This is a genomic window from Bordetella muralis, from assembly GCF_965139205.1.
Taxonomy (GTDB): domain Bacteria; phylum Pseudomonadota; class Gammaproteobacteria; order Burkholderiales; family Burkholderiaceae_B; genus Bordetella_A; species Bordetella_A muralis.
The window spans coordinates 57,104-113,531 of record NZ_CBCSIU010000011.1; the positions used below are offsets into that span (position 1 = coordinate 57,104).

The following is a 56,428-nucleotide window of genomic DNA, read 5'->3' on the forward strand; positions in this document are numbered from 1 at the left end:
CCAATTCCATTGGGACCGCTACGGCCAGAAAAACGAAAGCAGCTCGTGCTGGGTGCGGGTGTCTAGCCCGTGGGCCGGCGGCGGATTTGGCGGGTTGCAATTGCCGCGGATCAATGACGAAGTGGTTGTCGATTTTATCGGCGGCTGCCCGGATCGGCCGATCGTGTTGGGGCGTGTCTATAACGCCAACAATATGCCGCCGGTGGAGTTGCCGGGCGGGGCAAATCAGAGTGGTTTCCGCAGCCAGTCGGTCTATGGCGATCCGACGATGTGCAACAAGATGATCTTTGATGACACGCTGGGCTCGGAGCTGGTGCATCAGCGGGCGCAGAAGGACCATTGCCATGAGGTGGTGAATAACCATAACCATACGGTTGGTTGCAACTATATCTTGGATGTTTGCGGGCTATACAGCCTGCATGCCGGTCAAATGAGAGTTGAAGTTTGCGGTACGACGAGCTTTACGTTGCACGACACAACTACGACGCACATCGAAGGCACCTACACAAAAACAGTCGACCAGCTTTATACGAAAATTAGTAACGCTGGCATTACCGAGGTCACGACTGGAGTATTGGACCGCACTCAGGACGGAGAGCAAAAGCTCACCGAGACTGGCAACGTGACGCACACGTTGGAGGGCGATTACGGCTCCACACATACGGGCAGCTTCAAAAAAATCATCATCGGCGACGTTGGTTAATCAATTGTAGGGGAAGGGAATGGCAAGCCTAGACGAACTGACCGAAGAGTTAAAGGGCTACCAAGGCAATACGGGTGATTATCCAAGCCAGGCTGACATCAATCAGCTGATGCAAGCGCACGGCGTGACGGACGTTTCGCAGCAACAGCAGGACGTGTTAAGCAACATGACGGATAAGCTGTCCAAACAGTCTGAGGGAAACTTTGGAAGCCTCGGTGGACTGATGGATGGCGCGGAAAACGTGACGGACTTCCTCGTCTCAGGGGAAAAACCTCGCGAAGACAGCAAGAACATGGAGGCGCCCGTTGATCCTGAGTTGGCCGCTCAGGCTGAAGTGGCAGCCATTAGTGCGCTGAGTAATCCCAGCCTGATCGCTCCGGGGTTTCACGTGCAGGGTAATCTCAACGCCACGGTCTATGACAAAGTTGACCTGACGTTCCAGAGTTCACACCTGAAAAATAACCTGGACATAACAACCTACACGCATAACGCTAACGTCACAATCAACGCTAAGCACGTGCGGCTAACTGCTCCCAGTTTGATCATCAAAACCAGTAATGAGGAGCGTAATAAGGTCACCGTCTCCAAAGTCGCGAAACGGATTTTCAATGTCGGATTTGGACTGTATTCGACGCAGTCCACTCCCATCAGTACCACTGCCTTGACGGCAGTGAATTTTGAGCCAAGCGGGATTTCCAATAGTGCTGTTGTGTTTCGGTTGGCGTTGGTTGGAATGCACCATAACCGGGCCACGTTACGTGTTGGGGTCAAGGGGGTGAACGTGGCCTTTAAGGAATCGGTGAGTGTGGACTTCGCCTCATCAAAGCGCACCCATCGTGTTGGGATAAGGATCATACTGTAATGCCTCCGGATTTCACTGCTACCGATCTGGCTGAGTTGCTTTCTAGCCTGAGAAAAAATATCGATAGAGAGCTGACGGAGCAAGGAGGTACCGCAGCACTTAGTCCTGCCGATCAGCAAACCATCGCGATCGCCCAAACGCAGCAAGCGTTTGAGCGTGCAGGGATAACCGATTCCAAATTGCGAGGGGATACCGAGGCTCGTATTCAGGAGTACATGAGTTTGGGCGTCAGCCCTAGGACTGCCGCGTCCGCTGCGGCCTCTTCGGTGCTGAGTCCCGCGGCTCCCTCCGCCGGCGAGTTTGCCGTCGAGGGTAAGGTAATCAAGGAAGTAAAGGACAAATCGGTCTATCACTTTAATAGCACAGAGCATCTGCATGTTCTGAATAGCGCTATTCATAATCACTTTGGCAAGATCACCTATGAGGTCGGCACACATGATGTGGAGATCAATTGCGAGACGATCACCACAGCCTCCACGTTAGATTGGGGGCGTTCGCATTGGGGTACCGCCATAGGTGAGTATCCGGGTAGCTATGAGTCCACGACAGGCATGTCCGCAACGGCATACTTGGCGGTCACAAAGTGGGGAGGGACAAATTTGGCATTCTCTGTTGCAACTGGAATGCTTGCGGCGTTTCGCACGCAATCTACGGTGATAGAAGCCGAAGGTATCGGTTTTAGTAAAACCAGAGCCAAAAGCTTGGTCGAGGCAACCTTAATTAATGTGGCTGTTGCCCAAACCGTTAAAGTGAATGCCCCGTTCTGGAGTATCAAGTGACGTTCGATCTCGCCACAAATCCAGAGGCGGCGAGCGCGATGAGTGCGATCGAGGCATTGGAGTTGACTCCGGATCCGACCCAAATAGGGTCGCAAATCGCGCCGATCATGGATCGTTATGGCGTAAACCCATCCGCTCAGGTAGACGTTATTCAGAGGATTAGAGGTCGACTGAAGCCCGGCATGACGGGGGATGACCTGAACCCCTTTGTTCGAGAGGCGGTGGGACGTGCTGTCGCGGACCCGCGCGTAGCGGGGGAGCAGGCGAGAGAGGCGGTGACTGAGGCAGGACAGACTCTGAAAGGGGATGACCTCAGACAGCATGCGGTTCAAGTCGCTGGTCAAAAGGCAGCCATGACGGGGGCCAGTAGCCAGGATGCAGAGGTGCGGACCCAAAAATATCTCGATCAGGGTATGTCTCCGTCGGCCGCCGCCCAGGCCGGCGCCATGGTCGCCGTGGCACGTCATATGGGTTTTCCCGAGGGCTTCGAGATATTCGGCCGTCTCACAGCGCGGGTCAGTGGCCTCGTGATCGAGACCAATCGGGGACGCGAAGAAAAAACCGTCACGAACGAAACGGTTTGGGATATCGATCAAAGTCTGGTGCAGACCGCAATCGAGTCGTACGCCATCAACTGCCATAACTACAAGGCGACCGCCGACCACGACGTCAGTTCGGGTAATTTATCTATGGGTTTTCACTGGGGTGGCTATCAAATGTTCTCGCCCCAACCTATATCACTGACAGGTTTAAGCGTCGGTGCGGCGGCGACGCTAAACACTGCTTATGTGACCAGCATGCAGGGCACGCCTTATCGACTTGCGATTCCCATGGCGGGTGACTTTTATGCGACGTTGGTTGCCGTGTCCGCGACGGGAAAAGCCAAGGGCGCTGAAACCAGAGAGGTCAGCAAGCAATTGCTCGATATCTGTATCGGTAAATATGTAGTTTACGATTCGTTAAGCAGCACCGTATCCGATGAGGCAGTTAGTGCAATGGAGGCTGTACAAACCGCAAAGAAAGCGGGCAAATGGCTGGCCGCCGCGTTATTGGTTTCGGGCGGTGCTGTGGCGGCGTCTGCGGTAGATGTTTCGAATCATTCTGAGTGAGGTGTAGGGTTGACTAAGGTGCCTGTTGGACGCTTATCGCCGCCGCAGTGGCATTCAGGCTCATCACGATGAAGATCATTAAGCCCTTACGTTTGATGATCATGCCGAGGCCGTATCGATGGCGCAACGGAAAATATCTCGCCGTTACCGTCGCTGTACTGATCAAGGACGAGGCGGGCTCCGTATCGTTACTCCCTGAACATACGTTGCTGCATGAAGTCTTGCCCGCTCTGGACTCGGATGAGGTGCTGGACTTCGCTATGCCAAAACCCAATCCGGAATTTCTGGTCAGCGGCTACGCCTATACAAACCATCAAGAGGATAAAACCAAATGCATGGTGAGTGTGCGAGTGGGCGATAAGAAAAAAGAAGGACTGGTATTTGGCGACCGTCACTGGATAGACGGCCGCATATCGTCGCCGCAGCCTTTCGAATCCATGCCGTTGAATTGGAGCCATTCGTTTGGCGGACCGGAGTATCCGTACAACCCCCTGGGCACGGGGATGATCGAACGTGAGATAGACGGCGTTCGTGCTGTATGGCTGCCAAATCTGGAGTCCCCCGCAGAGCGTATTCGCTCTCGTGGTCAGCACGTCGGTCCATTCAACTTCGGCCAGATCCGCATTGATTGGTTGCATCGTTTCAGTAAGATGGGGTCCTACGATGAAGAATGGGCCACTCAGGTCGGAACCGGTTTTTTCGACGATATGGACCCCACATTATTCAACTCCGCCGCTGATGATCAGATCTGGCAGGAGCGATCGTCTTTGTCCATGGATGAGCCGTTCGAATTATGGAACATGCATCCCGAATATCATTGCTGGTCGGGAGCTTTGCCCGGCTTGAAGGCACGCAGTTTCATCCGTCGCAGAGGTAGTGATACTGACTGCCTCGATGAGATTCCGATGCGAGCGACAACGGTCTGGTTTATTCCACATCAATGTCGCTACGTTGCGTTATTCCATGGACACATTCCCATTGAAGAGGATGACGCTTTCGACGTGAGCGCCGTCATGTCGGCGTTGGAGCGCATTAATGAGCCTCGGCCGCTGAAGCATTACATCGATGTCTTCAATGCCCGGAGCAATATTCAGGAGGCGGCCTTTCACGCGTTGCGAGACGAAGAACTCATGCCAGGTGACATGCTTGCGCCTTGGTTCGAAAATGACTCGCTAGACCAACATCCCATGCTGTCCAGGCTGGGTGATCGTCTTGGCCGCCATAGCGACGCGTACGCTGATAAACAGTTGGTTGGTCCGATCAAACCGCTGGCCTTGAGCGATCTCCCCGAGCTTGCCGCGCGCAACCAAAGTCTGCATGAGAAATTGATCGGCGAACAACAGAAAGCTGTAGGCAAGCGCCTCAACGAGATCGAGCGTCGAGCCGAGCTTGACTCGGATGCATGGCAGAAAGAGTTGATCCGAACGCTAAAGAACAGTTTGCAAAATCCTCGGGAAGGAGAGGTATCCATTCCCATCAGCGGCCCTCCGGACGTGGCTCCTCTGATCAAGCCGTTTAAGAAACTCGATACACGGCGAGGAGTGCGTAGAGCTTTGGTTGGCGCTTCGGGCGATACGTCGCCAGCCAAGGAAATGTATCAGCTTACTAAAGCGTCTTTGCACAACACGTACTTGTACACGGCTCATTATCAGCAGAGCGTGGATAGCGCGGGTCCACAACAGGCAGCCAAGCTGCGCGAAAGAGTGCTCTGGAAACACCGGCTCAATAAAGACTTGAGAAACATGAATCTGACCGGGGCGAACCTCTCCGGCATGGATCTGGCTGGGGCTGATTTCTCTGGGAGCTGGCTTGAGAAAGTTGATTTTTCGAATACGAATCTGGCTGACGCTACCTTTACCGAAACCGTGCTGGCTCGTGGTGTTTTTGTTCGAACCAATCTGAACGGCGCAAGCTTTAACGGCACCAACATCAGTGAAGCGACATTCGAGCAAGCCTCGTTTACCGCTGCGCGTTTAGACGATTTAGTATGCGAGAAAGGAACAGTCTTCAGGAGCTGCACGTTTGAGAGCAGTGTTTTAATCGGCTTTTCTATCGACAAGGCCGAATTGAGCCATTGCTCTTTTCCCAAGGCAAAACTCGATAACGTCACTTTTGGCCAAAGCCACATAGCATCGTGTCGCTTTGACAACGCGCAGCTGGACAAAATCAACTTTGTCGAGTCGTGCGTTGAGGGCGTCGTCATCGCTGACTCCACTGTCATTGGCTCAATGTTCACGAACCTTGAGCTGAGTGACTTTCAGATCATCGACTCGGTTTTCATACAGAATATCTTGACCGACGATGTCAAAATTTCAGGCGCTGTTTTCACAAACAGCATCTTTAAACGCAGCCTTTTCAGCAATCTGGATTTTGGACGGTCCAGTTTTGAAGGGTCCGTGTTTGAGCAGTGCAATTTTTCGCTTTCCAGTCTCCAGCAGTGCAATCTCCGCAAAGTGCTGACACCGCAGTCCAACTTCACCCGGGCTAATTTTGACAGGTCAGATTTGTCCGGTGCCAATTTGATGCACGGCAATTTTTCCAAAGCGAGTTTCGTGGGTTCGAATCTATCCGCTTGTAATCTATTTCAGGCCGACATGTCGGAAGTCATGCTGGACCAGTCTACGTTGATAGTAGGCGCAAATATCAAACGCACCAAGGTGGCCCCTTTTAGAGCTGAGGCGTCACGGCTGCCTGGAGCTGAACGATGAGCAAAGCCGAGATTCTTCGCCAAGCTGATGGATTAACGCCATTGGAGAGAATAGATTTATCCGGTGCAGCATTGACTGGGGAAGCCCTGACGGGGCTTACTTTTATCAGAGTCAATTTTGCCAAAGTAGTGCTGTCTTCGTGCAACTTCAAGGGGTGCTACTTCGTTGAGTGCTCTTTTAGAGAGGCGAACGCGGTTGACACGGATTTTTCCGGTTCGCAGTTTTCCTCATGTGACATGACTGCTGCCGGCTTCGCCGGCTGTAGCTTGAATGACGGCTGCATCAGCGGGTCCAACCTCACCCGTGCGGCTTTTCAAGACTGCCAATGGTCCAATGTCGATGTAATGGATTCCGATCTAACACAGGTGACTTTCCATCGGCAAAATTTGAGTGGCACCGACTTCATGGGTGGAACGCTGACCGGAGCAGATTTCTCCGAGGCGTCGCTTGTCAAGGCGAGCTTTCACCAGCTCGATTTGAGAGATGTGATATTCGATGCGGCGGTGCTGAATGACGCAATGTTTTCGGGGTGCGATTTATCCGGGAAAATCTTTGCGTCCCAGGATTTGTCTGGTTGCCAGTTTAACGAGGCTATCATGACTCAATCCGATTTCTCAGATTGCCGATTGGTGATGTGTAATTTCACTTCGGCAAAAATTACGCGATCGGTGTTTGCCAACGCGGATATCCGCAACGCGGTGTTCGTCAGTAGTACGATTGAAGATTCCACCTTTACGGGCGCAATGACGACGCAATCGTTATGGAACGAATCGCTCATTACCTCGTGCCGATTTGGTCTGGCAAAAATGGATATGAGCAGCTTTGGTAGAGCAGTGTTGATCAATTGCGATTTTTACGGAGCCGATTTTCAGTTCTCCGACTTTTCGTATGCGCGCTTGAGTCAGTGTAACTTTGACGATGTGACCTTGAATAAAACAAAATTTCATCGGGCAATCACCGATTCCGACACCATCAAGACGCGCCCTGGTGCTGTCGAAATGGATAAGGAGTTGTTCGACGCCGAGTTATGGTCCGCTTAATTTCTTGGGAGATTATCATGCCTTTTTGGGGATGCGCAGGAACAGGACGAGCGTTGGCGATTGGGCCGTATATGGCTCCTTTCCCTACGATCTCGAAGAACGAGATGTTCAGCTTTATGAAGATCCCTACGACCAACATCTTTTTAGACGGAAAGCTAGCTCAGAACGTCTATTCGATCGCACCGATCACCATTGAGATGCCTAACAATTTGATGGGACTGTTGACTGGCACGATATACATGATGGGTGCGGTTGTCGCGTTGTTCGCAACCACCGTCGTTGCCTGCGGCGGGTTTGTCATTCGATGGTTGGGAATAACATTGCAAAACCTATGGAACTGCATAGGCATCTACCTGAAAATGGACCAGAAGAAAGTCTTGATTTTGTCAGCTTGACGGGGCTGAGGGCGTAGTGTTCACCTACTACAAGATTGTTTCCCTATGCTGCTTGCTGCTGGTAATCAGCGCGGTCGTATTTGTCGGCATGTATGTCTCGTCGATGCTAGGTATGGATATCCTCTTCAACAGCTATCAGCTTAATGAGGCATTTGTCCCCTTGATAGTATCCCTGGCGATCGGTTTTTTTTTACGATGGAAAATCAAGGCCAGACTGATCATTGATGTCCTTCGTCATGGGCGACACGCAATCGCGACCATATTGGAAGCAAAAAAAATAGAGTCTGTGTACTCTTCGCCCTCACCGGGCGACGGTTTTGATGATATATATCGCCTGCGTCTACGAGTCGACACTGGTGGCCAGGAGTGGGGCATGTTTGTCACCTCTGTCGTTCAGCCCTTTCATCCGAGAGCAAAATCGTTATTGGTTCCTGGTAATACGGTGCCAGTCAACTATACGCCGAAGATCGGGCTGACAATTGTTATGAGTCCCGAGTCGGTACCTTGGCTTGCCAACAAATCATTTCCCATTTTTCGGCCATTAATCGCGTTGGCCAATTAGCTGATCGATATCGAGTCCGGATTTCAACGCACTGAAATCCGAGTTGGACGGCGCTTGGATATGTGACTCCGCTTACTGCCTCATCAACCACGCTGCTACCCGATTCAATGGGTTGTGATGATAGGTCTCCTTGAACGATAGCTTCGGCAAAAAGGGAAGTCTTCCTCTTGGACGGCTTTCCTTTTTTGTGCCTGCAGGTATTCGCTTTATCCAGAGCTGTGAGGACGTGCCAACTTGGCTGGCACAGCCATGGCTGCATGTTCATGTGATTGGTCGGTTTTCTTGTATACACAAGACATCCATATAAATACAACATAAAAAACGAATGATTGGCTATAAATATAGCCAGGGTCTGCCCAAAATTTGCTCAAATTTGCCCAGCTTTCATTCGTGTTTGTTCCTTGTAAGTAGTAACCCCAGCTTTTTATGTATACAAGACTTCCATATTATGCATACGTATGTGGCATATACGTGCTTAAGAAAGGAAATCAGACAACATGGATTTGCAGCTGGCGGGAAAGAAAATTCTGATCACCGGGGCCTCGCAAGGGATAGGGGAAGGGCTGGCATTCGCGTTTGCCGAAGAAGGATGCGACTTGCACCTGACGGCGCGTTCGGCCGACAAGCTGGACCAATTGCGCCGGGACATCGAGGAGCGTAACCAGGTCAACGTCACCGTGACCGCTGTAGATATGACGGCACCGGGCGCCTGCGAGCAAATCGTGGCCGAGGCGGGCGATGTCGATGTCCTGATCAATAACGCGGGCGTGATTCCCAGCGGGACGTTGTTCGACATCGACGGCAAGAAATGGCGCGACGGCTGGGCGCTGAAAGGCTTTGGCTACGCCGACATGATCCGCCTTGTTTATCCCCGGATGAAGCAACGCGGTGGCGGCGTCATTCTCAACAATATCGGCAATGGCGGCGAGGTCTGCGACCCGAACTACATCGAGGGCGCGGCCGGTAATGCATCGCTGATGGCGCTCACGCGTGCCCTGGGCGGCACCAGCCTGGATGACAACATCCGCGTCATCGGCGTCAACCCCGGTCCTGTCGATACGAGCCGTATCTACAACATGCTCAAAAAATTCGCGGAAAACCGGCTCGGCGACGCAGATCGCTACGAAGAGCTGCTGGAACGCTATCCGCTCGGGCGGCCCGCCAAGGTGCACGAAATCACGGATCTATTCCTGTTCCTGGCCTCTTTCCGTTCCGGCTACACGTCGGGAACTGTGTTCACGGTCGACGGCGGCATCGCTTCGCGTCGCGCCGTGGTGTGACGACAGCTCATCCTCTATAGAACGCCATGAAAAATTTCCAAGTCCGCAATCAATATTTTGACAAGCTGTGCAATACCCCTGGATTGATGTGGTTGGGGCAGAACACCAACCACTATGCGCCTCATGATTCCGTCCGCGAGGCCGTGATTCAGGCGCTCGACAGTGGTGAATACCATGCCTATGCGCCGCCGGCCGGTTTCGAGGAACTGCGCCAGCTCATCCGCGAAGACATGGGCGTCCCGGACGCTTCAGTGCTGGTGACTGACGGCGCCGTCGAAGCACTCTATAACGTCTGCAGCAATATCTGCGAACCCGGGACGGATTTCGTCACGACGGATCCTAGTTGGGCGTGGCCGATCCATTTCGCCAAGAAGGCCGGCGCGAATGTGATCGAGCTGCCTATCTACAACGCAGAGCAGCACTACAAACTGACGGTCGAGCAGTTGCGCGCGGCTGTCACGGAAAAGACTCGGGTCATCTATCTGGTTGATCCGAATAATCCTCTGGGCACCTGCCACACCGAGGACGAAATCAAGGCTTTTACCGAGATTGCGCGATCGGTGGGCGCGTACTTGATTCACGATGCGACGTACAGCAGTTTTGCCGAGCATTTCACACCCGCATTCCGTTTCTATCCAGAAAAATCCATCCAGATTTACAGCTTTTCCAAATGGTTGGGTTTGGCGGGAATGCGCCTGGGCGCGGTGCTGGCGCATGAAGATCTGGTAGAGCGTTTCGCATCGGCGCCTCCCAACAATCTCGGCAGCAATGTGCTTTCGCAGCGCGCAGCCATCGCAGGATTGAAGACCAAAGCGCAATGGTTTCCCGAGATCTGGCGGCGTCAGCGCCGCAATCAGGAGGTCGTCGCCCGTGCGGTGTCGGCGATTCCTGGATTCACGTTGCCTGTGTATCCGTCGCACGCAAACCTGCTGGTGATCGAAACGATAGACGCAGGCATCAAGCCCGAAGCGCTCGTTGCTGCGTACCAGACGCGCGGCGTCATGATCCGCCAGGGGGCTTATCACACCAAGCGCTTCGGCCACCGTTTCGTCAAGGTGAGCTTGACGGTGCCAGAGGCCTGGGCAGATCGCTTTTGCGAGTTGCTGCCTGAGATGGTGGCCTTGGCTCGCACCATCGACGTCCCTGAAAACCTGTTCTGAGCGGAGCGCACATGCCGACCATCACGACTACTGACAATATCCAGCTCTATTACGAAGAGGCAGGCGAGGGCGAGCCGATTATTTTCGTCCATGAGTTCGGTGGCGATATGCGCAGCTGGGAACCGCAGATGCGCTATTTTTCGCGGCGTCATCGGTGCATTGCATTCAATGCCCGTGGCTATCCGCCGTCCGACGTGCCCGAGGATCTGGAACTGTATTCGCAACGCCGCGCAGCGTTGGATATTGTCGATGTGCTCGATGCGTTGCAGATCCCCAAAGCCCACGTGGTGGGACTGTCGATGGGCGGCTTTGCCACGGTTCATCTGGGCCTCATCGCTCCCGAGCGTGCATTGTCACTGGTGGTGGCCGGTGCAGGTTATGGCGCGGAAAAAGAGCACGAGGAATACTTCCGCAATGTGTCGCTTGAGGTCGCCGCTCAGTTCGAAAAACAAGGATCGAAGGAGTTCTCCAAAACCTACGCGATGGCGGCGTCGCGCATTGCCTATCTGCTCAAGGATCCACGCGGGTGGGCAGAGTTTTCCGAGCAGCTGTCGCAACATTCCGCGACCGGTTCGGCAATGACGATGCGAGGGGTCCAGGCGCGCAGGCCTTCTTTATATGATCTGGAGGATGAGCTGAAAGCCATGTCGGTGCCCACATTGATCGTGGTAGGAGACGAAGACGATCATTGCTTGCAACCTGGCATCTTTCTCAAAAAGACGATTCCTGCATCGGGTCTGGCAGTGCTGCCCAAAGCCGGCCACACGCTGAATATCGAAGAGCCCGCGTTGTTCAATCAGCTGGTCGCCGAGTTTCTGGCCACGGTATCGCAGAACCGCTGGCTGCCTCGTGATCCCCGTGCGATGCCGTCGGAAATCATGAAAACATCATGAGCAAGCGGGCATCTTCCTATGTATCGCAACAGCGTTTGTGGGATCGCCACGAATCGCTGGCACGCATTGGCGCTACCGCGGCAGGTGGCGTCAACCGGCAAGCCTTGTCGCAAGAGGACATCGCCGCATGCCGCCAGCTGATCGAATGGGGAAAATCCTTCGGCCTGCAGCCTTCGCGTGACGAAGCGGGAAATATTTTTCTGCGCTTGGCTGGCAGGGATGCGTTGGCGACGCCTGTCATCTCCGGCTCACATCTGGATAGCCAACCTACGGGCGGCAAATACGACGGTGCATATGGTGTGTTGTCGGCGTTGGAGGCGTGTCAGTCGATTGTCGAGTCGGGTCTTCACCCGCAGCGGCCGATCGATGTGGTGGCCTGGATGAACGAAGAAGGGTCGCGCTTTGCGCCCGGGATGATGGGGGCAGCGGTGTTTGCGGGGGCGCGCAGCCTGGCTGACATCGAGGCCGTCCGAGATCAACAGGGCGTGTCCGTGGGCCAGGCGCTGAGCCATGCAAAGCAAGCCTTGGCTGATATCCCGCAGCGAGACGTTGGAGGCCCGGTCCACGCGTATGTGGAGGCGCACATCGAGCAGGGCCCCCTGCTGGAACGGCTGCAAAAAACCATCGGTGTAGTCAGCGGGATTCAGGGCAAGCGCACTTTTGTCGTGAGCATCGATGGCGAAGCGTCTCATGCGGGAACGTCATTGCGCAGCGAACGCAAGGATGCGCTGCTGGCGGCGGTGCGCATGATCCAGGCGCTGACCGCGCGTATGCATGACGAGCAGGACATCGTGAAGTTCACGATAGGGCGGCTCAACGTGACACCGAATGCGCCGTCGGTGGTCCCCAGCAGCGTGCGCTTTTCTATCGATCTGCGTCATCCGGACTCGGCGGTGCTCACTGCATTAGGCGATGCCATCGCAGGAATCTGTGAAGCTCATGCGGCGCCCTGCAAGGTCCGCGTCGAAGAACTCTCCAGCGCGATGTCGCTGGAGTTCCCGCAGTCCATGCGGCAACGCATCCGCGATGCGGCCGACACGCTGGACATTTCTCGGATGGAGATCCTGTCGGCGGCGGGGCACGATGCGAGATACCTGCATCCGATCTGTCCATCGGCGATGCTTTTCATCCCTTGTCACGAGGGCATTACCCATAACGAGGCCGAATCGATCACCGCGTCAGACGCGGCCGATGGGGCCAGAGTGTTGACTGAGGTGTTGGTGAGTTTGGCGGGTTCGTAGTCCAACAAATTGATAAAGCGAGGGGAAACCGTGAATAACGCTGTGCTTTCGTCACCTGCTACGTTGCCGATGGATATGGAAAAGCGCTTGTATCGCAAGATCACTTGGCGGCTGATTCCATTTCTGATGTTTTGCTACGTGGCGGCGTACATTGATAGAGTGAATGTTGGGTTCGCAAAATTGCAGATGCTGGACGAGCTGGGCTTCAGCGAAACCGTCTATGGGCTAGGAGCGGGAATATTCTTTATCGGCTATTTCCTGTTCGAGGTACCTAGCAATCTGATCCTGCGTAAAGTCGGTGCGCGAGTCTGGATCGCGCGGATCATGCTCACCTGGGGGCTGATTTCTGCGGCCTTTGTGTGGGTCTCGACGCCGACGCAATACTACGTCCTGCGGTTTCTGCTCGGTGCTGCCGAGGCGGGGTTCTATCCCGGCGTGATTTACTACCTGATGTCTTGGTATCCGCCGAAGCGCCGCTCACAGATCATTGCGCTGTTCATGGTGGCGATCCCTGTGGCAGGCATCCTGGGCGGGCCGATTTCTGGTTGGATCATCTCGGCATTCCATCAAACCCATGGGTACTCGGGATGGCAGTGGATGTTCTTTCTCGAGGCGCTGCCGTCTATTGTGTTGGGAGTCGCGACGCTGTTTGTTCTGGATAGCAGTCCCGAGAAAGCGAAGTGGCTGACAACGTCAGAAAAGGCCCATATTGCCAAGGATCTGGAGGTGCCCAGCAATCTCCATGGACACGTGCTGTCGTCCGTGGCGCATATCTTTAAAGATCCCCGCATGCTGCTGCTGTCGTTGATTTATTTCTGCGTCATCATGGGCCAGTATGGGTTGACGTTCTGGATGCCGACGCTGATCAAGGCCTCGGGCGTTACTGGGGTCTTGAATATCGGCTTGCTTTCGGCGGTGCCTTATATGGTGGCGATCGTCGCCATGTTGAGTTTCGGACGCAGTTCCGACCGCACGGGTGAGCGTCGATGGCACGTCATTATTCCCATGCTCATGGGGGCAGTGGGGTATCTCATCGTTGCGATGTCCGGCAATCACGTGCCCATGGCGTTGATCGGGCTGTCGTTGGCCGCGGCAGGGGTTATCACACCGGGGCCATTATTCTGGGCATTACCTTCCGCGTTCCTGGTGGGCAGCGCTGCTGCCGCAGGGGTGGCGGCAATCAATGCATTCGCAGGATTGGCCGGCTTTGTCAGTCCCTATTTCATCGGATGGCTGCGCGATTTGACCCAGAGTTCCACGATCGCAATGTACATCTCTGCGGCCGTGCTATTGGTCGGCGCGATGTTGGTTTTGATGATTCCGGCAAAGCTCGTGAATCGCTGAATCAGGCGCACACAAAAAAAGGATGGGATTTTTCCTGCGGGTAAATCCCTGTCCGGCCTCCCACACGAAGCCCGGCGCTATCTGCAACAGCGGCTGGCCGGCTTCCACACCCCACCGGCGACAGCGCAAAACACCCGGGCGTAAATAATTTATGTAAAAATAATAACAATTCTTATTTTTATTCAATAAAATGCCGGCGTTGGCTGAGTCAGCCTGTCTTTGTTCTCGTATCGGGAAGCATAAGAACGTCATGCATTCATTTTTCCATCACGCGCATGGACGAGATGTTGGTCAGTCCAGGCGTTTCTGCACGCTTGCCGTGGCAATCCATTCGTCGTTTGTCCTTATGTCGCTTTCGGCGCAGGCCTACGCTCAGCAATCCACGACTGATGCCGCCACTTTACCTACAGTGACCGTGACGGGCGCGATCGATTCGGACCCGGCGAACACCCCGTTTGCGGGCGGGCAAGTCAATGTCGGCAGTGATCTCGGGCTGCTCGGCAGCACCGGCTTCATGGACACGCCGTTCAACCAGATCAGCTATACGTCGGAGTTGATCGAGCAACAACAGGCGCGCTCGCTTGCCGACCTGGTGGAAAATGATCCTTCTGTCCGCTTGGGCTCTGCGCGCACCAATATCCAGGAACAGTTCACGATCCGGGGGCTGAATTTCAACAGCCAGGACGTGGCCTTCAACGGTATGTACGGTTTGTCGCCATATTGGCGCGTGCCGCTGGAAATCGCCGAGAGCGTAGAGGTGTTGAAGGGGCCTTCCGCATTGCTGAGCGGCATGGCGCCGGGCGGCAACGTGGCTGGCGCCATCAATATCGTCCCGAAACGCGCCTATGACGATCCTCTGACACGCGTTACCGTCAATTATGTGTCCGACTCGCAGGTCGGCACGCATCTGGATATGGGACGGCGTTTCGGCGAAAACAAGGAATGGGGTATCCGGCTCAACGCCATGTATAGCGATGGCAGTACGACGATAGACAAGCAGAGCGAGAGAGACCACTTGATCTCGCTGGGCCTGGATTATCGGGGCGAGCGCTTGCGGGCGTCGTTCGATGTATTGAATCAAAAGCAGAAGATCGACAACGTGGTGCGTCAATTTGCGATCTCTCCGGGCCTCACCTCGATTCCCTCTGCACCGGATACGGATCTGAACTATCCCGGATATGGCCGCAGTATCGTCGAGGACACGATGGTGGCGGGACGGGTCGAGTATGACATCAACGACAATCTCTCGGTGCATGGCGCTATCGGCCGCCGCTACGACAAGATGGACGCCATTGCGGGCAATATCACCTTGCTGAACGAGCAGGGGGATTTCGTCTCCTCGCCTGCCTGGCAGATCATGAAGCCTGCGACCACCAGTATGGAATTCGGCGTGAACGGTCAATTCGAAACCGGCCCCGTCAAGCACAGGGTTGCGGCCAGTTTCTCGCGCCTGAACGACAGCGCGGATATAGGCTTTGTGTTTCCCTGGAGCGACGTGTACCTGAGCAATCTGTATTCGCCGACGTCTGCCAGCACTCCCAGCACTGATGGCATCAGTAATCCTACCGGTGCGTACCAGCGGGCTACCCTCACCAGCTACGCGTTGGCCGACACACTATCCATTCTGGATGATAGCGTTCAACTGACCGTCGGCGCACGTCGGCAATCGGTGGAAAACCAGACCTACGATGTTTTCACTCACGAGCCTTCTGGCGAGAAATACAAGGAGTTCGCGGTAACGCCGGTGGTGGGATTGTTGGTCAAACCCGTATCCAATCTGTCGCTCTACGCCAATTACATTGAGGGCTTGTCCTTGGGCGCATCGGCATTGCCACCCACCGTGACCACAGCCACGGCCTTGCCGCCGATGAAGACCAAGCAAATGGAGATCGGCGCCAAGTATGACTGGGGCACATTCGCGACGACGGTCAGCCTGTTTCAGATCAAGCGGCCCAGCGCAACGACCATGAACGGCTCGCTGTCCGAGAACGGCAAGCAGATCAACCGCGGTATCGAGTTCAACGCTTTCGGCGAAGTCGTGCGTGATGTGCGCGTGCTCGGGGGATTGACCTTGATGCGTGGAAAACTGGACAAAATGGCCGATGGTGTTTACGAAGGCAATGACGCGATTGGCGTGCCGCGTGTGCAGGCGTCGCTGGGCGTCGACTGGGACAATGTCCTGACCCCCGGATTTGGCGTGAACGCGCGCATGGTCTACACGGGTTCGCAATATGTCGATCAGGCCAACGATCTCAAGATCCCTTCCGCGACGCGCGTAGACGTGGGCGCGCGGTACAGGACCAAGATCGCTGGCAATGGCTTGACGTTGCGGTTGAACGTCGAGAATCTGTTCGACGAGTCGTACTGGGCGACCTCGAGTTCGACGAGCAACCTGGACACCGGCGGCTACCTGTACCTGGGTACCGGCCGTACGGTCTTGCTGTCGGCCACGATGGATTTCTAAATGCGCCTGAGTTCCTGGATCTTTATCCACAAGTGGACGAGTCTCGTCTGCACTCTGTTCTTGCTGATGCTTTGCCTGACTGGGCTGCCCTTGGTATTCACCGAGGAAATCGAGCATCTTTCAGGCGTGGCCGAGGCTCCGGAAATGCCTGAAGGAACTCCCAAGGCCAGCATGGACAGGATCGTCGAGAGCGCACTGGCGGCACAGCCGGGCAAGGTCGTGCGGTACATGTTCTGGGACGAGGACGAGCATCCCAATATGACCTTGGTATCCATGGCGAGCCGCATCGATGCGCCACCGGAGGAGTACTGGCTGGTCTCGCTGGACTCGCGCACGGCGCAGGTGCTGGATCAGCCGAATGACCGCGGGTTCATGCATGTCATGCTGCAATTGCACAAGGATATGTACGCCGGCTTGCCGGGCCAGTTGTTTCTAGGACTCATGGGGCTGATGTTCGTGGTGGCCATCGTGTCGGGCGTGGTGCTGTACAAGCATTTCATGCGAAAGCTCGACTTTGGCACGGTACGGCGGCTGAAAAGCAGCACCAAATGGCTCGATCTGCATAATCTGCTGGGCATCGTTACGGTCGTCTGGTTGACGGTGGTAGGAGTGACCGGCGTCATCAATACGCTGGATCCCATCGTGCTCGCGCTGTGGCAACGCGATCAGTTGACCGAGATGGTCGGACCCTACATGAATGAGCCGCCTCTGGAATCCAACGGCTCCGCACAGGCGGCGCTCGACACGGCGGGTAGAGCGGTCCCGGATATGAAAATCACATTGCTGGCTTTTCCCGGCACGGTGTTCGCGAGCCCGCACCACTACACCATTTTCATGAAAGGCAATACGCCGTTGACGTCCAAGCTATTGCGGCCGGTGCTGGTCGATGCCCAGACTGCCGTTCTGACTGACACCCGGGAAATGCCCTGGTACGTGAAAACGCTGTTCATATCACAGCCCTTGCATTTCGGCGATTATGGTGGTCTGCCGTTGAAGATCATCTGGGCGCTGCTCGATATTGTGGCCATCATTGTGCTGGGCAGCGGGGTGTACCTGTGGATCAGGAAGTACGCTCGCCGCAAGGAGGCCTCAGTTATTGTCCGGTCGTGAAATCATTCTCTCTATTGTGTCTCCCCCCAGCGTTGAATTAGGGGTAGGGAGGATCTCTTAAAGAAACAAGTTGTGGGGTGCCTATAGCAGGGTCAGTATCGACTCAGGGATGCCAATGATGTTCAACGCTCGCGTCTCTGATTCAGTCAACTCTCTGTGGCTTGTCACCTTCGTTACTGCAAGTGGCGGGATAGGTTCAGCTGAGTCTCTATCGGGGAGCGGGCGGTAATCGGATTGCGCGTCAGAAAACGGCGCATGCTTTATTTCTGAGTCGGGCTTCGGGGTACATATCGTTATTATTTCAGTTAAACGTGCATATAGATCGGGCGGTATGTTGCTGAAGTTGGATTGGGTGAGGCCATTCACCATCAGCATCGGCGGGATGTTGCTATCTTGATTGGGACCGTCCGGTGTTTTTACGTCTGCCCGCTGGCTTGCTTTATCTAGAACTGCACCGCCGAAATTCAGAATACCGCGAATGCGGTTCCCAAAGCCTGACGTACCCTTGGAAAACAACATGGCCTTGGTGTCATCAGGCAGAGCGTTGAAAATTTCACGCATTCTTTCGTATAAAAATTCTTGCTTGTCATCTGCACTTATGTGATTGGTACCGAATTGAGCGGTACGCTGCTCGTTTATGAACGCATGGATGCCGTTCAGCGTTTTTAGAAATGCGACAGGATCTTCGTTTCTGGCGGAATCTTCGATATCCATCCTGAGTTTCTGAACCAAAAAATCGGGCAATTTTTGCAGATCGTTGAAATCAGAAATGTCATTATTTCTGTAAATTTCCACGTTTCCGATGCTTAATTGGCATCCAAAGTGGCCGTTCATGTTTTCGTGTATATCGAACTTGAATTGATCTCTATACTCGGGAAGCGCCAACTCTCGGAGTTGCAGGAATTTTTCCAGGCGTTCATGCTCATTGATGCCGAATCCGATTTGAATGCTCGGCTCGTCATCGTCCATCTCGACTCCGTATTTATTGGCGTCGAAGATTCCGCTGCTCTTTAGCACGGCAATATCATCGAAGAGAGCTTTGATAGCATCTCGCTTTACGTTGCCTTTGAAGTAATCAATGATTCTGTCGATGAACCCCATCTGGGTTGCTTGTTCGATTTTCTCGGATCGAGCTATCAAGGCAATACGAGAGGCATTCAGAATGGAAATATCAGCCATGAGTACAGCTCCGCGACGCTCAGGATCAATCGAAAGGTGGTCAGGTAGGCATGCGTGCCGCCGGGACCCTGTGCGGTGTTAGTAACAGGTAGCTACTCATGGTTCCCTATGTTCTGATGCCTGACGACAACCCCATTCCGCCGTCATTTCAGTGACAGCAGCTTGGAGTATCGTTGCGCTCATATCCTTTTTTTGCCCATCGATTTTCCATGGCCACATCCAAGCGACTTTCCCAAACGCCGTCCGCCACCGCAGAATTTTCGCGGAGTTCGCCACAGGCCATGCTGGCGCGTATCCAGAGCCTGTTGCCGTCGATGGGCGCGGCGTCGCAGCGCATCGGCGAATTCGTCATCCGCCATCCTGCGGAAGTGGTTCACATGTCGGTCAGCGAAGTCGCTGAGCGCACGCAGTGCAGCGAAGGTAGCGTAGTGGGCTTTTGCAAGCTGCTGGGAGCCACCGGCTTTCAACAGCTGAAAATCGCACTGGCGCAGCAAATCGTGCAGCCTGTGCAATACATCCACGAGGATCTGGCCGCACAGGACACCCCCGCCCAGGTTGTCAGCAAGATTTTCCACAGCAATATCCAGACCTTGCAGGAAACCGAATCGGTGCTGGACGTGGAGGCACTGTCTGCCGCCGTGGAATTGATTCGCGGCGCCCGCCGTGTCGAGATCTATGGCATCGGCAGCTCGGCGGTCATCGCCCATGATGCCCACTACCGCATGTTGCGTATCGGCCTGCACGCGACGGCGATCACCGATTCGCATGTGCAGGCCATCAGCGCGTCGCTGACCGGGCCGGATGTGGCAGTGCTGACCATTTCCCATTCGGGCAGCACGCACGAGACGGTATTGGCGACACGGCTTGCCAAAGAGGCTGGGGCACGTACCGTGTGCATCACTAATTTCGGGAAATCGCCGATTCAGGAATATGCGGATGTGGTGCTGCACACGATATCGCGCGAGACCCGGTTTCGTACGGAGGCGATGACCAGCCGCCTGGCTCAGTTGGCCATCATTGACACGTTGATTGCCTGCCTGGCCTTGTCCGACTATGACAAGGCGGTTTCGACCTTGCGCAGTACCTTCGACGTGCTTTCGAACAAGCGTTACTGATAGTCGTTGCCGCTCGCAACATCGTCAGGCAGCACATGCCTGCGCGAGCATGCGGCCTCGAGCAGCCGCGCCACGTCCGGCGCATCGGCATGCGGCGCGTTGCCGACTAGCAGATAGCTGAGTCCCAAACGGGTCGCGCCTAGCGCGTCGGTACGCATGTTATCCCCGATGACGGTGATATCCGCCGGCGGCACATTGAGGCGGCGCAGCCCTTCTTGGAACAGCATTGCGGCAGGCTTGCCGAGGATGTTCGCACGCGTGCCGGGCACACAGGCCAGTAACGCCTGCAGCAATGCTCCAGTCTCGGGTATGACTGACCCATGAGGCCCAGGATGGGTGAGGTCGCCATTACTGACTATCAGGATGGCGCCGCATGTCAGCTCACGGGTCAGGGTCTGCAGGGTGGCGTAGTTAAAGCCGATGTCACGCGCCAGCAGCACGATGTCCGCATCCCGTGACACCACTGTCAGGCCCAGTTCCAATGCGCATGCTTGCAGACGCTCTGATCCGCACAGCATCAGCTTGCTGTGCGGATAGTGATGGGAGATATGGTGGACGGCCTGCTCTCCGGCCAGAACGAGGGCGCTTGGCTCGACCGGCAGGCCTAATGCCTGCAAGCGCGGCGCCAGGGTGGCGGCTGTGTCGGTCGAGTTATTGGAGACGATCACATAGCGCTCCGACCAGCGGGCCAGTAATTCCTGGGCGCCGGGAATGACTTCGTGCCCCCGGATCAGCGTGCCGTCCAGATCCAGGATCAGGCCTCGCGAGCGCTGCGTCCATGGGGGGGCGGTGCGTGGGCAATCCGGGAGAGTTGGCAGGGATGTGCTTGCAATGCAGATCATGGGCACAGATGGCGCACCTAGGCGCGAGTCGGGTTCGAGGATAGAGCACGAGGGCAGTCTTGGCTGCCCGAGGCCTGAAATTCTATATGAATAAAACTCAAAATTTAAATTTTTTAAATTGAGTATTTTTCATTTGTCTGTCATGTGATGCGCCTAATCTGCGTTTCGGAATCAGGACAGCTCTCACGGCACCCCATTGCGTTGCGGCTATCCAGGTCCGCAACGTTCCATAACCAGGAGTATTCATGACCCCGTACTTTGCACCGGGCCGCGCCCTTGTTGCGGCCATCGCTCTGAGCCTGACTCTGGCCGCCTGCGGCAGCGGCAATGACGATTCGGACGATGACACGGCATCGCCGCCTGATGTTGAGCAGCCCCAGCAGCCCGCACCGAAGCTGCGCTGCGCACCTTGACCTGACGTCCCGACCAACTCCACGCAAGAGCACCCCATGACCAAGATCTCCAACCCGCATTCCGCCGGCGTTTCCCCTGATCAGCCGGGACGCAGGCAGTTCTTTCGCACGTCGGCCAAGGCTGCCGGTGCGCTGTCCGCCATGGCATTGCTGCCGGCCTCGATCCAGCGCGCGCTCGCGATACCTGCTGCGGTCGACACAGGTACCATCAAAGACATCAAGCACGTTGTGATCCTGATGCAGGAGAACCGCTCATTCGACCACTACTTCGGCACGATGCGTGGTGTGCGGGGCTTTGGTGATCGCTTTCCGATTCCGTTGACCAACGGCAAGTCGGTATTTTTCCAGCCCAATCCCAGCGGTGGCCAGGAGATCCAGCCGTTTCATCGGGACTCCAGGACCGGCAATGCGCTGATCGGATCGGGTACACCGCACAACTTCCCTGACCAGCAAGCCGCGTGGAATCAAGGAAAGATGGATCGTTGGATTCAATTCAAGAATCAGGCGACGATGGGCTTTTTCATGCGCGAGGACATTCCGTTCCAGTTCGCGCTGGCCGACGCCTTTACGATTTGCGATGGCTATCACTGTTCCATCCTCACCGGCACGGATCCGAATCGGATTGTCTTCTGGTCGGGCGCCAATGCAAATCCCGCATTGCTGAAGCAGGGGATCAACAGTACGGACACGGACTCCGAACCCGTCAATTCACGCTGCTGGCCGAATCCGTCCAACTGGGTAGCAGGCCGGGCGCAGCAGGCGGACGGCTCTGGCCAGATCGACCCTGAGACGGGGGCCTACAACTACAAATACACGAACAGTGCTTTCAAGTGGGACACGTTGCCAGATCTGTTGGAGCGCGCCGGTGTGAGCTGGCACATCTATCAGAACATGAACAACAACTGGACCGGAGCGATGCATGGCTGCCTGGCATTCCAAAGTTTCCGCAGTGCACAGCCCGGCTCGCCAATCTATGAGCATGGTCTGACGGGAGGTCCCGACAAGGAGGACGGCGCGGTCAACTTCCTCGCCCAACTCAAGCAAGACGTATTGAATGGCACGCTGCCTGAGGTGTCCTGGGTGCTGCCTACACAAGATCTGGCCGAGCATCCCGGCAGCAAGGAAGGCGTTGCCGGTGCGGCCGATTTCGTCGCAGAAGTGCTGGACGCGCTGACGTCCAATCCCGATGTGTGGAGCAAGACCGCTGTCTTCGTCACCTTTGACGAGAATGACGGTTTCTTTGACCACCTGCCGATGCCCGCGGTGCCATCCTATGACGCTAACGGCAGCTTGATGGGCAAATCCACGGTGCCGCTGGAGGGGGAGTATTTCGACGCGTCTGTGGGCAATTATCTGTTGGCCGACGACACGACCAGTGGAAAGATTCGCCCATGGGGCCTGAGCTCGCGCGTACCGATGTATGTGCTGTCGCCATGGAGCAAAGGCGGGTGGGTCAACTCGGAAGTGTTCGACCATACCTCTGTGGGCCGGTTTCTGGAACAGCGTTTCGACATAACGGTAGACGCTATCAGTCCTTGGCACCGTGCGGTCTGCGGCGACCTGACTACGTGCTTTGATTTTGTCAGCCCGAACGACCCCGTTATGCCCAAGTTGCCCGACACGAGCAACTATCCTGCGATCAATGCAGCACAGCGGCTGCTGCCTACGACTACGGTGACGCAAGCCCCCGCTGTGCCGCAGCCGCTGTATCAGGAGACCGGCACTCGACTGTCACGAGCGCTGCCTTATGAACTGCACACCAGCGCGAGGGTCGGGCAGGATGGCGCCGTCGAGCTGCTGTTCAGCAATACCGGCAAGGTCGGGGCGGTGTTCCACGTCTATGACAAACGCAACCTGGACCTGATTCCCCGACGCTACACCGTCGAAGCAGGCAAGTCGCTGTCGGACACGTGGAACGGCGGCGATTACGATCTATGGGTCTATAGCACCAACGGTTTCGTGCGGACGTTCTCCGGCAATACGCGGCAAGGTGCTGCCCTGGAAGTACAAGTTTGCTATGAGCCCGCCGGCAGCGCGCTGTACGTGAAGGTGAGCAACCATGGTACGGCCGCGATGCAGGCCTCGCTGCGGGCCAATGCGTATCGCACGGACGGCCCGTGGAGCTTGTCCATTGAGCCAGGTGCGGTAGCCGAACATCACTGGTCCATCGCAGACAGTGGTAATTGGTATGACTTCAGCGTGGCCGCTGAGGGCTTTGAGCGGCGCTTCGCTGGCCGCATGGAGACCGGCAGCCATGGCGTGAGCGATCCCGCCATGGCGCTGCATCTCTGATCGTTGAACGTACGAACTGCCGGGCGCGTTTCAGGGGCGGGCCCGGCGGGTAGTTTGGCGCCTATTATTACCTTCTTTCCTACGAACGTAAGACTATCGCGCCGGCCATGAAATCCGTCCCTGTTGCCCCATCGCCCTCGCGCGATATCGATCTCGTTACGCTGCGTCTCTTCGTTGCCGCTCTGGAAGAGGGCAGTCTGGCGCGAGCCGCTGCGCGGGAGAACATTGTCCCGTCCGCCGTCAGCAAACGCATGTCCGAGTTGGAGGAAATCCTCGGTGTGCCTTTGCTCGAACGCGGTGTCAAAGGTGTCCAGGCCACCGTCGCTGGCGCGGCATTGGCGGTGCAGGCCAGGCTGCTTTTGCAGGGTATGGGCCGGATGCGAGCAGAGATGGCCGGTTTTGCCACAGGTGTGCGCGGCCAGATCCGCCTTGCTGTCAGCGTTGCTGCGTTATCCGGTGAACTGCCTGCGTATATTCAGTCCTTTCGCCGCACGCATCCGCAGATTGATCTCTCCTTATTGGAAGACACGACACAGGAAGCCTTTCGTGCCGTGCTGGAGGGTGCCGCCGACATCGCCGTTGGTTCGGATTTCGGGCACGAAGGCTTGCAGGTTTTTCCCTGGGAGCATTGCGTACTGGCCGCCGTCGTACCCGGCCAGCATCTGCTGGCTGACTATGACATTCTGGACTATGCGCAACTGTTGCCCTTCGAACAGATCGAGTTGAATCGCGAAAACGGCATCAGCGGTGTACTGGAACAAACGGCTCGCGAGGCTGGCGTCACTCGCCGGATCAGTGCCCGGGTCAGCGCGCATGAGACGATTTGCATGCTGGTGGCGCGAGGCCTGGGCGTGGCTGTGGTGCCACTCTATCTGCAGGCCCGGCATACCCACCTGGATATTCGATTTATTCCCCTGTCAGGCCCTTGGGCGAGCACGCCGGTCTGTATCGCCGTCAAGGACGCGAGCGCCTTGTCGCCCGCCGCCTGGGTGCTGTTGAACCATTTAGGCGTTCCTCACCCGGACTCGTAGCATGGGTGCCATTCAGGGCTATCCCGGATGTTCCGAAACGAGAATGCCCCCGTGCTGAAAGATTGCTACCCACGATGCGCCTGTCGCCATGATCATTAAAAAAATGATTCGTTGGCGGCGGCATGTTGATGGTTTCAGTTTGCCGCCTTGTGGTTGTTCAGCAGGCAAGCAGGAGACATCGATGACCGCAGCACCGGGGTCCGCTTTTATGGATCACGCCGAACTGCCGCTACGTGGCATTAAGGTATTGGAACTTTCTCACATGATCATGGGACCGGCCACGGGCTTGTCATTGGCTGATCTGGGCGCCGAGGTCATCAAGGTGGAGCCGATTGATGGCGATCGTACGCGCCGCTTGAAAGGATCCGGCATCGGGTATTTTCCGGTTTTCAATCGCAATAAGAAGAGCCTTTCGATCGACCTGAAACATCCCGAGGGTCAAGCCGTCGTTCGCCAACTGGCGCTACAGACCGACATGCTGGTGGAAAATTTTCGTGATGGCAGCCTGGCGCAATATGGGCTGGACTACGAGTCGCTGTCTGCCGAGAATCCGGGGCTGATTTACGTGTCGCTAAAGGGGTTTTTATCGGGCCCCTACAAGCATCGTACCGCGCTGGACGAGGTGGTGCAGATGATGGGCGGTCTGGCGTATATCAATGGCAGCACAGACTCGCCTCAGCGTGTGGCGCCCTCGGCCAATGACATTTTGGGCGGGACCTTTGGCGTCGTCGGCGCGCTGGCAGCGCTGCACGATCGCCATCGCACGGGACGTGGCAGACATGTGCGCTCGGGCCTGTTTGAGAACAATTTGCTGTTGGTTGCGCAGTTCATCGCGCAGTATCAACTGACAGGTCAGGCGCCGAAACCTTTCGGGTCGGAGCGCAAGCCGCCATGGGGGGTGTACGACATCTTTGACACGGCAGATGGCCGCGTGTTTGTAGCCGTCGTCAGCGATGCGCAATGGCGCAGTTTTTCGCAGAACTTCCTGCCTCCCGAATGGGCGGCCGATCCGCGGTTGGCCACTGCAGTGGATCGCGAGGCTGCGCGTTCCTGGTTGGTGCCAGGTGTTGCCGAGGTCCTGAAAAAATGGAAGACCGACGAGCTGTGCGAAGCATTGGAGGCCGCTCATTTGTCTTACGGACCTATACGGCAACCGCACGATCTGTTGGACGATGCACACTTGAAGGCCGGGGGGGCGCTGCTCAAAACGCAATTGCCAAATGGGGCAGAGGTGTCGACGGCCGCGTTGCCTATTGAGTTCGATGGACTGAAGGTAGGTAAACGTTCCGACCCGCCAGCGCAAGGTGGGGATACACAATCGATTCTGCAAGGGCTGGGGCTGGACGCCACGCGTATCGAGGCACTGCGCGCGGAGGGCGTGATTACTTGAGCGTGTTCTAGGGTTCGCGGGTGATAGAGGCGGATATATACCGCCGGGCAACCTGAGTTGTGCCATCCCTGGGGCTTTTTTCCTTTGGGTGGCTCGGCATCAAGAAAATCCACAACAAGGAGACATAGAAAATGATACGCAAACTGTTCGCTGCGGTAGCGATGGCGGCTGCTTGTATGGCGCATGCACAAGACTATCCCACCAAGCCGATACGCATCATCATCCCGTCCACGCCAGGCGGAGGCACTGACTATATCGGCCGTTTGATGGGGAACAAACTACACGAGCTGAATGGTTGGGATGTGGTGCCGGAAAACAAACCCGGTGCAGGGACGGCGTTGGGGTTGGCCGAGGCCGCACGCGCGCCGGCAGAGGGTTACGACCTCGTCATTGGTCAGTCGGACAACGTGACATTGATCCCCTTGTTGATGAAAGTCGCTTATGACCCGGTCAAAGATCTGGCGCCGGTTGCGTTGGTGGCCACGACGCCGATGGTTTTGTTGGTGTCGGATAAGTCTCAGTACAAGACCTTGCCGGAAGTGATTGCTGCGGCCAAGAAGAATCCTGGTTCGATTGCGTACGGCACGTCGGGCACCGGTGGTGGCGTGCATATCGCCATGGAGATGTTGCAGCATGAGGCTGGCTTCAAGATGCAACATGTGCCGTACAAGGGTTCGGCGCCGGCGTTGGCGGATTTGATGGGCGGGCATTTGCAGTTTGCCGGGTCGTCGATTTCATCGGCTGCGACCTTGATTCAATCGGGAAAAATACGGGCGTTGGCGGTGACGTCGCTAAAGCGCAATCCGGCCTTGCCCGATGTGCCGACAGTGGCCGAGTTGGGGTATCCGAATTTCAGCGTGGTAACGTTCTATGGCGTGCTGGCTCCTGCGAAAACGCCAACTTCCGTGGTGTCGCGATTGAACGAAGATTTCAACAAGCTCCTGGCGCGCAAAGATGTGAAGGATGCACTCGCGTCGCAAGGCCTGGAAACGAATCCCATGTCCAGCGCCGCGTTTGCCGAGTTGATTCAGGCGGACATCAGCAAAGCGCGCAAGACCATCGAGGATGCCGCGATCTCGGTGCAATAGGAGACAATACATGAACCAAGAAGTCAGACTCTGTGAGGTCGGACCGCGCGATGGCTTGCAGATGGCCAACGGCATGATGTCTGCAGACGATAAATTGCGCTGGATCAGGCAATTAGCCGATGCCGGACTGCGCGAGATCGAGGTGGGCAGTTTTGTGTCGCCCAAACTCGTGCCGCAGATGGCCGATACCGGTGTCGTGTTGCCAGAGGCGCTGGCTATTCAGGGACTGATGGTTTGTGCCTTGGCGTGCAATATGCGAGGAGCCATGGCGGCTTACGAGGCGGGGGCGCATGTGCTGGCGTTTCCTATCTCTGTGAGCGATACCCACAGTCATGCCAATGTGGGCAAGGGCACTGACGCGCAGGTAGACGTGATGGCTTCCATTGTCGAGTGGGTACGGAAACAAGCGCGGCCCATGCGTATCGATGCGGCGGTCGCAACGGCCTTTGGCTGTTCGTTGGAGGGCGTAGTGCCTGTAGCGCGCGTCGCAGCAGTGGCCGAGGCTGTCGCGCGTACCGGTGTAGACGAAATTGCGTTGGCAGATACCGTGGGCTATGCGCATCCTGCTCTGGTGCGCGATGCCGTGCGTGCCACGCAGGATGCGATAGGCACGAAGCTGAGCAAATTACATCTGCACGACACGATGGGGCTAGGCCTCGCGAATGTATTGGCCGGTCTGAACGAAGGCATCCGTGGTTTTGATTCCTGCCTGGGCGGATTGGGGGGATGCCCATTTGCGCCCGGGGCATCAGGCAATATCGTGACCGAGGACCTGGTGTTCATGCTGGAGAGCATGGGGTATCACACGGGAGTGGATTTACCTCGCTTGCTGGAGGCCAGAGCCATCCTGGCGCAGTCACTGCCGCAGGAGTCGTTACGCAGCGGAGTCGCCGCTGCGGGGATTCCTAAAACGTTTCAGGCGATACAACAGGATGCGCTGTAGCGGGCGGCGAAATTTGATCTGGGGTTCTGCAGAGCCGTCGATTTGGCAACCCCGGCTCTCGATTCGTTCAGCCGTGGCGTGCACTGTTCAACTGCGGCGGGTGCGAGTGCGTTCCGGTTGTTGGCGTTTGCGCATAAATCCAATCAGCAGTCCGACACCCAGCAGGACGGACGCTGCAGTACCGATGATCAGCCCCATTTGGGAGTCCTGCATCGCGCCGACGCTACGCGCCGTAATGAACCCGGGGGCCAGCATCAAAGGCAGCCAGACCACTGCGGACAAGACATTTGCCAGCTGAAAACGGGCGTGTTTCATGCCCATGATGCCCGCGACAGTCGGAATGGTCGAACGTATCGGCCCCAGGAAACGGCCGATCAGCACCGAGGCAAAACCGTAGCGCGAGAAAAACAGACGCGCGCGTGCCACGGCCGTGCGCTGCGTATTGAACGGCCAGCGACGCAACATGCTCGGGCCCAACCAGCGGCCCAAACCATACGATAGGGCGTCGCCCACGATCGCCCCTGCAATTCCCCAGGCCAATACATTCCACGGCGAGAGCGTACCCGCCCCGATCAGCCCACCTGTCAGCAGCATCAGTGCCGTGGCGGGGATGACCAGGCCCACGAGAATCAACGATTCGCCGAGCGTCAGCAAGAAAGTGATCGGCCCAGCCCACTCCTGGTTGGCTTGGATGAACTGCCCGATTTTGTCGATATAAGCGTCCATGCGGAGAAAATTAACGGTAGACGCGAGGCATGTTACCGCATGGTTTGAGACAAAGCACCGGGTTTTCCCGAAAGAAAACTGCGAGTGTTACAAAACCTATGTAGGCATCCCAATGGTGCCCTGCCGTGTGGGGGAAACGACGCCAGGGGTGGTCAATAATGTAAATATTGGCATCAGTGCACTGGTAACGTACCAGTGCGGCGGGCACTTGCCAGGGCCGAGAGGCCTATGCCAAGTCCCCGATTTCGCACCTCCACGTCTTGGCAGGTCTGGTTATCGGCCGCGTGTTTGCTGGGGTGTTTCGCCGAAAGCGCGACGGTACGCCTGCGAAAACTCGCCCAGGTGGGTAAAGCCGAAGCGTGTTGCGATTTCACTGATGTTGCTCGCATCATCGGCGTGCAACAAGGTCTGTCGGATCGATTGCAGGCGCTGCATACGCAGCCATTGCAATGGCGATTGTCCGCATTCACTCTGGAACAAGGCTTGCAAGCGCCTGGCTGACAGGCCGCAATGACTGGCGACCATGGCCACCGGCAGGCGTTCGCCCTGATGTTCAAGCATGTAGGCTTGCGCGCGTCGGATGGTCTGGGGCACGGAGGGCGGAGGTGCCGGCCAGAGGTGCTCTGCCATGCTGTGTGGTTGGTGCAGTAGCAAGGTGGTGGCCACCAGCATCTCGGTTTGGGCCAGCAAGGCCGCCTGGGTGGTGTTCTGATCCGGGCCCAGGCCCGAGCATCGCACCACCCATTGCAGCATAGGCTTCAGCGCCTGCCACCCAGCCGTATGCAAGGGCATGATCGCATCGAAGCAGATGTCGGGCGCTTGTTCTTGTCCCGTCAGACGTTGCCAGGCGTCGGCGATGGCCGAGCGGTCCAGACGCAGCAGGACTTGTTCGTAGTCGTGGCTGACTCTGAAGTAAAAGCGCCTGTCGGGGCTGATCAGGAAAGCTTTATTGGCCGAAACCTCTATGCGGCGTCCATCGAAATGAAACTCCGCGTGCCCCTGCGTGGGTAGCACGAGCAGGTAATAGCCGTCCAGGCCGTGACAATCGGGATCAATGCTGATGTCCGCCCCGTACCCATGCCTGCTCTTGAGCAACGACAGACGTCCGCAAGGAACCAGGTCCAGCCGGCTGTGGAGAATCCGCCCGCTGTTGACTTTCAGTCGATAGGAATTGAGTACCTGACCTATCTGTTGTCGCGCCTCATCGGGGTCTGCGGTATCGACGATCCGATACTGATCGAATGGCACCTGGGAAAATAGAGACGCGATCATCTGAGCTCACGTGTATTGGGGGGTTACATACTAATGGACAACGCTCGCGACGGGATAAAAAAGCGCGTTTTTCCGATAGTAAATGGCGTGAAACCGATAGACGCCCGCGGAGGCTGGCATAACCATAGCGCGCCGTGTATGCCTTAGCGGCATTTAGGGCAGGCAGCGCCGATTGCGGCGGTTGCCTCGTGTTAATCACCCGTGTTGTTTTTCCTAGTAAGAGGCTCTCATGAAAGGCAAGACAAAGCGCGCCACGCTGCGTATTTCGATGTCGCAACCCAGTGCCCACGTTTCACGCAAATGTGCGAACTCGCCGGTGAAATCGCCGAAGGTGAGTCCATTCGTTTTAAGCTGCCTGACCTTTGCTTCGTACGGTCCGATGCTGCAACGCTACCGTGCGACCCGGACCCCGATTTTCTCGTCGATATGGTGGAGGCGGGCAGTGCTCATGCAAAGCAAGCGCCGGCGGGCTAATGGCGCGATGCGATAAAAAGTACGTAGTCGGATACCCGAGGATGTGAACCGATAGACGGCTCGGAGGGCAGGGCAGGCATGGCCCTAACGCGCTGTCTATCCCGCGCGCAACGAGTGCGGAACGCCTTCAAGTCCTACACCAGGCAGATTTGTCCAAGTGCTTGATTTTATTATTGGTGCACCCAGCCGGAATCGAACCGGCACGCCTTGCGGCGAGGGATTTTAAGTCCCTTGCGTCTACCAATTTCGCCATGGGTGCACGCATTTTGGCGGAAGCGGTGAGATTCGAACTCACGAACGGTTGCCCGTTGCCGGTTTTCAAGACCGGTGCAATCGACCACTCTGCCACGCTTCCTGCTTTGCAGCTGCGGATGATACCGCAGCTTGAAAGTCCAAGCTGCGGACATTAATGCCGCGCAAGCAGTTTGGAACTTCCGTAAAGGGCGCAATAATAATCTATTTAATCGAGGAGGCGTGTGATGCGAGCCATAGAAATATCTCAACCCGGTGGCCCAGAGGTGCTAGTCCCGGTTGATCGCCCGGTGCCGGAGCCCGGCGCGGGCGAGGTATTGATCAAGGTTGCTGCGGCTGGCGTCAATCGCCCCGACGTGTTCCAACGCAAAGGCAACTACGCGCCGCCACCGGGGGCGTCGGACCTGCCGGGCCTGGAGGTTGCAGGTGAAATCGTGGGTGGCGACGCGGCTGCTGGCGGATTTGCGATCGGCGACAAAGTCTGCGCGCTGGTCGCAGGCGGCGGCTATGCCGAATATTGCGTGGCTCCGGCGGTGCAGTGCCTGCCTATCCCCAAGGGGCTGTCCGAGATCGAGGCCGCCGGCCTGCCTGAGACCTATTTCACCGTGTGGAGCAACGTGTTTGACCGCGGCGCGCTGCAGGAGGGCGAGTCGCTGCTGGTGCATGGCGGTGCGAGCGGCATCGGCACTACGGCGATCCAGCTGGCGCGCGCGATGGGCAATCCTGTCTACGCCACGGTAGGCAGCGACGATCGTGCCCGTGCGGTCGAGGCGCTGGGGGCTGCGCGCGGTATCAACTACAAAACAGAGGACTTCGTAGAAGTCGTTCGTAATGCGACGAATGGCGCAGGCGTCAACGTGATCCTCGATATGGTGGCAGGTGATTACATCAATCGCGACATGAAGTGTCTGGCCGATGATGGCCGCATCGTGGTGATTGCCTTGCTGGGCGGGGCACGTAGCGAAGTCGACGGCAACCAGATCCTGCGTCGCCGACTGACCTTGACCGGTTCCACGCTGCGTCCGCGCCCCGTGGCATTCAAGGGTGCTATTGCCAAATCCCTGCGCGAGCGCGCCTGGCCTCTGCTGGAGCAGGGCAGTATCAAGCCCATCGTGCACGCCACCTTCCCCCTGGAGCAGGCCTCTGCCGCCCATGCCATGATGGAAGCCGGAGAGAACATCGGCAAAATTATCCTGACGGTGTAACGTTCGCTTTCACAGGGCAGCGTAATTTCCGGTAAACAGGATACAATCTTGGGTTTGACCCGGATTTTGTCCGGGTTGCCCTTATCCCGATTTTGCGCCATGACCACTGTTGAGAACCGCGCCCGTCTCGTGCTGGGCAACTGGAAGATGCACGGCAACCTGGCCGAGAACGCCGCACTGCTCGAGGCCCTGCGTGCAGCCGACCCGGCTTCGCACTGCGAAATTGGCGTGTGCGTGCCGTTCCCGTACTTGGCTCAGGCGGCTTCCGTCCTGACCGGCAGCGCAGTATCCTGGGGTGCGCAAGACATCAGCGCGCACGCCAAGGGCGCCTACACGGGCGAAGTCTCCGGCCCCATGCTGAAAGACTTCGGTTGCCGTCTGGCGCTGGCGGGCCATTCCGAGCGCCGCACTTTGCACGGTGAAACCGACCAAGTCGTTGCCGACAAGGCGCGCGCCGCCTTGGACGCCGGCCTGACGCCGGTGGTGTGCGTCGGCGAGTCGCTGGCCGACCGCGAGGGCGGCAATACGCTGGGTGTGATCGAGCGTCAGCTCGAGCCGATCCTGGCGCTGGGCGTCGATGCCTTGTCGCGTATGGTGCTGGCCTATGAGCCCGTATGGGCCATCGGCACGGGCCTGAGCGCTACTCCCGAACAGGCCCAGGAAGTCCACGGCGCGATTCGCATCGCCCTGCGTGGTCTGGGGGCTGGGCAGGTCCGTGTGCTGTACGGCGGCAGCGTCAAGGCCGCCAATGCAGCCACCTTGTTTGCTATGCCGGACATCGATGGCGCGCTGGTTGGTGGCGCTTCGTTGGTGGCCGAAGAATTCCTGCGCATTGCCGCAGCCTAAGTTTCCGGAGTCTCTTTAATGTCTTTGACACTCACCATCTTGCTGGTCGTGCAGGTGCTGTCCGCCCTGGCGATCATTGTCCTGGTCCTGCTGCAGCAGGGCAAGGGCGCCGACATGGGTTCGGCTTTCGGCAGCGGATCTGCCGGCAGCCTGTTCGGCGCCACCGGGGCGGCCAACTTTCTATCGCGCACGACCAAGTGGGCGGCCGTGGTGTTCTTTGCCACGACCTTGGGCCTGGCCTATGTGAGCCACAAGGGCTCATCGTCGCCGAGTGCTGTCGACTCCGGCGTGATGCAGAACTTCCCGGCTGATCGTTCCGTCCCGCAAGTTCCGGGCTCGAACAACGGCTCGTCCGTACCGCAGTCGTCTGCGCCGGCACAACCGGACGCGTCCGTGCCGTCCGTCCCGGCCACCCCGGGTACTGCGCAGCCTCAGTCTGCACCGGCTGCTGACGTGCCTGCTGCGCCTGCCGACAAGCCCGCGGCCGAGACGCCGGCTCCTGCAGCGCAAACGCCCGCTGAAAACAAGCCCGAGGCTGAAAAGCCTGCTGCACCGGCGCCTGCTGAAGAGCCTGCCAAGCCTGCACAACCCGCAGAGCAAAAGCCCGCTCAATAATGCGCGACCATCGATGCCTCAACCCATTGGCTGAGGCATCGAATTCATGCTAGAATGCCGGACTTTTCTGGGATGGTTACATACCTTTCCGGGATTAGGTAAGCCGACGTGGTGGAATTGGTAGACACGCTATCTTGAGGGGGTAGTGGCGAAAGCTGTGCGAGTTCGAGTCTCGCCGTCGGCACCAAGACATAAAATCAGGCCGTTTCACAACGACTGATAAAGTACCGGAAACCCGCATGAACATTAGTGTTCTGCGGGTTTTTTGCGTTCAGGACGTCTCGCTGGGTTTCGCTAAATCCCGCGCTTTTTGGTATGCGTTTTGGTATGTTAAAACTTACATACCATAGGATTGCCCATTTAGAGACCCTACATGCCAAAAATGCCTGCGCAATTGACTGATCTGGCTGCGCGCAAGGCCAAACTAAAAGACACTGTCTATACGCTGCCCTCAGGGCGAGGGTTGTTTTTGCTCGTCCAGCCGACTGGTATCAAACAATGGATGGTCAGGTTTCAAACGCTCGAGGGCAAGCGCGGCAATCGAATTGTGGGTGTCTATCCGGATATGGGTGTTGCTGATGCCCGTACTGCAGCGGACCAGCTTCATCAGCGGGTCCGTATGGGCGAGTCTCCGGAAGGCATGCGTGATAGGAGGCGAGCTGAAAGGCTCTCCAAGACGGAAGAAGAGGTTGCAGCGGCGCTACTCATTGAAGACGCGCGGAGCCATTCCTTTACTGTGTTATCTGACGCCTGGCTGGAACATCGGAAACTAGGTTGGGCACCCGCGACTTACCGCAAGTCAACGTTCATCGTGCAGAAGCGCTTACAGCCGTTACTAGGGCAATCTGACATGCGCACACTCACTACCAAGAATGTCGTCCCTGTTCTCGTCAGTCTAGCTGCAGAAACACCTTCTATTGCCATCAAGGCGCGCCAGTGCCTCAACGGCATTATCGACTATTGCATTGTGCGTGGTATCCGTGGTGACGATCAGCTTTTGAGGCTGCAGCGCGCTTTGCCTCGGCATCGAGGTAGTCATATCCCCGCTATCACGAAAATCCAGGGAGTTGGGCGGCTTATGCGGACCGTGCTCGGGTATGAGGGCAGGGTGGTCCGTGGTGGGCTATTGCTCGCTGCTTACACTGCCTGCCGTCCTGGTGTCGTCGCTTCCGCTCGTTGGTCTGAAATGGATCTGGAGCGTGCTGAATGGTGTATTCCTGCTGAAAAAATGAAAACTCGCATAGAGCATGTGGTCAGCTTGCCGAAGCAGGCTGTAGAGATGCTGACCGAGATGTCTCAGTATGGCGGCGGCGACTATGTATTCCCCGGTGTTGGAAAGCGAGGCAATCCGCACTTGCATCGGGACGCATTGAGCAAAGCGCTACGAGATATGGGGTTTCAGGGGCAGCATGCGACACATGGCTTTAGGGCTATGCTGCGCACAGTGGCAAGGGAGCGCCTAAAAATTGATATCGACGTGTTGGAGGCCCAACTGGCGCATGCTAAAGCCGACGAAATCCAGGCTGCGTACGACCGCGCCCGCTTTGAGGACGAAAGACGCATTGTGATGCAGGTTTGGGCAGACTTTTTACACGAACAAGCTGACTCAGCCACTGTGCTGCAAATGAAGCGTGCCTAGTGCGCCGGATCGCGTCAATACGCTAGAGCTTTATTGCGTTCGATGAGAGCATGCACGCTTGCAGCAGTGATTCCGCTGGAGCGCTTTCCGATCTTGATTAGCACCAACTGGCCTTCGTTCACAAGCCGATAAATCGTCGATCTAGAAACCCCAAGTTTTGTTTCGGCAGTATGTATACGATAAAGAAGTGCTTGTTCCGACGCTTGTGGTGCATCGTTTCTGCCTAATGAGTCGTCGGCAGGCTGTTGCTGGGCATGTTGCTGCATTTCGTCCTCCGTTAAACCTTGGGAAGCACCCTGGGGAATTGGATCCAAGGGGCTTTCCAAAGCCGGCGCAGCTAGCGCCGTGGTATCTGATCCGCCAAGATGTCGCGATGGGGAACAGTTGCTTGGATCGTCTTCAGTAGAGCCCGCCGCTGATCCACTATCGTGGTTCGTCGGGGTGCTGAAAGCTGCGGTCTTTGCCGCTGTCATCGACGGATTACGCGCCATCTATCGAATGTGGCCTGCCTTTGGCAGTACCGGCGTCCGTTGTCACGGATCATCATTTACATCCCCCCGGCTTATGCCAGTCGCTACCGGCCCAAGAGAGAAATGATTTTTCGCCTGCTTTACTCCTACCCAGGCGCTTATCGCCCCACATGATGCTGGCAATACGGGTAGCCGCGCACTCGCACCGCCTGTTGCTGGCAGGGCGCGGTATTTATCGGTGTTGTGTTGTTAAAGAGCAGGCTTGTTGCAATCATTACGTATCTAATAATTCCAGTCAATATATAAGTAATAAAAATTAGGCATATAGAAGAGCCGAAAACGTAGAAAACAAAAAAACACGCTTTGGATTGGCACAAAAAGAAACGCCCCGGTTCACTGTGGAACGCAGGGCGCTTCGGGTATTTTTGTTGTTTTCTTTTGTATCCTGAGTGATGGCTAAGGGCTTCACCCAACAGACTGCTTAGTTGATGCTTAATCGTGGCCTTGGGTGCGTTTGGCTTGTTGGTCGATCTTCATCTTTATGTAGTCACCGATATCTTCCAAAACAGGAGCAGGCAGTTCTACCACTGTATATCGAGGGGTTTCCGGCCATGGCCATTCCATTTCGAACATCTCTCCCTCACCGGTGACAAGCCATTCAGCACGGACGTGAAGGGCTGCAGCAATCCAGACAATATGACGCGACGATTCATTGCGACCGTTTTCAATATGGGCAATGGCGCTTTGGCTTAGCGGGGGATCGAGCAGGTTGGCCAATGCTTCTTGAGATAGCTCGCGTTTCTTACGCGCGACAAGTAAGCGTTCGCCAATGCTGCTTATAGGACTCGGCGTCATGAGATTCTTCAATTGATGGATTCATTATGAGTAAAATGTAAATGTATATGTAATAAAAAAACAGTACTTAACTAATAAAATTGATCACTATCTTATTAGATAAGTACTCGATATAGGCTATTGTGGCATTTAATGATACGGAGTGAGAGGCAAGAATTGTCAAACGTATGGCTACTCACTTGCCAGTGGTTGTATCATTTTTTGATAGTAAGGACGCAAATTTCTAACCGAGACAACTCGGATATAAGCATGCGTGGGCTATACGCAGCGCGAGGATGTGGCGAGTAGGTAAGAACCTATGGACTAGAATTTTCGGCGATGGATACTGATTCTCAACAGCCAGCTATTGGCAAGCGAATTTCGAATTCAGTGGCTTGAACGGTGGAGCTTGCGTGGATCTCGCCGCTATGGGCCTCAACAATAGATTTCGCTATCGCCAATCCAAGACCTGCCCCCTCTGCGCCGCGCTTGCGTGAAGCATCAGTCCGGTAAAACCTTTCAAAGATCCGACTAAGGTGTTCGGCGCGAATAATCGGCCCCGGATTTTTGACTCTTACTACCGCCGCTTTTTTGGCCAACTTAAGTGTAACGATGACCGCCTGCCCTGTCGGCGTATAGCGAATAGCGTTGGACAACACGTTGCTCAATGCTCGGCGAATCATCAGCCTATCTCCTAGGATGCACACGTGCTCGCCGATGAGTTCTAATGCCACGTCGCGCTCTTCGGCCCAAGCGCCAAAATAATCGAAGAGATTGCGTATCTCGGTCGCAAGGTCGATCTTGACGAGCTCCGGCTTAAGCAGGTCGTTGTCTGCCTGTGCTAGAAACAACATATCGCCGACCATCTTGGCCATGCGCTCATACTCTTCGAGGTTGGAGTATAGGATTTCGCGATACTGCTCAACGCCGCGGGACTGGGACAGTGCCACCTCGGTCTGGGTTTTCAGGTTTGTAATGGGGGTGCGCAGCTCATGCGCAATATCGCCCGAAAAGTCTGATAGACGACGAAAGACTGCCTCAAGCCGATCAAGCATTTCATTAAAGGACGTGGCCAGCTCGGCCAGCTCAGCAGGCACATCACTGAGTTGAAGTCGTATATGCAATTGATCGGATCGGATTCTTCTGATTTCGCGACTAATGCGTCGTATCGGTGCATGGCCTTGATGTACTGCCAGCCATGTGGCCAAAATCGCAATAAGGCACGCAGCAATAGTGATGATTCGAAGATAAGTGCGAAAGCTTTCCAGATAATGCAGGTGGAAATTGATTCCGGTCGCGACTGTGATCGTCAACATATCCTCCCCCGGCGAGCCGTCTGGGGAGGCCCTTAGGACAGCACCTCGAAACGTCTGCCCATGGTCTTTCCATATGCCAACTGTGTCGATAGTAATTTTCTTTACAGGCTTAGCGATCCTGGCAAACCGGTCCAGATTGGAGCCGGGTGTGGCATAAATCTCAGCGCCATCGCCAGAAGAAATACGGTATTCAGCGTTATGGTGGCCGGATGCTGCATTAGCAAAGCGCTCGCTAAGTTCTGCGGGAGCAATGTTTGTTGGTCGTGTCGCCAGTGTGTGCGATAACGCTTGTACGACAGCATTGAGTTCGTCAACATCCTGCTGGATAAAGTGATTGTTGATCGATCGCTCAACGATCCACCCAAAAGTGAGCAGGACGACCGTGATGACTGCCCCAATCGAGACAGTAAGTCGTACTGCCAGTGACGGCGGACGTCGCTCCATTTTTTAACCTGCGTGAGTTACGTCGAGCATATAACCCATGCCACGCACCGTGTGGATGAGCTTGGGTTCATAGTCGTCGTCAATCTTGGCACGTAAGCGCCGAATCGCGACATCGATCACATTGGTATCGCTGTCGAAGTTCATATCCCAAACCTGGGAAGCGATTAATGAACGTGGCAGCACTTCACCTTGGCGACGTACCAAGAGCTCGAGCAACGCAAATTCTTTGTTCGTTAGATTAATGCGAATGTTTTGTCGCTGAGCACGGCGTCGGGGAATATCGAGCACGAGATCGGCTACTTGTAATTGGTCTTGAAAGGCCGGGGCGGCGCCGCGTCGCAACAAAGTGCGAACTCGAGCCAGAAGTTCAGAAAACGCGAACGGTTTAACGAGGTAGTCGTCTGCACCCATTTCCAGTCCCTTCACCCTGTCCTCCACGCTATCGCGTGCAGTGAGAAAAAGCACTGGCGTTGACGACTTGGCATCCCGCAATGCCTGCACGATGCGCCAGCCATCGACGTCCGGCAGCATGACATCAAGAACAATTAGATCGTAGGAACCCGTCAGCGCAAGGTGATGGCCGTCCAAACCGGTGCGTGCGAGATCCACGACAAAGCCGGCCTCCACGAGTCCTTGGCGAACATAATCACCGGTTTTGGCTTCGTCTTCGACAACGAGCAACTTCATGGGGATTACTCCTGTAAGTCCCTTGGACCCGCTATAGAACGAGACGGGTGCGCCTATCGTCTGAACTTTAGTGCGACGGCGCTGACCTCAACATGACGGCAGGATTACAAAATTGTAAGGTGCGGCGGAATTTGTGCGGATAGCGTACTGAACACACCAAGAGTGCCACGTTTGGAAGCAAGATCGTGCCCTTGCGGCATTGTAGTTGCTGGCATCGAGAGCGTGGCACCGTAGGACGGGCCACGTGAGTTCCAAACTTGAACCTCCTTGGAGATCGACATGTCCCATGAAAAGTTTCAATCTTGCATTGACGCATGTTTTGCCTGCGCTACGCAGTGCGACCACTGCGCCGTATCCTGCCTCTCGGAACAAGACGTCAAAAGCATGGCTCGGTGCATAAAGTTGGATATGGATTGCGCCCAAATTTGCCGATTGTCAGCAAGTTATATGGCCAGGGGAAGTGAATTTGCTCAAGCGCTTTGTCGCCTTTGCGCAGAGGTTTGCCAATCGTGCGCAGATGAATGCGCCAATCACCAAATGGACCACTGCCAGCGCTGTGCGCAGGCTTGTCGCCAGTGTGCTGACGAATGCAGGCGAATGGCGTAGAGAGACTGACCGACCGTACGCCACATTCCAACAAATCGACCTAGGACTTTATACATGTAGCAACAAATCTCTCGTTTTCTGAAGGCTTTCCTAAAGATGACAGAGATGTAATGCCGGCGCAATCTATCTGACAGCCACGGATCGCTACAGTAGCCTCGTCGCCAGGTTGGGGCGTGGCGTCCTAGCGAACATCAAGCATAAGGAGTGCCAGCAAATGAAGTGCGATATGAAAACGATGAGATACCACTTTAATGCTTGAGCAGGTCATGGAAAGCAAATTCACACGGATACTCGTCCAATCGTTGGCCGCAATCGGCCTGCTGGCTGTTCTGGGCTTCATTTTTATGAGCATTATGATGTTCTGGATGATGAGTAGTTGAAGTGAAATCTATCCGTTTTTGATGGTCATGTTTTTGCTGGTGCTGGCGCTGGCATGGCTACCTAGCGTTAGTAATGCTCAGCTTTCCGCGATGCCAGCCGGTTCTGTGGGTACTGCAGTGCTAGCTTCTACTTCTTCGGACCGAGGGCTAGTCGATTCTCTGCGCGAGTGGTTTGGTAGCGGCAGTTCTGACCCGAAGCTGCTGCCGCCCGACGAAGCGTTCGAGTCCTTCGCTTGGATTACAGAAAAATAATGGAGCCGTCATGGGTGCAACAGCTCCACATGATTAACGTGACTACATGCCGCCTTGTCGCGTCATTCGGGTTTGCGCACGCAGTTACCAGAACGACTTAATACAGACCCTTCAAAGCTAACGAAAAAGTAATACAGCTGTTGGATTGGAGTCAGGTGGCCCCTGCCAGAATTGTTCCTACGCATCCCGGCATCAAGGACGCACATCGGTTACCCGCTTGTACAAACGACTTGCCGAGTTTAGAGGGGCAGTGTCTCTGGATGCGCGAGACATTACCCCATTGTTGAGGATGATTATCATGAATCGATTTGCTATTTTGACCATCGCGTCTGTTCTGTTCGCCACTGCTTCCGGCGCCAACGCGGATCCCTTGCCGGGCGGCTCGGCGAACGTTGGGCACGCCGCGCTCACTCGAGCGGAAGTCCAGGCCGATCTCGCGGCCTGGAAGCGCGCAGGGATGGAACGTCTTCAGAAACGGGCGGAAGTGGATCCGGGTGTCTATGCCACGACGGATTATCGGGCTCACTACGCGGAGTATGTTCGCCTTCGGTCCGGTCCCGATTTCGCAGCTGAAGTGGCCAATCAACAGGCCAATAGCTAAGGCTGAAGGGGGACATCGGCAATCATTAATCGGTGAGAAGTCGTGAGTCCGATCCTGTGCTTCTTGCTTCTTGCTTCTTGCCTCTTGCCTACCGCTAGCCACGGGTGAGAGGGTGCTTGAAACGTTGCCATAAGGTGAGGCTCTTCTTATCGCTGATCGAGAAAAAAATCGAACTCGTCGAGCGATTTCTGATCTATCCACGTATCGGAAATTCTTAATTTTCAGGAGCAGATATGAACACGAAAACTCTCTTTGTCGCCATTGTGACGTCAACGGCATTGGCGTTCGGAGCACCTGCCATCGCTGCAACACCCGCCCACGATGGCGCCGACATGCAGACAGGCATGCACAACGGCATGCAGGGTGATGGTAAGAGCATGCCTATGGGGGGCATGATGGGGATGATGAAAAATTGTCCCATGATGGCTCAGTTGCCACCTGGCAATGAGAAACTCTCAATGCAAATGCATGCCGAAATGATGAAAGCTATGGGAGATATTCTCAGCAAGTATGCGGACCAGGTCAAAGTGCCTGAAGGCAAGTGATTGCGACGCGACGATTGGATCTTAGCGTCTTTATTTGTGGAGGAACCAAAATGCACTGCAGTAAGAAGACGATGGCGTATCTAGCCGTGGGAATCGTGGCTGTTGCCGCCGCAGCCTACGCTCTCTTTCCTGGCATGCGTGAAACGGTACTGGGCACGACCCCGCTGTTGCTGGTGCTGGTTTGCCCGTTGTCGATGATATTCATGATGAAAACGATAAGTGGCCATAACCATGCTAAAGAGGCTGACCCGCCGCACAGAGACGTGAATCCTGCCAGACAGATAGGCTCGAAATAACTTCGGTGAGAACCACAAGGCTGCAGAGCGGAATCGGACGAGGCGAGACTCCTTCACGCCTCGCCCGGGCTGCGATGGCCTTTTGCACGATGCCTGGATTCCCGGTCCTGTATTCTCACCAGTACCATATGCTGAAGCACGCCGGTATGGACCTTATGCACAACGGCGAGGTCAAAGCCTCGCTCCTTTTCGTCTGAGGTTCACAGCGTGAGCGCACTGTTGCTGTTGCAAACCCTATTGGCTGTCGGCGCCGGACTGCTGCTCAACCTCACACCTTGCGTTCTGCCCGCCGTGCCCCTCAAGGTGCGTGCGGTATTGCGCGAAGCGGGCGAGCGTCGAGCGGTACGTCTGGCCTCTGCGGCGCTCTTTACGGCCGGATCCGTACTCTTCTTTGGCAGCTTGGGGCTGGCGACAGCCCTGCTGCAATGGCGATGGGGAGTGCTGTTCCAGTCGCAACCACTTTTGATTACCTTGAGTGCGCTGCTCGCTGCTCTGGCCGTCCTGAATTTCTTGGGCCGCAGCCTTCCTCTGCCCAATGCAGTGGCGACACTGCGCGGCAGACGTCTGCTTGAACCCTTCGTCTCCGGGCTGGTGAGCGCGCTATTGTCCACTCCCTGCACCGGACCGCTTTTGGGCGGCGTGTTGGTCTTTGCCCTGACACAGCCGATCACCAACATCATTGTCATCTTTGTCGCAATCGGTCTGGGGCTTGCGGCTCCCTACGTCGTGCTCATCCTGCGACCGAGCCTGCTCAAGCGTCTGCCACGTGCCGGAGCCTGGACGAAGGTCATTCAGCAAAGCTTTGGCTGGTTGCTGCTTGCAGCAGCACTTTTTTACGCACAAAGCTTACTGCCCGTCGCATGGGGTACCCCTCTATGGATAGCGCTGTTTGCCACCGTACTTGTGTGGGCGGCCGTCACGTTCTGGCGGACCACGGCGCGTAGCGCCCGCACGGCGGCGCTATTGGTGGGTAGCATCGCGGCAGCGCTCGGTTACTTCGGCTCGGACCTCGGGCAATCGGCAGAAACAGCCATCGCCTGGCAGCCGCTGCGCGCTACTGATGTGGCAGCCTTGTCGACGCTCGGCCGGCCGGCTCTAGTGGAATTTACGGCCCAATGGTGCATCAACTGCAAAGTCCTGGAGAAAACAGTGTACGCAGATAGGGATGTCGTCGCGGCCCTGAAACGCAGCAGAACCGTTGCGCTGCAGGTGGATCTCACTCGTCCGGATCCGCTCCTTGAACACCTGCTTGCCTTGCACGGCGGCGTGGGCTTGCCCTTTGCCGTCGTGCTCGACCACCAGGGAAACCAAGTACAAACATTCTCGGGGCTCTTTACCAGCGCGAGCCTCGTGCAGGCGCTGAACCAAACCCTAACGCAGGAAAACATATCATGAATCGTCTGACCCGATACGGGCTAGGGATACTTGCCACTGTCGTGATCGTCGCGGGCACCGCCCTCCTGATCGCACGCACACCCCAGACTCCCACCGATTCGACTGCGAGCGGCACCGCGACGTACACGGAATTTGCCGATTCGGCCAATCATGTCAAAGCATCACTCACCAAGACGGGACAGGACGGGGTGATTACGCTGCACATCGAAGGGGGTTGGCACGTCAACGCGAATCCCGCCTCCCTAGACAATCTGATCCCGTCCTCAGTACTCGTTATATACGATGGCAAAGAGCGTTCGGTGCAGGCCGACTACCCGGCCGGTGTAAGTAGCGGAATCAAGATCGATACGACCGATATCCTGGTCTACGACGACGGCACGCGCATCCCGGTACATCAGATCAAGATCGAAGCGGGCGAGCGCCTCGTCGTACGGGTTCAGGCTTGCAATGACCAAGGTATCTGTCTCCCACCTGCGACAATCCCGGTCGCTCAGGAGCAAGTCTGACTGCGGAGCCCGTGCCACGCCTTGAAGCAGAAGATCCTGCCGGGCGTAGATATGGATCGCCTTGAACAGATCATGACTTTCAACCGTTGAGTAAATCACTTCAAGAGGAGCATTTCATCATGCATACAGTGAAGAAACTGGCATTGGGCCTGATGCTCGGCGTGCCGCTCTCAGTCTTTGCCGCCAGCATCCCCGTCAAGATGTACAAGAATCCCGGCTGCGGATGTTGCGACCGCTGGGCCGCATACATGGAAGCCAACGGTTTCACAGTAGAAACGACCAATACGCCTGATCTCCGCTTCCATCAAAGCGAAGTACCACGTTCCCACGAACCTCGCAGGCTGTCATACGGCATTGATTGAAGGTCATGTAGTAGAAGGTCTGGTGCCTGCCAAGCATGTCAAACAGGTGCTCTCGGAGCATATTGCAGGCCAGGGGCTGTCGCTTCCCGGTATGCCGGTGGGCGCGCCGGGTATGCCCGGTGAACAGACAGGTCCTCTCACCGTCTACACGCTTGGGCCAGGCGCGCAGTCCAAAGTGTACGCAAGCTTCTAAACCAAATATCGAAGAAGTGATCCGCCGCCCAGCGTCATCACCGCGACCGCTGCTGTTCGGTCACTTCCTTTTGCATGCTCAGCACGTCGGGCGGCCAGCTGCTCTTGATGTAGGCGAGCACCGCAATGATCTGTTCATCACTCAGGGCGCTGCCAAATGCCGGCATGTCGCTCTGATAACCTGGTGGCGCGGTACGTCCCGGAATCAGGCCATTTTTCACCAGATCAAAAAGCACCGCATCGGGATGGTGCCAGGTATGGCCTGTAGGGTCATGCGGCGGCGCAGGCAGCCGTCCATTGGCAAGGCGTTCGCGCCAATTCGGCTGTCCTTGCAACTTTGCTCCATGGCAGGCAGCGCAGGTGTACGCATAAATCGCCTTGCCCTGCATAATCTGTCCCCGATTCGTAGGATCGATGAACGTCGCACTGGGTGGGAGACTGGCCCAATACAGCAGGGCCGCTCCCGCCACGGTCGCGGTGCCGATGGCTGCAACGGCCCATTTTCTATTAAATCGGCGAGATGCCATAGTCCGATGGTATTCGGGTTGATCGTGACCAGCGATTCCGGTGCAAGCCAAAGCCAGTTTTCGCTTGCGTCCTCACACTGCGACAGGAGAAAGCACTCCCAACCAAGCAACGCTTGCCAAGACGCATATGGCGAGCATCGATTCCATGAGCAGGCTCTTACGCAAAATTGCCGCAGCCTGACTACTATTTCCCGTAGTCAACGACAACTCCAGTTTCGGACTCAGTCTATACCGATTCGCCGCTGCCAGACAAAGCATGCCTACGAACAAGGTAAGCTTTCCCAGGAGCAGGCGACCATAGAGCGTCGTAAAGAGGGGGGCAAGCGATGGCCCCACGATTAGCAAGTAGTTGACGATGCCGGTCACGATCAACGTTGCGACAATAAGCGTGCCTATCGATGCAAAGCCGGTGGATGTTCGGCTGAGAATCTCAACTGACCCACGGACGCTCACCTTCCTCGTTACCGCAAGCATGAGAAAGGCTGCCAATGCTCCAACCCAGGCGCCCGCCGCCCATAGATGCGCGATGTCTGTGGAGAGGTGGATATATCCTCGAATGCCGTCGTCCATTGCCCCGTGGCCGGCCCAAGCGAGCGTCGACAGGGCGATGCCGCTTGCTCCTGCCAACCCAAGGAAGCGGAGCCTCGGATTCAGTTTCAACACCGTCATCAGGATGCAGACACCCAGAGCCACGATCCGAACACTCCAGGCTTGACCCATATGGGTGCCTGTCAAAATCATCTCGAATACATGAGCCGATAACTCACCATAGTCCTGAGCTCCAGACATTGCCTTCGCCATAACGGCCATAAGACACAGCGATAGCACCATGCCAACGAATGCCGTTACCCTCCCGAAAACAATGTATCGCTGCGCGATTCCTGACATACGCTCGTTAGTGTGCAAGGCGTAGACGCCAAACAGAGCGACGCCAAACAACGCTGCCATGTCCACGTAGAGTGCAACGCGCAACGCGATATTCAGCCAATCATCGACCATCGATTCATTTCACTTCGAAGGTGATCTGGCCAGTGACTGGGTGTGTGTCCGACGAAACGGCGCGCCAGTCTACGCGGTAATTACCGGCCGCTAGTGGGCTGTTGGGCGTGATCGTCATTGTCTTTCCGTCACCAGCACCCGAAACGTTGGCATTGATCTTCATTTCGCCGTGTCCCGGCATGCCAGGCATGCCGGTCATAATCAGGTTTGCACCGGAGAACTGCGTCACCAATGTTTCGGAAAACTTCAGTTCGATCGTTTTCGGTGCGGTGATCTGCGATTTATCGGTAGGCGCTGAGGACAACAGTGAGGGATGTGCAAATGCAGCGGTTGAGATCAGGCCGGCAACCATCGGCGCGATAATTTTTGCGATGAGATGTGAACGAGACATGGAAATTTCTACCGTGATATGTGATGTTGTATTAAAGGGAAAATGCCAAGATAAGGCTTGCAGGTTCGTAACGAAGTAAAACAAAAAAGCTAGTTTCCGGCCTGTTGATTGGCCACTTCAGCTGCGAAATCGGGACCGGACCGAAGGCGAACATACTCCGCGTAGTGAGCCCGATAATCCGTCGTGGCATAGACACCCGGATCCACTTCCGCCCGTTTCTGAAGACGTTCCATCCCTGCGCGCTTCCAGGCCGCGAGATCGGCCTGGACTTCCGCTCGAGTGAGCGCGGCGTGCCCAACGTTCGCCGAGCCGCCCGGCAAGGGATCCGCGTTGGCGCCGGAAGCAGTGGCGAACAGAACAGACGCGATGGTCAAAATAGCAAATCGATTCATGATAATCATCCTCAACAATGGGGTAATGTCTCGCGCATCCAGAGACACTGCCCCTCTAAACTCGGCAAGTCGTTTGTACAAGCGGGTAACCGATGTGCGTCCTTGATGCCGGGATGCGTAAGAACAATTCTGGCAGGGGCCACCTGACTCCAATCCAACAGCTGTATTACTTTTTCGTTAGCTTTGAAGGGTCTGTCGTTTCTAGTATGACGTCCCTCCGAGGAGCATTCAGACAAACACGGAGCGCATCGTTCTTCGGTGGCGCGGAACGATATTTGCTGCATCTCGACACGCAAGCCGGTATTACTCCTCCGCATTGGCACGGTGCTCGATATAGCGGAGGTCGTGTACGTAAGAACGTAGGAGATGGATGATGGAGAACCCCAGTAAGAACAAAGGGATGATGAGCTACGGCCGCTTCGCGATGATGATCATCGTGGCGGCCATTATCATGTATGGGCTCATGTATTTGAATGTCTACGCCCTGTCACATATCGAGTTCAGCCAAACGCGGTTGTGGATGGCCGTCGTAATGGGTGCGGTGATGGCTGTCATCATGCTCGGTTTTATGTGGTCGATGTACAGAAACCCAAAAGCCAACATCGGCATCGTGATCGGTAGTGTGGCGATTTTTGCCGTCGCGCTGTGGTTTGTACGTAGCCAGACGACGGTTGACGACACCTCATATATGCGAGCGATGATCCCTCACCACTCAATTGCAATTCTGACGAGTGAACGTGCCCACATCCGCGATCCACGGGTGCGCAAGCTCGCCGATGGAATTATCCGTGCACAGGTAAAGGAGATAGCGGAAATGAAGCAGCTGATAGACGATCTGGAAAGGCATCCGCCGGCAGATGACGCCCCGGACCTGCGAAGCTATCGGGCACTCGGTTTGCCTGCGCCTCGGCCTGAGTAAGGTGAATGCGTACAAGCTGCCAAGTTATGAGGCTACTTCATTTTGTCGGCGGATCTGTTGCGTTTGACACCACGTGCTCACCAGGCACGTGGCCGCCTGCCTAGTGGTACTTTTGGTAAACGTCAGCCCCGCCAGAATGGCTTATTAGCAATACGTCATACGCGAACCGCCTGCCGCCGTATGCTGGTCCGTCCATCCCAGGCGACCCGAGGGGCATACTGGGCACGGCTAAACCCACGGCGGCAGGACGCTCGCGCAGCAGCCGCTTAATCTCTCGAGCAGGCACATGTCCCTCCAACGCGTAGCCCTCTACCAAAGCAGAGTGGCACGATCCGTAATCGTCCGGGATTTTATTGCGGCGGCGAATGGCAGAGGTATCTTGCACGTCATGAACTTTCACCTGAAAGCCACTTTCTTGAAGATACTTCACCCAGTCCTTACAGCAGCCACAGGTCGGGGTCTTCCAAACTTCGACAGTCACTGCCGGTTGTGCTAGCGATGCTAACGGGAACAGCGCGGTCGTGATCAAGAGCGCACGACGGCTCAGGGTGTTGTCAGTGCATTTGTATCTGGTCATTTTCCAGTTCCGTTATTCGAGTAAGGCAGGCTATCCACCTAGAACCAAATGCGTACGCCCGCCAAAATCGCTCGCTCAGATCGGCTCTCTCCCTCCTCGCTCGCGTAGCTGGCCGTTTTGCCGAATTTTCGGCCGAACGACACGCCAATGTACGGCGCGATCTCTCGCGTAATCTCGTAGCGCAACCGCAGCGACAATGAGGCATCAGACAGGCCGGCACCTATTCCACGCGCCTTATCGTCCTTTCCGTAGACGCTTGCCTCGATCTCCGGGGTTAAGATGAGCCGCTGGGTAATCAGCAGGTCGTACTCGGCCTTCAGGGCAAGCGCCGTACGTCCTTGTTCGCCCACGTAGGCAGTGAGCTCGGTCTCGAATTGGTACGGGGCGACGCCTTGGATACCAAACGCAGCCCAATTACGTTTAGGGCCAGTGCCAAAATCGCGCCGGGCACCTAGCTGGAAATCCCAGTACGGTGAGAAAGTATGGCTCCAGAACGCTTCAACCTTGCCATCGGTCCCGCCATTTATGCGATCACCTTCGCTCTTGATCCAGAGCTTATTCAGGTCGCGCCCGATCCAAAACTGGCCATCCCATTGCAAACCTGTCTCGCCATCTCGATCGTAGGCCACACCTAGTTTGTCAAAGAGCAGATGAGTCGTAATCATGTCATCCATCATATGAGGATGGATATCGTAGGCTGAATAGCGTTGGTCGGTTGTGCCGTCACTGGTTGGCAATGTCCCCACTGCAGGACCACTCGAGGTGGTGCCCATTGACATCCCGCCCATGGTGCTATGGTCCATCCCCGGCATGGATCGGTGATCCATATCTTTCATGGACCCATGATCCATTTTCATCGAACCGTCCGGTTTTCCAGCTGCCGAACCGTGATTCATGCCCTTCATAGAGCCATGGTCCATATTGCCCATGGAGTTAGCGCCGGTGTTTTTCGCGTCATTGTTCATACCAGGCATCGAACTATGATCCATGCCCTGCATGGGTTGGTTGCTCGAAGCTTCGGGGCCCGTTGACATGCCGGGCATGGACCCATGATCCATCCCCGGCATTGATTGGTGCTCCATACCGGTCGCGGAACTGCCTCTCTGTTGTCCCGATGGTGCATTGGCGGCATTGCTTTGAGCCATCGCTACCGGGGTCGAAAGCCCGATGATCGCGCCACCCAAAATCGACGCTAGTCGAATTCGTTTCACTCTTGATGTCAGCATTTTCGATTTACTCCACGACAACGGCGCGGAACATGCCCGCTTCCATGTGATACAGCAGGTGGCAGTGATACGCCCAATTTCCTCTCGCATCCGCGCTCACGCGATAACTAACACGCTGCGCTGGGTTGAGGCTGATGGTGTGCTTGCGTACTTGGAAGTTGCCATCCGGCGACTCGAGGTCGCTCCACATCCCATGCAAATGAATGGGATGGGTCATCATCGTGTCGTTGATCAGGACAAATCGGACTCGCTCGCCAAACTTGAGCACAATCGGTTTCGCCTCTGTGAACTTCAAGCCGTTGAAAGACCACATGTAGCGTTCCATGTTGCCGGTAAGATGTAATTCAATCTCCCGGGTCGGCGCTCGATTATCCGGCGGCTCCACCATCGAATGCAGGTCGGCATATGTCAGGACCTTACGACCATTGTCTCGCAGCCCAACGCCAGGATCATCGAGCCGAGTTGAGACAACGTCGGGGGGCATCGTGGCTGCTGGGCTATTTTCTGCTGGGTAGGGGTGTTTGACTTCAACCATCCCTCCCTCGCCAGATCCAGAGCCATGGCTCATGCCGCCGTGATTCATGCCTGCCATGCCGGCCATATTGCCGTGATCCATTCCTCCCATGGAGTCATGATTCGCCACGCTGGAAGACGCCTTGTCGGGACCGCCCATCGAGCCGTGATCCATCCCTTTCATCGAGCCGCCTTGATCGCCACCCATATCCATCCCGCCCATGTCCATCCCAGGCATATCGTGGGCCATCCCCATGTCCATCATGGTGAGAACCTGTACCGGATCCAGGGGTGGGACTTCGGCCTGCATGCCCTCACGAGGAGCAAGCGTAGCGCGCGCGAATCCAGATCGATCCATCGCCTGTGAGAAAATCGTGTAGGCGCGATCTTCCTCGGGCTCGACAATGACGTCATAGGTCTCCGCTACTGCAACTCGGAACTCTTCGACTTCCACGGGCCTGACTGGTTGACCGTCTGCCGACACGACCGTCATCTTCAATCCGGGGATGCGTACGTCGAAGTACGTCATCGCGGATCCATTGATGAAACGCAAGCGAATCCGTTCGCCAGGTTTGAACAGACCCGTCCAGTTCCCCGCTGGCGATTTCCCATTGGTGAGAAATGTATAGGTCGCCCCTGACACGTCGGCAAGGTCCGTTCGATTCATGCGCATTTTCTGCCACATGAAATGCTCATTCAACGCATTCTTCCAACCGCTTTTCTCTGCATCTTCCATCAAACTTTCTACCGATGGCTGGATGTAGTTGTAGTAGTCAGGCATGACCTTGAGCTTGCGAAACACACTCATCGGGTCTTCGTCTGTCCAGTCGGAGAGCAACACGACATAGTCGCGCTCGGCGCGCACGGGATCTGGACGTTTGGGCTCAATGACGATCGCGCCATACAGGCCAGTCTGCTCCTGGAATCCAGAATGGCTGTGATACCAGTATGTGCCGCTTTGGCGCACTTCAAACTGGTACGTAAACGTCTCGCCCGGACGAATACCGGGAAAGCTCAATCCGGGCACACCATCCATGCCCGTCGGCAGCAAAATGCCGTGCCAGTGGATGGAAGTGTCTTCGTTCAGGCGGTTCGTCACGCGCAGTGTTACCGTATCGCCTTCTTTCCAATGCAGCGTCGGTGCGGGCAGCATGCCGTTGACGGTCGTTGCCGTGCGCGGAGAACCGGTGAAATCGGCTGGCGATTGCCCTATTTCCAGGTCAAACTCCGTGCCCGAAAGTACATTCGCTTGCCCCGGATTTGCGAGCGCCCACGCCGGCTGGCGCCAAAGGCCCAGGCCGGCCAACAGTCCACCAGCGGCCAAACCCTGAACAAAGTGGCGGCGTTGCTTCAAAACAGCTTTTGTCATTTGCTCTCTCCCCGGGGCCACATTGGCTACCCGGCTCCGCATTATCATTACTTGACCGAAACGGCCCCCTTCATGCCTGCCGGGTAATGCCCGGGCTCCAGGCACGCGAATGCCACTTGTCCCGCTTTGTCGAACTGCCACACGATTTCACCGGTCTTTCCGGCTTCTAGAGACACGGAATTGGCTTCTTCATGTCGCATGCCGGGATCCTTCAGCATCATCTGATAATGGCCATTCAAGTCAGCCTCGGTGCCGAGCACCATTTCGTGACGGATCTTGCCCGAGTTTGTGACTTTGAAGCGCACCGTCTCGCCGGCTTTGACGTCGATGCGCTCCGGCGTAAACCGCATAGCATCGGTCATGTCGACGTCAATCGTGCGCGACACCTTGGCAGGGTTGCCAGCCTTGCCGATCACGGACGCCATCTCGTGGCCTGCGCCGTGCCCATTACCATGACCTCCGTCATGTGCGCCAGCGGCTAGCGCACCAAACGAAAAAAGGGCGGCACCGGCCGCAGCCAACAGGTGAAAGCGTTTGACAGCTTTGCTCATGTTAATCCTCGCAAGTCGGAGAAAGAGGGAAAGCTGCCACTTTAATGAGCCACACCCAACCGCAACCTGTCAGAAAAATTACTTTTCTGTAATGTTCTGGTCGCGCAGAATTGTGAATCCAACCTCTGACCCTTGGTTGTTCGACTTGGCGAACGCGGAGCCTCCGTGCATACGCGCAATCGCGCTGACAATGGCGAGCCCCAGGCCGTGGCCATCGGTCCGTCCGCTCCGAGCGCTGTCCGTACGAAAGAATCTATCGAAAATGCGCGGTAGCGCGTCCTGAGGAATCGGTGTGCCGGAATTGATGACACTGATTTCGACAAATTGATCGTCTCGTGTGCAGCGCGCGCGGATCGTTTGCCCGCTGGGTGTGGCCTTGATCGCATTGCTGATGAGATTAGCGATAGCGCGTCGCAGCAAGCGAGGATTCGCCCGAACCTGGGCGTCGCCGTCCGCAGTTAAACGCACTCCCGCCTCGTCCAACGCCGCCTCGTAGTATTCGACGACCTGTTCAATCTCACGGCGAACCCTCACGGGTTGAAGGTCTCTCGCGACTTCCCCGCCGTCTGCCCGCGCGAGGAAAAGCATGTCATTGATTAGCGTCTTCAGCCCGTGGAGCTCCTCCAGATTGGATTCCAGCATCTCTCGTAACTCATCTGGGGAACGTGATGAAGAGAGCGTGACTTCAGTGCCGTTGATCAACGTTGCCAAAGGGGTGCGTAGCTCATGGGCCACGTCCGCATTGAATCCTTCCATCTGCTGATACGCCGCCTGCACGCGTGCCAACATCTTGTTGAAGGTGTGCGTAAATTCCTGAAGTTCGAGGTCGATGCCTTCCTCAGGCAGTCGCACCTTCAAATTGTCCGGTCCGATTTGGGTAGCACGCATCGAGAGACGACGAATCGGAGCCAGGGAACGACGAACCGCCCATGCTGAAAGTATCACCGTTACGCCGATCCAGACTGCACATATCAGGAGCAATGCAGTGGCGAATGCGTAGAGTAATTGGGCACTCGGGCGCAGATTGACGGCGACCAAGAGCTGCGAGCCGGTGAACGGCGGCCCATCAAGGCTTAATCGCATACCTCGCATCTGTAACCCATCTGGCGTTTGGAGCAGCACTTCGCCATCCGAGAGCGCTTGGGTAACAAGCGGCGCCTCTGTACCGTAAAAGACCTCGCCATTTGGCCGGATAATCCACACCCGCAAATTCGTGTGGCCTACGAGGACATTGTCAAGCGTCTGCCGCAGCCCGTCGAGCTGCGTCGACATCGTCTGCATGTCTACCATGTGGTCGATAAGTTCGAGCTTTCCAGCGACCTCAGTCATTTCCTGCCGCTGGACCTCACGCTTTAACGCCCAGAACAAGGTGCAGCCAGCCACCGTAGAGACTGCGAGGGCAATCAGGCCTAGCAAGAGCGTGAGTCGAACCTGAATCGAGCTTGTCAGATGAGATTTCATTCGCCACGTAGCTCCAGAACGTAGCCCATGCCGCGTACCGTATGCAGAAGTTTGACTTCGAACGGATCGTCAATCTTGGCACGCAAACGTCGTACAGCGACTTCAATGACGTTCGTATCGCCATCAAAATTCATATCCCATACTTGCTCGGCCAACATCGTTCGAGAGAGAACCTGCCCTTGGCGGCGCAATAAGAGGGCGAGCAGCGTGAACTCCTTGGCGGTTAAGTCCAGTCGGACTCCTGCACGCTGCGCTTTGCGTCGCGCCAAATCCAGTTCCAGATCGTCCAGTTTGAGCAGGGTGGACTCTTGGCCGCGACCACGTCGAAGCAATGCCTGTATGCGCGCCAATAACTCCGAAAACGCAAAGGGCTTAACAAGATAGTCGTCCGCGCCATCCTCCAGGCCGCGTACGCGATCTTCAACTTTGTCACGCGCGGTGAGCATGAGGACTGGCGTGTCTTTGTGCTCGCGCAAATCCTTCAGAATGCCAAAGCCGTCAATTCCGGGCAGCATCACATCGAGCACGACCAGGTCATAGCTTCCTTCCAGCGCCGCATGCCGGCCATCGATACCGTCCATTGCGACGTCCACAACATAGTTGTGCTCCGACAAGCCCTTCTGCAAATAATGCGCCAGCTTCCGCTCATCCTCGATCACTAGAATCCGCATGTCTCGCCTCCTATTCCTTGCATAAATGTAATCAACCAGTCCGACTTATGTAAGTACTGGGTGCGTAAAGTTCGAAGTGTTAGTCAGGCTTGCATTTGAGCAACTGATTCGAACGGAGTCATTTATGTGGAATCGAAAATCACTAGTCACTATTGCCATTGCCGGTAGCCTTTTGGGGCCGATGATCTCGAGTGCGTCGCAGACATTCGAGATAACCAACGACGAAATTGGTGTTGCCACGCATTATGCACCCACTTCGGTTACCCGCGAGCAGATTCGTGAGGACCTTGCAGCATGGAAGGCCCACCCTGTATCCAGCGACGGATGGCGAGAGAGCGAGGCAGATCAAGGGTGGCAAGGCCTCGAACTCGTCAGCCACACGACTTCTCGGCAGTCTGCCTCGATCGCTATCCAAAAACACGAGCATTGGCGAGCGATAGATGGAGAAGCCGGATGGGTCGAGCCATTTGGTGCTTGAGAAGTCCACACCTGGCACGTAATACCTCAACAGAACGTGCGCAATCTCGATTGCGATAGCGGATGCGCCACTGGCCAAACCTATTCCGAGTCGTCAGATCGTATGCCAATCGCGGTAAAGGTTCGCGAGTGACATCGACAGCGTGAATCAAGCAAAACCCAAGAAGGAGAATCACATGAAACGTATTTCTTACGCCATCGCAGCAGTAGCCATTTCCGTAGGCGTTACCACGATCGCCTATGCCGATACCAAAACTCGTGCGCAGGTACGCGCCGAGCTGCAGGAAGCGAAGGCCAACGGCCTGGTCACCTATGGCGAACAGGCTTATCCAGCACCCACACGGCATCCCAGCACCAAGACCAGGGAGCAGGTAAGAGATGAGCTGCAACAAGCCAGAGTGGCGGGCTTAATGACTTATGGCGAGCAAGAATATCCTGCTCAAGAGTTTTCCGATAGCACCAAAACACGCACGCAGGTTCTCGCTGAATTGGCGGATGCCAAGGCCGCTGGCCTGGTGTCTTACGGCGACCTGGACTACCCGCCAATCGTCAAGAACTGAACCTACATTTCCCCTTGAGAGTCTGGGAGTGCCGATTCGTCCTTCGTTGGCCCCAGTCGTGATCGAACGGATCATGCCAGGGCCCTCGATAGCCCCGGCCCACGAGATCAGAATGAGATGAAGATTCTATATACGAACTTTCACAGGGCGGATGGCGGGGGCCATACGACCTACATTCTTTCCCTCGTGAATGCGCTAAAGGATTCGCACGAGATTGTTGTAGCGGCTCCGCCGACGAGCCGGTTATATAAGACCGTCTCGTCATCTCCTGATGTTGTCGCCGTAACACAGGATTTTCGGGGCGGACTGCTTCGTACGCTCCGAGAGGCTCGAAGATTCCGGGATTTCTTGCGCAAAGAGAAGTTCGACATTGTGCACGTCAATGGCTCCGCAGATCATCGCCTGTGCATGCTAGCCGTAAAGGGGTTGGGAGTCAGTCGACCTGCAATCGTTTACACACAACACAATGACCGGGATGCGAACGGGCTGGGCACTCTCATTCGAGCACGCCTGGGCACGTCGCGGGTGATTTGTGTATGTGAACATAGTCGGCGCAAATTGGAACGTAGTCCATACGCCCGGTGCGGCCTCGCAATCGTTTACAACGGCGTCGATGTTGATCGATTTTCCCCCGAACCACATCTTGAGGTTTCCCGCTATCGAGCGCGTTGGATTCCACCCAACTATACAAATCGTCTGGTAGTCGGTAGCAACGCGGGCACTGCGGCCTACAAACGCTGGCTCGATATGGTGGAAGGCGTGGCCTTGCTACCCGAGCATCTTCGCAATCAAATTTTGATTTTGATCGCGGGGACTACTCCATCGGAAGAACAGTTGGCAAAAGTTGAGCAGCTCGGCATGACAGATCATGTCATCTTTGCTGGCCTGCTGGACGACGTTCGTCCGTTCATTGCCGCCCTGGATATAGGGTTCGTACTATCGTCTGAGATCGAGACCATATCGTTCGCTTGCCGCGAGATGATGGCTATGGGCATCCCAGTTATCGTCAGCGATGCGGGTGGGCTCGCCGAGAATATTGATCCGCAACGCGATGGGTGGATAGTTCCCGCCCAAAAGCCCACTGCGGTCGCTGGCGTTATAGAAAACGTCTTGAAGGATCGAGCCGTGTTGGCCCCTATGCGCCAAGCGGCAAGAGAGAAAGCCGTGTCCGAATTCTCACTTGACAGCTTTGTTGCCGGCACGCAGGCCGTTTACTTGGATTCCGTAGGCCATTCCCAGTTGACTATTGGACCGACCATAGTTGCGTCTGCTGCGGTTGCCACGGTGTGGATACACGATGGCTCGAATCTCTTACTTTAGAACCGCATCGATGATTCGCAGGTATTCCTCTACGTAAGATGTACGCGTTTTTTCGTCGCGGGTAGCCCTGCTGGCTCCCAGCAACAACGGCAATAGGCGACCTATGCAGCGGGCACTCGCATGGTGTGCCGGCTTCGGTTGAATGTACATGATCGTTTCCCTGGAAAGCTAAGCGGTATTGATGGGCGCTACTCGGCAGCAAGCGCCATCCCACCTGTTCGTTCTAAAGGCCTTCGCAGGGTTATGGTCGCGCTTAATCGTGGTCTGAACTAAGTAAACGTCACGTGCGCGCATCTACGTTGGGGACTTGGAGTAGTCGCATTTAGGGACTTTATGTCGATTTGCGCAGTCTAAGGGCGTTGAAAACCACCGAAGCCGAGCTCAGACTCATTGCCAACGCCGCGAACATGGGCGAGAGTAAGAGGCCCACAAATGGATACAAGACCCCGGCAGCCAACGGCACGCCCAGGGCGTTGTAAACGAAAGCGAAGCCCAGATTTTGCTTCATGTTTGCTATCGTCTGGTCGGACAAGTGGCGTGCGACGGAAATACCACGTAGATCCCCCTTGACTAGGGTGACCTGCGCACTGTTCATGGCCACATCCGTGCCAGTGCCC

The 56,428-nt window shown here is 56.0% G+C and carries 57 protein-coding genes and 3 tRNA genes (2 of these 60 cut by a window edge); 39 read left to right on the forward strand and 21 right to left on the reverse strand.

Translation table 11 applies throughout. The features are described from left to right. From ACNA0I_RS16505 to ACNA0I_RS16575, 15 genes are all read left to right on the forward strand, one after another. Positions 1-703 carry the end of a type VI secretion system Vgr family protein gene (locus tag ACNA0I_RS16505; protein WP_415807082.1) on the forward strand. Its footprint begins 1,181 nt before the window's first position, so only the last 703 of its 1,884 coding nucleotides appear in the window; its start codon lies beyond the left edge, outside the window; it ends in the stop codon at positions 701-703. Between the two features lie 19 nt (positions 704-722). Next, positions 723-1,565, forward strand: a complete 843-nt coding sequence (locus tag ACNA0I_RS16510) for a hypothetical protein (RefSeq protein ID WP_415807083.1) — start codon at positions 723-725, stop codon at positions 1,563-1,565. Then, positions 1,565-2,344: a hypothetical protein gene (locus ACNA0I_RS16515; protein WP_415807085.1), complete on the forward strand. Its 780-nt coding sequence runs from the start codon at positions 1,565-1,567 to the stop codon at positions 2,342-2,344. Before ACNA0I_RS16510 ends, ACNA0I_RS16515 begins: the two co-directional genes overlap by 1 nt. Before the next feature lie 107 nt (positions 2,345-2,451). Beyond that, positions 2,452-3,453 carry a hypothetical protein gene (locus tag ACNA0I_RS16520; protein WP_415807086.1) on the forward strand — a complete coding sequence of 334 codons (1,002 nt, stop codon included), beginning with the start codon at positions 2,452-2,454 and terminating at the stop codon, positions 3,451-3,453. 68 nt (positions 3,454-3,521) lie between these two features. Continuing rightward, on the forward strand, positions 3,522-6,161 hold the full coding sequence (locus ACNA0I_RS16525) for a DUF2169 family type VI secretion system accessory protein (protein ID WP_415807087.1): 2,640 nt from the start codon (positions 3,522-3,524) through the stop codon (positions 6,159-6,161). Then, positions 6,158-7,201, forward strand: a complete 1,044-nt coding sequence (locus ACNA0I_RS16530; protein ID WP_415807088.1) for a pentapeptide repeat-containing protein — start codon at positions 6,158-6,160, stop codon at positions 7,199-7,201. Before ACNA0I_RS16525 ends, ACNA0I_RS16530 begins: the two co-directional genes overlap by 4 nt. Positions 7,202-7,218: 17 nt before the next feature. Beyond that, positions 7,219-7,596: a PAAR domain-containing protein gene (locus ACNA0I_RS16535; RefSeq protein WP_415807089.1), complete on the forward strand. Its 378-nt coding sequence runs from the start codon at positions 7,219-7,221 to the stop codon at positions 7,594-7,596. Positions 7,597-7,612: 16 nt separating this feature from the next. Beyond that, on the forward strand, positions 7,613-8,158 hold the full coding sequence (locus ACNA0I_RS16540) for a hypothetical protein (RefSeq protein ID WP_415807090.1): 546 nt from the start codon (positions 7,613-7,615) through the stop codon (positions 8,156-8,158). Between the two features lie 497 nt (positions 8,159-8,655). Further along, positions 8,656-9,438 (forward strand): SDR family oxidoreductase, encoded by a 783-nt coding sequence (locus ACNA0I_RS16545; protein ID WP_415807091.1) that lies wholly within the window; start codon positions 8,656-8,658, stop codon positions 9,436-9,438. Between the two features lie 26 nt (positions 9,439-9,464). Then, on the forward strand, positions 9,465-10,598 hold the full coding sequence (locus ACNA0I_RS16550) for a pyridoxal phosphate-dependent aminotransferase (RefSeq protein WP_415807092.1): 1,134 nt from the start codon (positions 9,465-9,467) through the stop codon (positions 10,596-10,598). A gap of 11 nt (positions 10,599-10,609) precedes the next feature. Next, the gene (locus tag ACNA0I_RS16555) at positions 10,610-11,491 is read left to right on the forward strand and encodes an alpha/beta fold hydrolase (RefSeq protein ID WP_415807093.1); all 882 of its coding nucleotides are present in this window, start codon (positions 10,610-10,612) and stop codon (positions 11,489-11,491) included. Continuing rightward, positions 11,488-12,732: a M20 family metallo-hydrolase gene (locus ACNA0I_RS16560; RefSeq protein WP_415807094.1), complete on the forward strand. Its 1,245-nt coding sequence runs from the start codon at positions 11,488-11,490 to the stop codon at positions 12,730-12,732. The genes ACNA0I_RS16555 and ACNA0I_RS16560 overlap by 4 nt, the downstream gene beginning before the upstream one ends. Before the next feature lie 69 nt (positions 12,733-12,801). Further along, positions 12,802-14,076: an MFS transporter gene (locus ACNA0I_RS16565; protein ID WP_415807186.1), complete on the forward strand. Its 1,275-nt coding sequence runs from the start codon at positions 12,802-12,804 to the stop codon at positions 14,074-14,076. 250 nt (positions 14,077-14,326) lie between these two features. Continuing rightward, positions 14,327-16,540 (forward strand): TonB-dependent receptor, encoded by a 2,214-nt coding sequence (locus ACNA0I_RS16570; RefSeq protein WP_415807095.1) that lies wholly within the window; start codon positions 14,327-14,329, stop codon positions 16,538-16,540. Further along, the gene (locus ACNA0I_RS16575) at positions 16,541-17,650 is read left to right on the forward strand and encodes a PepSY-associated TM helix domain-containing protein (protein ID WP_415807096.1); all 1,110 of its coding nucleotides are present in this window, start codon (positions 16,541-16,543) and stop codon (positions 17,648-17,650) included. Between the two features lie 81 nt (positions 17,651-17,731). On the opposite strand, the gene ACNA0I_RS16580 is transcribed toward ACNA0I_RS16575, so the two are convergent. Further along, positions 17,732-18,829: a hypothetical protein gene (locus ACNA0I_RS16580; protein ID WP_415807097.1), complete on the reverse strand. Its 1,098-nt coding sequence runs from the start codon at positions 18,827-18,829 to the stop codon at positions 17,732-17,734. A gap of 209 nt (positions 18,830-19,038) precedes the next feature. Between ACNA0I_RS16580 and ACNA0I_RS16585 the strand changes: the two genes are divergently transcribed. Beyond that, positions 19,039-19,944 carry a MurR/RpiR family transcriptional regulator gene (locus tag ACNA0I_RS16585; protein ID WP_415807098.1) on the forward strand — a complete coding sequence of 302 codons (906 nt, stop codon included), beginning with the start codon at positions 19,039-19,041 and terminating at the stop codon, positions 19,942-19,944. On the opposite strand, the gene ACNA0I_RS16590 is transcribed toward ACNA0I_RS16585, so the two are convergent. Beyond that, complete coding sequence (locus ACNA0I_RS16590) at positions 19,938-20,786, reverse strand: HAD-IIA family hydrolase (protein WP_415807099.1); 849 nt, start codon at positions 20,784-20,786, stop codon at positions 19,938-19,940. The two genes, ACNA0I_RS16585 and ACNA0I_RS16590, sit on opposite strands and share 7 nt — an antisense overlap. Positions 20,787-21,031: 245 nt before the next feature. On the opposite strand from ACNA0I_RS16590, the gene ACNA0I_RS16595 reads away from it, so the two are divergent. From ACNA0I_RS16595 to ACNA0I_RS16620, 6 genes are all read left to right on the forward strand, one after another. Beyond that, entirely contained in the window at positions 21,032-21,199 is a 168-nt protein-coding gene (locus ACNA0I_RS16595) for a hypothetical protein (protein ID WP_415807100.1), read from the forward strand. A 36-nt stretch (positions 21,200-21,235) separates the two neighbouring features. Beyond that, on the forward strand, positions 21,236-23,491 hold the full coding sequence (locus ACNA0I_RS16600; protein WP_415807101.1) for a phosphocholine-specific phospholipase C: 2,256 nt from the start codon (positions 21,236-21,238) through the stop codon (positions 23,489-23,491). Positions 23,492-23,598: 107 nt separating this feature from the next. Next, positions 23,599-24,522, forward strand: coding sequence for a LysR family transcriptional regulator (locus ACNA0I_RS16605; RefSeq protein WP_415807102.1), 924 nt, complete (start codon positions 23,599-23,601; stop codon positions 24,520-24,522). Between the two features lie 181 nt (positions 24,523-24,703). Further along, positions 24,704-25,912 carry a CaiB/BaiF CoA transferase family protein gene (locus ACNA0I_RS16610; protein ID WP_415807103.1) on the forward strand — a complete coding sequence of 403 codons (1,209 nt, stop codon included), beginning with the start codon at positions 24,704-24,706 and terminating at the stop codon, positions 25,910-25,912. Between the two features lie 131 nt (positions 25,913-26,043). Continuing rightward, positions 26,044-27,000 carry a Bug family tripartite tricarboxylate transporter substrate binding protein gene (locus ACNA0I_RS16615; protein ID WP_415807104.1) on the forward strand — a complete coding sequence of 319 codons (957 nt, stop codon included), beginning with the start codon at positions 26,044-26,046 and terminating at the stop codon, positions 26,998-27,000. 10 nt (positions 27,001-27,010) lie between these two features. After that, positions 27,011-27,943 carry a hydroxymethylglutaryl-CoA lyase gene (locus ACNA0I_RS16620; RefSeq protein ID WP_415807105.1) on the forward strand — a complete coding sequence of 311 codons (933 nt, stop codon included), beginning with the start codon at positions 27,011-27,013 and terminating at the stop codon, positions 27,941-27,943. Between the two features lie 87 nt (positions 27,944-28,030). On the opposite strand, the gene ACNA0I_RS16625 is transcribed toward ACNA0I_RS16620, so the two are convergent. The 4 genes from ACNA0I_RS16625 to ACNA0I_RS16640 form a co-directional block, all read right to left on the reverse strand. Next, on the reverse strand, positions 28,031-28,669 hold the full coding sequence (locus tag ACNA0I_RS16625; RefSeq protein WP_415807106.1) for a DedA family protein: 639 nt from the start codon (positions 28,667-28,669) through the stop codon (positions 28,031-28,033). Positions 28,670-28,942: 273 nt separating this feature from the next. Beyond that, entirely contained in the window at positions 28,943-29,941 is a 999-nt protein-coding gene (locus ACNA0I_RS16630) for an AraC-like ligand-binding domain-containing protein (RefSeq protein ID WP_415807107.1), read from the reverse strand. A gap of 648 nt (positions 29,942-30,589) precedes the next feature. Then, a tRNA-Leu gene (locus ACNA0I_RS16635) sits at positions 30,590-30,674 on the reverse strand. Between the two features lie 8 nt (positions 30,675-30,682). Continuing rightward, a tRNA-Ser gene (locus ACNA0I_RS16640) sits at positions 30,683-30,770 on the reverse strand. A gap of 124 nt (positions 30,771-30,894) precedes the next feature. On the opposite strand from ACNA0I_RS16640, the gene ACNA0I_RS16645 reads away from it, so the two are divergent. The 5 genes from ACNA0I_RS16645 to ACNA0I_RS16665 all read left to right on the forward strand — a co-directional run bounded on the left by ACNA0I_RS16645 (position 30,895) and on the right by ACNA0I_RS16665 (position 34,972). Then, positions 30,895-31,872 carry an NAD(P)H-quinone oxidoreductase gene (locus tag ACNA0I_RS16645; protein WP_415807108.1) on the forward strand — a complete coding sequence of 326 codons (978 nt, stop codon included), beginning with the start codon at positions 30,895-30,897 and terminating at the stop codon, positions 31,870-31,872. A gap of 99 nt (positions 31,873-31,971) precedes the next feature. Next, on the forward strand, positions 31,972-32,718 hold the full coding sequence (gene tpiA, locus ACNA0I_RS16650; RefSeq protein ID WP_415807109.1) for a triose-phosphate isomerase: 747 nt from the start codon (positions 31,972-31,974) through the stop codon (positions 32,716-32,718). 18 nt (positions 32,719-32,736) lie between these two features. Further along, on the forward strand, positions 32,737-33,333 hold the full coding sequence (gene secG, locus ACNA0I_RS16655; RefSeq protein WP_415807110.1) for a preprotein translocase subunit SecG: 597 nt from the start codon (positions 32,737-32,739) through the stop codon (positions 33,331-33,333). A gap of 102 nt (positions 33,334-33,435) precedes the next feature. Then, positions 33,436-33,520: transfer RNA gene (locus ACNA0I_RS16660), tRNA-Leu, on the forward strand. A gap of 186 nt (positions 33,521-33,706) precedes the next feature. Further along, positions 33,707-34,972, forward strand: a complete 1,266-nt coding sequence (locus ACNA0I_RS16665) for a tyrosine-type recombinase/integrase (RefSeq protein ID WP_415807111.1) — start codon at positions 33,707-33,709, stop codon at positions 34,970-34,972. Positions 34,973-34,986: 14 nt separating this feature from the next. Here the strand turns inward: ACNA0I_RS16665 and ACNA0I_RS16670 are convergent, their stop codons facing one another. From ACNA0I_RS16670 to ACNA0I_RS16685, 4 genes are all read right to left on the reverse strand, one after another. Then, positions 34,987-35,286 (reverse strand): helix-turn-helix transcriptional regulator, encoded by a 300-nt coding sequence (locus tag ACNA0I_RS16670; protein WP_415807112.1) that lies wholly within the window; start codon positions 35,284-35,286, stop codon positions 34,987-34,989. A gap of 648 nt (positions 35,287-35,934) precedes the next feature. Then, positions 35,935-36,297 (reverse strand): helix-turn-helix domain-containing protein, encoded by a 363-nt coding sequence (locus ACNA0I_RS16675; RefSeq protein ID WP_415807113.1) that lies wholly within the window; start codon positions 36,295-36,297, stop codon positions 35,935-35,937. 332 nt (positions 36,298-36,629) lie between these two features. After that, positions 36,630-38,036 (reverse strand): Cu(+)/Ag(+) sensor histidine kinase, encoded by a 1,407-nt coding sequence (locus ACNA0I_RS16680; RefSeq protein WP_415807114.1) that lies wholly within the window; start codon positions 38,034-38,036, stop codon positions 36,630-36,632. Positions 38,037-38,039: 3 nt separating this feature from the next. Then, positions 38,040-38,723, reverse strand: a complete 684-nt coding sequence (locus tag ACNA0I_RS16685) for a heavy metal response regulator transcription factor (RefSeq protein ID WP_415807115.1) — start codon at positions 38,721-38,723, stop codon at positions 38,040-38,042. A 384-nt stretch (positions 38,724-39,107) separates the two neighbouring features. On the opposite strand from ACNA0I_RS16685, the gene ACNA0I_RS16690 reads away from it, so the two are divergent. From ACNA0I_RS16690 to ACNA0I_RS16725, 8 genes are all read left to right on the forward strand, one after another. Continuing rightward, positions 39,108-39,329 (forward strand): four-helix bundle copper-binding protein, encoded by a 222-nt coding sequence (locus ACNA0I_RS16690; protein ID WP_415807187.1) that lies wholly within the window; start codon positions 39,108-39,110, stop codon positions 39,327-39,329. Between the two features lie 930 nt (positions 39,330-40,259). Continuing rightward, positions 40,260-40,562, forward strand: a complete 303-nt coding sequence (locus tag ACNA0I_RS16695; RefSeq protein ID WP_415807116.1) for a DUF4148 domain-containing protein — start codon at positions 40,260-40,262, stop codon at positions 40,560-40,562. A 233-nt stretch (positions 40,563-40,795) separates the two neighbouring features. After that, complete coding sequence (locus ACNA0I_RS16700) at positions 40,796-41,107, forward strand: hypothetical protein (protein WP_415807117.1); 312 nt, start codon at positions 40,796-40,798, stop codon at positions 41,105-41,107. A 50-nt stretch (positions 41,108-41,157) separates the two neighbouring features. Next, a complete protein-coding gene (locus tag ACNA0I_RS16705; protein WP_415807118.1) occupies positions 41,158-41,403 on the forward strand; it encodes a DUF2933 domain-containing protein in 246 nt (81 codons plus the stop codon). Positions 41,404-41,610: 207 nt separating this feature from the next. Then, complete coding sequence (locus tag ACNA0I_RS16710; RefSeq protein ID WP_415807119.1) at positions 41,611-42,798, forward strand: protein-disulfide reductase DsbD family protein; 1,188 nt, start codon at positions 41,611-41,613, stop codon at positions 42,796-42,798. Further along, positions 42,795-43,304, forward strand: a complete 510-nt coding sequence (locus tag ACNA0I_RS16715) for a protein-disulfide reductase DsbD domain-containing protein (protein ID WP_415807120.1) — start codon at positions 42,795-42,797, stop codon at positions 43,302-43,304. Before ACNA0I_RS16710 ends, ACNA0I_RS16715 begins: the two co-directional genes overlap by 4 nt. Positions 43,305-43,423: 119 nt before the next feature. Further along, positions 43,424-43,666 (forward strand): DUF411 domain-containing protein, encoded by a 243-nt coding sequence (locus ACNA0I_RS16720; protein WP_415807121.1) that lies wholly within the window; start codon positions 43,424-43,426, stop codon positions 43,664-43,666. 22 nt (positions 43,667-43,688) lie between these two features. Continuing rightward, positions 43,689-43,859 (forward strand): DUF411 domain-containing protein, encoded by a 171-nt coding sequence (locus tag ACNA0I_RS16725; RefSeq protein ID WP_415807123.1) that lies wholly within the window; start codon positions 43,689-43,691, stop codon positions 43,857-43,859. A gap of 37 nt (positions 43,860-43,896) precedes the next feature. On the opposite strand, the gene ACNA0I_RS16730 is transcribed toward ACNA0I_RS16725, so the two are convergent. The 4 genes from ACNA0I_RS16730 to ACNA0I_RS16745 all read right to left on the reverse strand — a co-directional run bounded on the left by ACNA0I_RS16730 (position 43,897) and on the right by ACNA0I_RS16745 (position 46,167). After that, positions 43,897-44,385, reverse strand: coding sequence for a c-type cytochrome (locus ACNA0I_RS16730; RefSeq protein WP_415807124.1), 489 nt, complete (start codon positions 44,383-44,385; stop codon positions 43,897-43,899). 72 nt (positions 44,386-44,457) lie between these two features. After that, entirely contained in the window at positions 44,458-45,384 is a 927-nt protein-coding gene (gene copD / locus ACNA0I_RS16735) for a copper homeostasis membrane protein CopD (protein ID WP_415807126.1), read from the reverse strand. Positions 45,385-45,388: 4 nt separating this feature from the next. Further along, the gene (gene copC, locus ACNA0I_RS16740; RefSeq protein WP_415807127.1) at positions 45,389-45,775 is read right to left on the reverse strand and encodes a copper homeostasis periplasmic binding protein CopC; all 387 of its coding nucleotides are present in this window, start codon (positions 45,773-45,775) and stop codon (positions 45,389-45,391) included. Between the two features lie 89 nt (positions 45,776-45,864). Next, complete coding sequence (locus tag ACNA0I_RS16745) at positions 45,865-46,167, reverse strand: DUF4148 domain-containing protein (RefSeq protein ID WP_415807128.1); 303 nt, start codon at positions 46,165-46,167, stop codon at positions 45,865-45,867. Between the two features lie 370 nt (positions 46,168-46,537). Here ACNA0I_RS16745 and ACNA0I_RS16750 point away from each other — a divergent pair, with 370 nt between their 5' ends. Then, positions 46,538-47,086, forward strand: coding sequence for a DUF305 domain-containing protein (locus ACNA0I_RS16750; protein ID WP_415807129.1), 549 nt, complete (start codon positions 46,538-46,540; stop codon positions 47,084-47,086). Positions 47,087-47,186: 100 nt separating this feature from the next. Here ACNA0I_RS16750 and ACNA0I_RS16755 read toward each other — a convergent pair whose 3' ends face one another. From ACNA0I_RS16755 to ACNA0I_RS16780, 6 genes are all read right to left on the reverse strand, one after another. Next, on the reverse strand, positions 47,187-47,663 hold the full coding sequence (locus ACNA0I_RS16755) for a DUF411 domain-containing protein (RefSeq protein WP_415807130.1): 477 nt from the start codon (positions 47,661-47,663) through the stop codon (positions 47,187-47,189). Positions 47,664-47,701: 38 nt separating this feature from the next. Continuing rightward, a complete protein-coding gene (locus ACNA0I_RS16760; RefSeq protein ID WP_415807188.1) occupies positions 47,702-48,520 on the reverse strand; it encodes a copper resistance protein B in 819 nt (272 codons plus the stop codon). 376 nt (positions 48,521-48,896) lie between these two features. Next, positions 48,897-50,771, reverse strand: a complete 1,875-nt coding sequence (locus ACNA0I_RS16765) for a copper resistance system multicopper oxidase (protein ID WP_415807131.1) — start codon at positions 50,769-50,771, stop codon at positions 48,897-48,899. Positions 50,772-50,818: 47 nt separating this feature from the next. Beyond that, positions 50,819-51,322 carry a cupredoxin domain-containing protein gene (locus tag ACNA0I_RS16770; protein ID WP_415807132.1) on the reverse strand — a complete coding sequence of 168 codons (504 nt, stop codon included), beginning with the start codon at positions 51,320-51,322 and terminating at the stop codon, positions 50,819-50,821. A 78-nt stretch (positions 51,323-51,400) separates the two neighbouring features. Then, positions 51,401-52,783, reverse strand: coding sequence for a heavy metal sensor histidine kinase (locus tag ACNA0I_RS16775; RefSeq protein ID WP_415807133.1), 1,383 nt, complete (start codon positions 52,781-52,783; stop codon positions 51,401-51,403). Further along, entirely contained in the window at positions 52,780-53,454 is a 675-nt protein-coding gene (locus ACNA0I_RS16780) for a heavy metal response regulator transcription factor (RefSeq protein WP_415807134.1), read from the reverse strand. Before ACNA0I_RS16780 ends, ACNA0I_RS16775 begins: the two co-directional genes overlap by 4 nt. 124 nt (positions 53,455-53,578) lie before the next feature. On the opposite strand from ACNA0I_RS16780, the gene ACNA0I_RS16785 reads away from it, so the two are divergent. The 3 genes from ACNA0I_RS16785 (at position 53,579) to ACNA0I_RS16795 (ending at position 55,811) form a co-directional block, all read left to right on the forward strand. Further along, positions 53,579-53,932: a hypothetical protein gene (locus ACNA0I_RS16785; protein WP_415807136.1), complete on the forward strand. Its 354-nt coding sequence runs from the start codon at positions 53,579-53,581 to the stop codon at positions 53,930-53,932. Positions 53,933-54,107: 175 nt separating this feature from the next. Then, positions 54,108-54,491 (forward strand): DUF4148 domain-containing protein, encoded by a 384-nt coding sequence (locus ACNA0I_RS16790; RefSeq protein ID WP_415807137.1) that lies wholly within the window; start codon positions 54,108-54,110, stop codon positions 54,489-54,491. Positions 54,492-54,608: 117 nt separating this feature from the next. Continuing rightward, positions 54,609-55,811 carry a glycosyltransferase gene (locus ACNA0I_RS16795; RefSeq protein WP_415807138.1) on the forward strand — a complete coding sequence of 401 codons (1,203 nt, stop codon included), beginning with the start codon at positions 54,609-54,611 and terminating at the stop codon, positions 55,809-55,811. Positions 55,812-56,142: 331 nt separating this feature from the next. On the opposite strand, the gene ACNA0I_RS16800 is transcribed toward ACNA0I_RS16795, so the two are convergent. Next, positions 56,143-56,428: the final stretch of a heavy metal translocating P-type ATPase gene (locus ACNA0I_RS16800; protein ID WP_415807189.1), read on the reverse strand. The gene runs 1,964 nt beyond the window's last position; the window shows 286 of its 2,250 coding nt (coding positions 1,965-2,250); its start codon lies beyond the right edge, outside the window; it ends in the stop codon at positions 56,143-56,145.

Bases quoted from the DNA above. Each gene is read 5' to 3' on its own strand.
- ACNA0I_RS16525 (WP_415807087.1), top strand. From the start codon at position 3,522: ATGAAGATCATTAAGCCCTTACGTTTGATGATCATGCCGAGGCCGTAT.
- copC (WP_415807127.1), bottom strand. From the start codon at position 45,775: ATGTCTCGTTCACATCTCATCGCAAAAATTATCGCGCCGATGGTTGCC.
- ACNA0I_RS16590 (WP_415807099.1), bottom strand. From the start codon at position 20,786: ATGATCTGCATTGCAAGCACATCCCTGCCAACTCTCCCGGATTGCCCA.
- ACNA0I_RS16610 (WP_415807103.1), top strand. From the start codon at position 24,704: ATGACCGCAGCACCGGGGTCCGCTTTTATGGATCACGCCGAACTGCCG.
- ACNA0I_RS16630 (WP_415807107.1), bottom strand. From the start codon at position 29,941: ATGATCGCGTCTCTATTTTCCCAGGTGCCATTCGATCAGTATCGGATC.
- ACNA0I_RS16550 (WP_415807092.1), top strand. From the start codon at position 9,465: ATGAAAAATTTCCAAGTCCGCAATCAATATTTTGACAAGCTGTGCAAT.
- ACNA0I_RS16585 (WP_415807098.1), top strand. From the start codon at position 19,039: ATGGCCACATCCAAGCGACTTTCCCAAACGCCGTCCGCCACCGCAGAA.
- ACNA0I_RS16605 (WP_415807102.1), top strand. From the start codon at position 23,599: ATGAAATCCGTCCCTGTTGCCCCATCGCCCTCGCGCGATATCGATCTC.
- ACNA0I_RS16565 (WP_415807186.1), top strand. From the start codon at position 12,802: ATGGATATGGAAAAGCGCTTGTATCGCAAGATCACTTGGCGGCTGATT.
- ACNA0I_RS16760 (WP_415807188.1), bottom strand. From the start codon at position 48,520: ATGAAAATGGATCATGGGTCCATGAAAGATATGGATCACCGATCCATG.
- ACNA0I_RS16675 (WP_415807113.1), bottom strand. From the start codon at position 36,297: ATGACGCCGAGTCCTATAAGCAGCATTGGCGAACGCTTACTTGTCGCG.
- ACNA0I_RS16570 (WP_415807095.1), top strand. From the start codon at position 14,327: ATGCATTCATTTTTCCATCACGCGCATGGACGAGATGTTGGTCAGTCC.
- ACNA0I_RS16720 (WP_415807121.1), top strand. From the start codon at position 43,424: ATGCATACAGTGAAGAAACTGGCATTGGGCCTGATGCTCGGCGTGCCG.
- ACNA0I_RS16560 (WP_415807094.1), top strand. From the start codon at position 11,488: ATGAGCAAGCGGGCATCTTCCTATGTATCGCAACAGCGTTTGTGGGAT.
- ACNA0I_RS16750 (WP_415807129.1), top strand. From the start codon at position 46,538: ATGATGGAGAACCCCAGTAAGAACAAAGGGATGATGAGCTACGGCCGC.
- ACNA0I_RS16625 (WP_415807106.1), bottom strand. From the start codon at position 28,669: ATGGACGCTTATATCGACAAAATCGGGCAGTTCATCCAAGCCAACCAG.
- ACNA0I_RS16575 (WP_415807096.1), top strand. From the start codon at position 16,541: ATGCGCCTGAGTTCCTGGATCTTTATCCACAAGTGGACGAGTCTCGTC.
- ACNA0I_RS16595 (WP_415807100.1), top strand. From the start codon at position 21,032: ATGACCCCGTACTTTGCACCGGGCCGCGCCCTTGTTGCGGCCATCGCT.
- ACNA0I_RS16615 (WP_415807104.1), top strand. From the start codon at position 26,044: ATGATACGCAAACTGTTCGCTGCGGTAGCGATGGCGGCTGCTTGTATG.
- ACNA0I_RS16690 (WP_415807187.1), top strand. From the start codon at position 39,108: ATGGCTCGGTGCATAAAGTTGGATATGGATTGCGCCCAAATTTGCCGA.
- ACNA0I_RS16695 (WP_415807116.1), top strand. From the start codon at position 40,260: ATGAATCGATTTGCTATTTTGACCATCGCGTCTGTTCTGTTCGCCACT.
- ACNA0I_RS16715 (WP_415807120.1), top strand. From the start codon at position 42,795: ATGAATCGTCTGACCCGATACGGGCTAGGGATACTTGCCACTGTCGTG.
- ACNA0I_RS16580 (WP_415807097.1), bottom strand. From the start codon at position 18,829: ATGGCTGATATTTCCATTCTGAATGCCTCTCGTATTGCCTTGATAGCT.
- ACNA0I_RS16680 (WP_415807114.1), bottom strand. From the start codon at position 38,036: ATGGAGCGACGTCCGCCGTCACTGGCAGTACGACTTACTGTCTCGATT.
- ACNA0I_RS16700 (WP_415807117.1), top strand. From the start codon at position 40,796: ATGAACACGAAAACTCTCTTTGTCGCCATTGTGACGTCAACGGCATTG.
- ACNA0I_RS16600 (WP_415807101.1), top strand. From the start codon at position 21,236: ATGACCAAGATCTCCAACCCGCATTCCGCCGGCGTTTCCCCTGATCAG.
- ACNA0I_RS16755 (WP_415807130.1), bottom strand. From the start codon at position 47,663: ATGACCAGATACAAATGCACTGACAACACCCTGAGCCGTCGTGCGCTC.
- ACNA0I_RS16535 (WP_415807089.1), top strand. From the start codon at position 7,219: ATGCCTTTTTGGGGATGCGCAGGAACAGGACGAGCGTTGGCGATTGGG.
- ACNA0I_RS16745 (WP_415807128.1), bottom strand. From the start codon at position 46,167: ATGAATCGATTTGCTATTTTGACCATCGCGTCTGTTCTGTTCGCCACT.
- secG (WP_415807110.1), top strand. From the start codon at position 32,737: ATGTCTTTGACACTCACCATCTTGCTGGTCGTGCAGGTGCTGTCCGCC.
- ACNA0I_RS16555 (WP_415807093.1), top strand. From the start codon at position 10,610: ATGCCGACCATCACGACTACTGACAATATCCAGCTCTATTACGAAGAG.
- ACNA0I_RS16765 (WP_415807131.1), bottom strand. From the start codon at position 50,771: ATGACAAAAGCTGTTTTGAAGCAACGCCGCCACTTTGTTCAGGGTTTG.
- ACNA0I_RS16620 (WP_415807105.1), top strand. From the start codon at position 27,011: ATGAACCAAGAAGTCAGACTCTGTGAGGTCGGACCGCGCGATGGCTTG.
- ACNA0I_RS16730 (WP_415807124.1), bottom strand. From the start codon at position 44,385: ATGGCATCTCGCCGATTTAATAGAAAATGGGCCGTTGCAGCCATCGGC.
- ACNA0I_RS16785 (WP_415807136.1), top strand. From the start codon at position 53,579: ATGTGGAATCGAAAATCACTAGTCACTATTGCCATTGCCGGTAGCCTT.
- ACNA0I_RS16775 (WP_415807133.1), bottom strand. From the start codon at position 52,783: ATGAAATCTCATCTGACAAGCTCGATTCAGGTTCGACTCACGCTCTTG.
- ACNA0I_RS16510 (WP_415807083.1), top strand. From the start codon at position 723: ATGGCAAGCCTAGACGAACTGACCGAAGAGTTAAAGGGCTACCAAGGC.
- ACNA0I_RS16790 (WP_415807137.1), top strand. From the start codon at position 54,108: ATGAAACGTATTTCTTACGCCATCGCAGCAGTAGCCATTTCCGTAGGC.
- ACNA0I_RS16545 (WP_415807091.1), top strand. From the start codon at position 8,656: ATGGATTTGCAGCTGGCGGGAAAGAAAATTCTGATCACCGGGGCCTCG.
- ACNA0I_RS16705 (WP_415807118.1), top strand. From the start codon at position 41,158: ATGCACTGCAGTAAGAAGACGATGGCGTATCTAGCCGTGGGAATCGTG.
- copD (WP_415807126.1), bottom strand. From the start codon at position 45,384: ATGGTCGATGATTGGCTGAATATCGCGTTGCGCGTTGCACTCTACGTG.
- ACNA0I_RS16780 (WP_415807134.1), bottom strand. From the start codon at position 53,454: ATGCGGATTCTAGTGATCGAGGATGAGCGGAAGCTGGCGCATTATTTG.
- ACNA0I_RS16685 (WP_415807115.1), bottom strand. From the start codon at position 38,723: ATGAAGTTGCTCGTTGTCGAAGACGAAGCCAAAACCGGTGATTATGTT.
- ACNA0I_RS16795 (WP_415807138.1), top strand. From the start codon at position 54,609: ATGAAGATTCTATATACGAACTTTCACAGGGCGGATGGCGGGGGCCAT.
- ACNA0I_RS16770 (WP_415807132.1), bottom strand. From the start codon at position 51,322: ATGAGCAAAGCTGTCAAACGCTTTCACCTGTTGGCTGCGGCCGGTGCC.
- tpiA (WP_415807109.1), top strand. From the start codon at position 31,972: ATGACCACTGTTGAGAACCGCGCCCGTCTCGTGCTGGGCAACTGGAAG.
- ACNA0I_RS16665 (WP_415807111.1), top strand. From the start codon at position 33,707: ATGCCAAAAATGCCTGCGCAATTGACTGATCTGGCTGCGCGCAAGGCC.
- ACNA0I_RS16515 (WP_415807085.1), top strand. From the start codon at position 1,565: ATGCCTCCGGATTTCACTGCTACCGATCTGGCTGAGTTGCTTTCTAGC.
- ACNA0I_RS16530 (WP_415807088.1), top strand. From the start codon at position 6,158: ATGAGCAAAGCCGAGATTCTTCGCCAAGCTGATGGATTAACGCCATTG.
- ACNA0I_RS16645 (WP_415807108.1), top strand. From the start codon at position 30,895: ATGCGAGCCATAGAAATATCTCAACCCGGTGGCCCAGAGGTGCTAGTC.
- ACNA0I_RS16520 (WP_415807086.1), top strand. From the start codon at position 2,452: ATGGATCGTTATGGCGTAAACCCATCCGCTCAGGTAGACGTTATTCAG.